We start from the raw sequence: 57671 nt of genomic DNA, 5'->3' as shown, positions 1-57671 counted from the left end.
CTCATGCCGATCGACTTGGCGGCTTCGATAAAGGGCAGCTCGCGCAGCGCCAGCGTGTTGGCGCGAATGACGCGCGACACGGTCGGGATCAGCGGAATGGCGATGGCGATGATGACGTTCGGCAGGGACGGACCGAGTGCGGCGGTCATGATCAACGCCAGGACCAGCAGCGGAAGCGCTTGAAGAATGTCGGAGACACGCTGGAACACCAGATCGACCCAGCCGGAGAGATAGCCGGAGGTCAGCCCGACGATGACGCCGATCGTGCCGCCAAGTGCCGTCGAGCCGATACCGACGGCGAGTGAGATTCGTGCACCGTGGATGATGCGGCTGAACACGTCACGGCCGAAGGAATCCGTGCCCATCCAGTGCGCCAGGCTCGGGCGCGCCAGCGCACGGGCGGCGTCGATGGTCAGGGGATCGTAGCGCGCGATGAAATCGGCAAAGATCGCCGTGAGCACGAACAGCGTCATGATGATCAGCCCGGCCGCGCCCAGCACATGCCGCTGCGCCAAATACAGCACGCGCCGCCAGCCACCGGTCGCATACGCGCCGGCCCGCCTCAGTTCGAGATCATAGTCAATCGCGGCCAAGCTGATCTCCTAATCCGTATACCGGATACGCGGATCGAACACCGCGTAGAGCATGTCGACGATGAAGTTCGCGCTGACCACCACGACCGCAATCAGCATCACGAGGTTCTGCACGATCGGGTAGTCGCGCCAGCGGATCGCTTCGACCAGGAAGCGCGCGACGCCGGGGATGTTGAACACGGTCTCGGTCACGATCAGGCCGCCGATCAGGAACGCTGCCTCGATGCCGATCACGGTGATGACGGGCAGGATCGCGTTCTTCAGCGCATGCTTATAGTTGACGGCGGCGTCGGAGGCGCCCTTGGCGCGCGCGGTGCGGATATAGTCCTGCCGCAGCACCTCCAGCATCGAGGATCGCGTGATGCGCATGGTCAGCGCGGCGCTGCGGAAGCCGACGGCGGCCGCCGGCACGGCGTAGGTCGCGAACGCCTCGAGCCAGGTCTGCGGATTGGGATTGAAGATCGGCATCTGGTTGAACATCGCCACCGACGCCGTGAGGATCAGCAGGCCGAGCCAGAACGAGGGCAGCGACAAGCCGCTGAGGCTGACGACGCGCAACGCGTAATCGAGCCGCGTCCCCTGCTTCACCGCGCTGATGACACCGAGCGGAATGCCGATCGAGGCCGAGAACAACAGCGCCAGCCCGGCGAGCCGCGCGGTGATCGGGATCCGCGGCAGGATCTCCTGAAGCGCAGGCTTCTCCGAGACATAGGAGTAGCCGAAATCGCCGCGCAGAAAGCCGCTGATCCAGTGCCAGTACTGCACGACCAGCGGCTGGTCGATGCCGAGCTCCTTCTCCAGATTGGCCCTGTCGGCGGGATCGACGTAGCCGGCCGCGGCAAACAGGATGTCGACGATGTTGCCGGGCACGACGCGCAGCAGGAAGAAGATGACGACCGAGATCCCGAACAGGGTCACGAGCATCAGGAACAGGCGCCGCACCAGATAGGCAAACATGCATCGCCTCCTGTCGAAACCGCCAGCCGCCTGCGCTACTTGTCCATCCAGACGTCCTCGTAGCGATACCCATTATAGGAGCTGTTCGACATCACCGTTACGCCCTTGACATAGGGCTGCCAGCAGGAGCCGGTGCGCGCGTGGAAGATGATCGGGCGGGCGACGTCCTCCTGCAGCTTCTTGTCGATGTCCCACACCAGCTTCTTGCGCTTGTTGACGTCGGTCTCCTGCGACTGCACGTCGAACAGCTTCTCGATCTCCTTGTTGCAGTAATTGGTGTAGTTGCGCTCGGAGCCGCAGGAATAGTTCTCGTAGAACGACTGGTCGGGATCGTCGACGGCGTTGCCGGTCAAATTGAGCCCGAGCATGTAGTCCTTGCGTGCGATCTTCGGGAACCAGTTCGCGGTCTCGACCACGTCGAGCTCGCCGTCGATATAGATGCTCTTGAGCTGGTCGATCAGGATCACCGCGGGATCGCGATAGACCGGGATGTTGCGGGTCGAGACCTTGACGGCGAGATGCTTGTCCGGCCCGTAGCCGGCCTTCTGCATCAGCTTCCTGGCTTCCTCGCGGTTGGCGTTCACATCGGGGCCGTAGCCGGGAATGCTCTCGAGCATCTCCTTCGGCATGCCCCACAGTCCGTTCGGCGGCGGCAGCATGGTGCCGCCGACATCGCCCTGGCCCTCGAACATGATCGAGATGAAGGCCTTGCGGTCGAGCGACAGCGCCATGGCGCGGCGGATGTCGATATTGTCGAACGGCGGCGCGGAGGAATTGACGATGATGTTGGTGGCGACATTGTTGGGCTCGACCACGCAGACCGCTTTCGGCGCCTGCGATTTGACGTCCTTCAGCAGCGGAATGCTCACTTCGGTCGGGAACGCCATGTCGAACTTGCCGGCGACGAAGGCGAGGATCGCGGTCGAACGGTTCGGGATGATGGTGAACTCGATGCCGTCGAGATAGGGCCGCCCCTCGCGCCAATAGTCGGGATTGCGGGTCAGCTTGATCGATTCATTGGCCTTGAACTCGACGAATTTGAACGGGCCGGTGCCGATCGGGTGCGTGCGCATGTCGCCGGGCGAGACGTGACAGGGATAGACCGGCGTGTAGCCCGAGGCGAGCAGGGCCAGCAGCGACGGCTGCGGCCGCTTCAAGTTGAAGGAAACCTCGAGGTCGCCGTTGGTGGAGACGTCGTTGACCTGCTCGTACCAGGTCTTGCGCGGATTCTGCCGGAACTTCTGCTGCGACTTGCCCATCAGCATGTCGAAGGTGCATTTGACGTCCGCGGAGGTGAACGGCTTGCCGTCGTGCCATTTCACGCCCGGGCGCAGCTTGAAGGTCAGCGTCTTGTTGTCGTTGACCCAGGCCCAGCTCTCGGCGAGTTCCGGAATGATGTTGTCCATCCTGTTCTGCGCCTCGTCCTGCTTGTAGATGACGAGGTTGTTGAACACAGGCATGAAGGGAACATTGAGCGAATAGGTCGCGCCTTCATGGATCGAGGCATTGCCGGGGCTGTCGCGGTGGTACATCCGCAGGACTCCGCCCTGTTTGGGCCCGCCGGCGAGCGCGGTGGTCGAGGTCGTCAGCACAGATAGCGCCGCCACTGCGGCGAGCGCCCACACGCTCCGCATGCTCATCCTCCCTGGACATTAGTCTTTTGGGCCTTTGCGGCCTGTTTGTCAGACGATAGCGACGCGCGTGCAGCGAGGCAACCGGCAAGGCCGCTCGCCGCCTCGACAATTCGGATGACGGAAGGCCGCAGGCGTTCACACTCTCTTCATGTGAGAGTGCAGGTGCGAAGGGATGGTTCCTGTGCGCGCAGCTGTCTCAACAAACTGCGGCGTCGTCCCGGATAAGCGAAGCGCAGATCCGGGATCCATAACCACAGGAAGTCGTTTGATGAAGACTCGGAGTTGACTCCCGCCGGTGGTTATGGGTCCCGGGTTCGCGACTTCGTCGCGCCCCGGGACGACAGTGGGGCTCACACGATCCGTGACGTCTTGTTCCCCCAATAGCGGTCCCGCAGCAGCCGCTTGTACAGTTTGCCCGTCGGCAGCCGCGGCAGTTCCTTCTCGAAATCGACCGAGCGCGGCACCTTCTGCCGCGACAGCGATTGGCCGCAGAAGGCGATCAGTTCTTCGGCGAGCGCCTCGCCCGGCACGATGCCGGGCATCGGCTGCACCACCGCCTTCACCTCTTCGCCGAGATCGGGATTGGGCACGCCGAACACCGCGGCATCGGCGACCTTCGGATGGGTGATGAGCAGGTTCTCGCATTCCTGCGGATAGATGTTCACCCCGCCGGAGATGATCATGAAGGTCGCGCGGTCGGTCAAATAGAGGAAACGATCCTCGTCGACATAGCCGACGTCGCCGACCGTGCTCATGCTGCCGTCGGCCGAGCGCGCCTCCCTGGTCTTCTCGGGGTCGTTGAAATATTCGAACGACGATGCCGTCTTGAACCAGACCTGGCCCGGCGTGCCGGTCGGGCACGCCCTCATGTTCTCGTCGAGAATGTGGAGGTCGCCGAGCAGCACCTTGCCGACGGTGCCGCGGTGGCTAAGCCATTCCTCGCTGTTGCAGGCGGTGAAGCCGAGGCCTTCGGTCGCGCCGTAATATTCGTGGATGATCGGCCCCCACCATTTGATGATGTCGTCCTTGACCAATGCCGGGCAGGGCGCTGCGGCGTGGATCGCAATCTCCAGCGACGACAGGTCGTAGCGGTCGCGCACCTCCTCCGGCAGCTTCAGCATGCGCGAGAACATCGTCGGCACCAGCTGGGTGTGGGTGATGCCCCATTGCTGGACGAGCTGGAGATAACGTTCGGGATCGAACGTCTCCTTGATGATCACGGTGCCGCCCATGCGGATCGTGAGGTTCACCGCGGCTTGCGGCGCGGAGTGATAGAGGGGGGCAGGCGAGAGATAGACCATGCCCTCGCGGTAGCGCCAAAGCTTTGTCAGGAAATCGAACAGCGGCAGATTGTGCTTCGGCGGCTCCTCCGGCAGCGGGCGCAGGATGCCTTTCGGCCGTCCGGTCGTGCCGGATGAATAGAGCATGGCGGTGCCGAGCCATTCATCGGCGATCGGAGCCTCGGGCAGGTCGGCGGTCACCTCGGCGAGGCCGACGATGCGGTCGCTCTCGCCGGGGCCGTCGGCGACGATGCAGAGCTTGATGTCCGGACAGGCCTTGATCGCCTCGCGGGCGATGTCGAGTTTCGCAACGGACGTGATCAGGATTTTCGACTGGCTGTTGACGAGGAGATAGGCGAGCTCGCCCGGCGTCAGGAACGAGTTGATGCAGGTGTAGTACAGCCCGGAGCGCTCGCCCGCGCCGCATGCTTCGAGATAGCGCGAATTGTTCTCCATGAAGATCGAATAATGGTCGAGCCGCTTCAAGCCGTGCTCGCGGAACAGATGCGCCAGGCGGTTGCTGCGCGCATCGAGCTCGCGATAGGTGACGGCCTCGCCGGTTGCAGCCATGATGAATGCGGGCTGGAGCGGGCGTAGACGAGCATGCTGACCTGGATACATCAGTCCTCCGGCTTGAAATTATGCGGCGAGAAGCAGGATTTCGCGAATGTCGGCGGGGCCGTCGATCTTGCGCGGGTTGCGCGGGATCCAGTTCGTGCGCATCGCCTGTTCGGCGATGGCGTCGAAATGCTCAGGCGAGACGCGGACGTCGGCGAGGCTGCGCGGCATGCCGAGTGAGCGGATGAAGGCATCGAGCACGTCGCCGGCGTTGTGGCCGGGAAAACCCATCGCGGCGGCGACGATCATCTGGCGCTCGGCGTTGTCGCGCGCATTCCAGCGCATCACCGCGGGCAGCATGATGCAGGAGGTGTAGCCGTGCGGCACGTCGAAGGCCGCACCCAGCACATAGCCGATGCCGTGGCTCGCACCCATCGGCACGCCGGCGGCGAGCGCGCCCATCGACAGCCAGGTGCCGATCTGCGCATCCATGCGGGCGTCGAGGTCGGCAGGGTCGGCCTTCACCCGCGGCAGCGCGTCGGCGAGCATGGCCAGCCCCTTCACCGACTGCGCGTCGGCATAAGGATGCGTCTCGCGCGAGCAGATCGCCTCGACGCAATGGTCGACGGCGCGGATGCCGGTGGAGAGAAACAGCCATTCCGGCGTGCGCACGGTGATGGCGGGATCGAGAATGGTCGCACGCGGCACCGTGAGCGGATGCCGCAGCATCTGCTTCACATGCGTGGCGCGGTCGGTGACGCCCGCGATCGCGCTGAACTCGCCGCCGGCGATCGTGGTCGGCACGCTGATCTGCCGCACGTTAGGGGCGGTCATCTCGGGCGCGACGCCCTTGTGGACGCGGATGCGCTCGATGCCCTCGACGTCGTCGATGCCGTTGGCAAGGCAGAGCTGCACCGCCTTGGCGCCGTCGGTGATCGAGCCGCCGCCCACGGTGACGATCAGGTCGGCGTTCACTGCGCGCGCCGCATTGGTCGCCGCGATCACCGCCTCGCGCGGCGTATGCGCCGGCATGGCGTCGAACAGGCCGGCGCAGCGCGCGCCGAGCGCCTGTTTGATCTTCGCGATTTCGTCGGTCTGACGGTTCAGCGTGCCGGAGACCATCAGGAAGGCGCGGCGCGTCCCCAGCCGGTCCATCTGCGCAACGACGGCCTCGGCCGCGGGATGGCCGAACACGACCTCCTCGATCGCGCCGTAAACGACACGTCCCTGGTGCACGCCTGTCCTCCCAGGACAATTCGGCTTTGTTTTTCTGGGAGTAATCTAGCCGAGCGGACGGTGTCCGTCATGTGCGAAGACGCTGGCGACTTTCTTACCCTCCGCCTCCAGGGGAGGGTGGCGAGCGCCGCGTCTTGATTGCTGACCTTCCGCCGACGCGCATCAGCTGCCGCTTGTCATCATCTCTCTCGCTGTCAACCCGTCATCCGGCTAGGGCATCCTCCCAAGCGTTGCGCGCGCTTTCGTCTTGAAGATTTCATCATTGAAACCCATCTTGTGTCGCCCGCGGGTAGGCGAGTACGCTGCTTTTGCTGCGGCAAATGTGCGAGGGACTTGGGATGAGCGGACCGGACCGAAACGAGCATTTTGTCAAAACGCACGATTTCGTCCTACCTCGACTTTGCGCAATTGCCGGGCTCCTCGCCGCGACGTTCGCTCTCACTGGTTGCGGACAACCGGCCTCGCAGGCCGCCGCCCCACCGCCGCCGCCGGTGACCGTCGCCCAGCCCGTCAAGCGCACCGTCACCGATTGGGACGAGTTCACCGGCCGCTTCGAGGCGGTCGAGGAGGTGCAGGTGCGCCCCCGTGTCGGCGGCTTCGTCAACTCCGTCGAGTTCCAGGACGGCGCGATCGTGCATCAGGGCGACCTGCTCTACGTCATCGACCCGCGCCCGTTCGAGGCGGTGGCCGAGCAGGCGGACGGCCAGTTGTCCGACGCGCGTGCCAAGGTGGAGCTTGCCAAGCGCGAGCTCGACCGTGGTCTGAACCTGGTCCAGACCAGCGCGGTCTCCGAGCAGGCCGTCGACCAGCGCCGCCAGGCCCTGCAGGCGGCGCATGCCGCGGAGACGCAGGCCGCAGGTGCGCTGAAGGCCGCCCGGCTCAATATCGAGTTCACCCATGTGACCGCGCCGCTCACCGGCCGCGTCAGCCGCCATCTCGTCAGCCCCGGCAATCTCGTGCAAGGCAGCGATACCGGCACCTCGACGCTGCTCACCTCGATCGTCGCGCTCGACCCGATCTACGTCTATTTCGACATGGATGAAGCAACCTTCATCAAATACAGCAAGCTGTGGTTCGAAGGCCGCCGCCCGAGCTCGCGCGACACCGCGAACCCGGTGCAGGTGACGCTCGCCGGCGAGACCAAGCCGTCGCATGAGGGCACCATCAACTTCCTCGACAACCGCCTCGATGTTTCCACTGGCACGCTGCGCAGCCGCGCCGTGATCAAGAACACCGATCTCTCGATCCTGCCGGGCCAGTTCGGCCGCGTCCGGCTGATCGGCAGCGCGCCCTATGACGCGCTGCTGATTCCCGACGTCGCGGTCGCGACCGACCAGTCCCGCAAGATCGTGTTCGTCGTGAAGCCGGACGACACCGTCGAGGCGCGCCCCGTGGTGCTCGGTCCGCTCGATGAGGGCCTGCGCGTGATCCGCGAGGGGCTGAAGGCGGAGGACCGCGTCATCGTCAACGGCATCCAGCGCGCCCGCGTCGGCGCCAAGGTCGCTCCGTCTCCCGCGCCAGCGCCGGCCAAGTCCGGTGACAAGTCATGAACCTTGGCCGTCTCTCCATCAACCAGCCCATCCTGGCGATGGTGCTGTCGATCGTGCTGCTGATCGTCGGCGCGCTCGCCTATACGACGCTGCCGGTCTCCGAATATCCGCAAGTGGTGCCGCCGACGGTCGTCGTCACCACGCAATATCCGGGCGCCTCGGCGCAGACCGTGTCCGACACGGTCGCAGCTCCGATCGAGCAGCAGATCAACGGCGTCGAGGACATGCTGTATCTCTACAGCCAGGCGACCTCGAACGGGCAATTGACGATCACCGTCACCTTCAAGCTCGGCACCGATCTCGACAAGGCGCAGGTGCTGGTGCAGAACCGCGTCGCGATCGCACAGCCGCAGCTGCCGGACGAAGTGCAGCGCAACGGCGTCGTCACGCGCAAGAACTCGCCCGACATCCTGATGGTCGTGTTCATGCTGTCGCCGGACGATACGTTCGACCAGCTCTACATCTCCAATTACGCGCTGCTCCAGGTCCGTGACCAGTTGCTGCGGATCGACGGCGTCGGCGATATCCAGATCTTCGGCGCACGCGACTATTCGATGCGGCTCTGGCTCGACCCTGATCGTATCGCCAATCTCGGCCTGACCTCGACCGAGGTGCTGGCCGCGATCCGTGCCCAGAACGTCCAGATCGCGGGCGGCCAGATCGCCGAACCGCCGATCGCCGACCGGGCCTTCCAGCCAAACCTCGTTTTCACCGGGCGCCTCAAGGACCAGAAGCAGTTCGAGGACATCCTGATCAAGGCCGGCTCCGACGGCCGCACGGTGCGGCTGCGCGACGTCGCCCGCATCGAGCTCGGTGCTCTCGCCTACTCCACCAACAGCTTCCTGCTGCGCAAATCGGCGGTCGCCATGCTGGTGACGCAGCGGCCGGGATCGAACGCGCTCGCGACGGCGAAAAACATCTCCGACACGATGACGACGCTCAAGCAAAGCTTCCCGAAGGGCCTCGACTACAATATCGGCTACAACCCGACCGAGTTCATCGCGCAATCGGTCCACGAGCTGATCAAGACCATCTACGAGGCCATGCTGCTCGTGGTCATCGTGGTGCTGGTGTTCCTGCAAGGATGGCGGCCCGCGATCATTCCGATCATCGCGATCCCTGTCTCGCTGGTCGGCACCTTCGCGGTGATGGCGGCGCTCGGCTTCTCCATCAACAACCTCACCTTGTTCGGCCTCGTGCTTGCGGTTGGCATCGTGGTCGACGACGCCATCGTGGTGGTGGAGAATGTGGAGCGCCATCTCGAGCACGGCTTAAGTCGGCGCGATGCGGCGCTGAAGACCATGGAGGAGGTCGGCGGCGCGCTGGTCTCGATCGCGCTGGTGCTCTGCGCCGTGTTCGTGCCGACCGCATTCATTGGCGGCATCTCCGGGCAGTTCTTCCAGCAATTCGCCGTCACCATTGCGGTGGCGACCGCGATCTCCTGCTTCTGCTCGCTGACGCTGTCGCCGGCGCTGGCTTCGATGATCCTCACGCCGCACGCAGAGAAGCGACCGCCTGCCGCCTGGAATCTCCTCGCGCGTGGCTGGAATGCGTTCACCGGCGTCTTCAACCGCGTGTTCGATCGGCTCTCGCATGGTTATGCCGGCCTTGCCAATTTCGTGATCCGCCATTCGGTGGTGATGATCCTGATCTATGTCGTGCTGATCGGCAGCGCCGGCTGGCTGATCGCGACCACGCCGCAGGGCTTCATTCCCGCGCAGGATCGCGGCTACGTCATCATCTCCGTGCAATTGCCGGGCGCGGCGTCGCTGGCGCGCACCACCGAAGTCGTGCGCGAGATCGAGCGGATCTCGCTGGACACGCCCGGCATCGTCCGCGTCGCCGCCTTCGCCGGCTTCTCGGGCGCCACCCGCACGCAGGCGGGCAATGCTGCGGCGCTGTTCCCGGTGTTCGACGAGCCCGAGGCGCGGATGAAGAAGGGATTGTCTGCGAACGCCATCACGGTCGAACTGCGCAAGCGCCTGGCCGCAATCCAGGGCGCCTTCATCATCGTGATTCCGCCGCCGGCCGTGCCCGGCATCGGCACCGGCGGCGGCTTCACCATCCGCGTCCAGGACCGCCAGGGCCGAGGACCTGAGCTGCTCGCCGCGGCCACCGACGAGCTTGTCGCCGCGGCGCGCAAATCGCCGTTGCTGCTCGGCCCCACGGTTTTCTCCCCGTTCTCGGCCAACACGCCGCAGCTCTTCGTCGACATCGACCGCACCAAGGCGCAGAAGCTCGGCGTGCCCATCGCCAGCATCAACGACACGATCCAGACCTACTTCGGATCGACCTACGTCAACGACTTCAACCTGTTCGGCCGCACCTATCACGTCACCGCGCAGGCCGACTTCCCGTTCCGAAAAGAGCCCAGCGACCTCTCGCGCCTGCGCACGCGCAACGCCTCCGGCGACATGGTGATGCTCGGCAGCGTGGTCGAGTTCAAGGACGTCTCCGGCCCCGACCGCGTCGCACGCTACAATCTCTATGCTGCGTCCGAGCTCCAAGGCGAGCCGGCGCCGGGCACCAGCTCGACCACCGCGCTCAACACCATCAAGAAGCTCGCGGACGACATCTTGCCCAGCGGCTTCACCTTCGAATGGACCGATCTGTCCTATCAGCAGGTCACCGGCGGCAATGCGGGCCTGCTCGTGTTCCCGATCTGCGTGCTGTTCGTCTATCTCGTGCTCGCCGCGCAATATGGCAGCTGGACGCTTCCATTCGCGGTGATCCTGATCGTGCCGATGTGCCTGTTGGCCGCCACGATCGGCGTGCGCATCATGGGGCAGGACGTCAACATCCTCACCCAGATCGGATTCGTCGTTCTGGTGGGGTTAGCTGCAAAGAACGCGATCCTGATCGTCGAGTTCGCACGCGACATCGAGAAAGAAGGCAAGCCACGGCTGGAGGCCGTGATCGACGCCTGCCGCCTGCGCCTGCGGCCGATCCTGATGACCTCCTTCGCCTTCATCCTCGGCGTGCTGCCGCTGGTGATATCGTCCGGCTCCGGCTCGGAGATGCGGCAGGCGGTCGGCGTTGCCGTGTTCTTCGGCATGATCGGCGTCACCCTGTTCGGCCTGCTGTTCACCCCGATCTTCTATGTGGTGGTGCGGAACCTGGCGGAAGGGCGGAACGAGGGGAAGAAGCCGGAGGTGGTGGCTTCGTAATATTGGTGGTGGCCGCCGGCTTATCCAAATCCTCGATGTCGTCCCCGCGAAGGCGGGGACCCATAACCACAGGGAGGAGTTTGGCGAAGGCTGGCAACCACTAGCTCGCGCCAAACTCCTCCCTGTGGTTATGGGCCCCGGATCTGCGCTGCGCTTGTCCGGGGCGACACCAATTTTGTAGCTGGCGCCCATACTAACGATCAACATGAAATGGATGGGCAGGCGCGGGGTTCTTCACTAGTATCCGCGCGATTTCAAAACAGAAAACTGCTGGGAGCCAACATATGAAATCAGCACTTTTGGCCGCTGTCGCAACGTCTGCTCTGTTGCTGGCTGCGCCGGCCTTCGCGCAAGGCGTCAAGATCGGCATTCTCAACGATCAGTCCGGCGTCTATGCCGACTACGGCGGCAAATACTCGGTCGAAGCCGCCAAGATGGCGATCGAGGATTTCGGCGGTGAAGTGCTTGGTCAGAAGATCGAGATGGTCACCGCCGATCACCAGAACAAGCCGGATCTCGCCACGTCGATCGCGCGGCGCTGGTACGATGTCGAGAACGTGGACATGATCACGGAGCTGACGACCTCCTCGGTCGCGCTCGCGATCCACGAGCTCTCCAAGGAAAAGAAGAAGATCGACATCGTCGTCGGCGCCGCGACCTCGCGCCTCACCGGCGATGCCTGCCAGCCCTACGGCTTCCACTGGGCCTATGACACCCGTGCGCTCGGCGTCGGCACCGGCGGCGCGCTGACCAAAGCGGGCGGCGACACCTGGTTCTTCCTCACTGCCGACTATGCCTTCGGCTATGCGCTGGAGAAGGACACCAGCGAGATCGTCACCGCCAATGGCGGCAAGGTGGCCGGCTCGGTCCGCGTGCCGCTCAACTCGTCGGACTTCTCCTCCTTCCTGCTCCAGGCGCAGAGCTCGAAGGCGAAGATCGTCGGCCTCGCCAATGCCGGCCTCGACACCACCAACTCGATCAAGCAGGCGGCCGAGTTCGGCATCGTCTCCGGCGGCCAGAAGCTCGCCGGCCTCCTGATGACGCTCGCCGAGGTGAATGGTCTCGGTCTGCAGGCCGCGCAAGGCCTGGTGCTGACCGAGGGCTATTACTGGGACCTCAACGACCGCACCCGCCATTTCGGCGAACGCTTCTTCAAGCGCACCAGCCGGATGCCGAACATGATCCAGGCCGGCACCTATTCGGCGACGCTGAGCTATCTCAAGGCGGTCAAGGCCGCCGGCACCAAGGACCCCGACGCGGTCGCCAAGAAGCTGAAGGAGCTGCCGGTCGACGACGACTTTGCGCAGGGCGGCAAGGTGCTCGAGAACGGCCGCATGGTCCACGACATGTATCTGTTCGAGGTCAAGAAGCCGTCGGAGTCGAAGAAGCCGTGGGACTATTACAAGCTGCTCGCAACCGTCCCAGGCGACAAGGCGTTCTTCGCCGCCAAGGACAGCGGCTGCCCGCTGACGAAGTAAGGCTCTCGTGTCCCGGACGCGCTGCAGCGTGAAACGCTGCTGCGCAGAGCCGGGACCCACATTTCTCCATAGGGCGAGACCAGATTGGGTTCCGGTGCAGCGTTACACGCTGCACCGCGCCCGGAAGGCGAGCGCGCGTGATGCCCCGCCTCACACCATCCGCAACACCACCGCCCCCAATGCCCCCGTCCACAGCGCAATCGCTGCGATGCCCTGGATCGCAAAGCCCGGGCCGCGCTTTGCCGCCGCCTGCGAATAGCCGATGAAGTAGACGATGCGGCCGATGATCCAGACCGCGCCGATTCCCGCTGCAATGGCGTCGCCGATATAGATCGCGAACAGCCAGAGCGCCGGCAGGAAGACCGGCATCCATTCCAGCGTGTTCGCCTGGATGCGGAAGGCGCGCTCGAAATCCGGGTGGCCTGACATTGCCGGCACCTTGACACCGGTCTTGGTGCGCGAGCGCGAGACGTTGATGCAGGTGAACATGTAGAATGCGATCGCCAGCAGCGTGACGAGGGCGGTGAGATGATACATCGCAGATCCTTTTGAGGAGGTCGCGCTTCAATAGCCGGTCAGCTCGAGGTAGCCAACGCCGTCATGCGTGCCGGCAAAGCTGATCGGCCCTTCCCAATAGGAGAAGCCGGTTCCCATCCAGGCTTTTGGGTTAAGCGGCTTGCAGGCAATCGAAAATGATCGTGAGGGGATCGCGATCTGCCATTCCACCGGCAGCTTGCGCCCCGCGATCTCGGCGGTCGCTTTCGGACTCATCTGGATATCGCCACCCGCGATCATCTGCGTGTCGCCCGCGGCGCTGATCCAGTTGCCGAACGGATACTCCTGGCCGTCCTTCTGCCGCAGCCGGTACAGCATCAGCTTGTCGCCGGATGCGAGATGTAGCGACAGCCAGTCCCAGCCGGTCTGGTCGGCATCGAGCGGCTGGCTGCTCCACTCGCGGTCCATCCAGGCCTGGCCCGAGACATCGACGGATTTGTCGTCGATCGTGAGGCTGCCGCGGGCGCGGTAGAACGGCTGGCTGTAATAGTAGGACGCCTGCCCGCGCTCGGACTTGCGGCTGAAACCGTGATCGCCCTGCAGCACCACGGGACGATCGGCCTCCAGTGTGAGCGAATAACTGAAATCGGTGCCCGAAGCCTTCAGCGTCAGCGGCGCCAATGTGCGATCGTCGGTGCGCTCAAAACCCTTCATCTCCCAATCGTCGATCCACGCCGCAAATGGCTTTGCGGTGACGCCGGCCTGTCCAATGCCGCCGCGTGCAAACACCTCGCTGAAGCGGTGAGTATCAGCGCGCGTCACCGCCGCATGCGCCATCCAGATCTGCTGATTGGCCCAGCCCTCTCCTTGCGGGCCCGACTGCGCCGCCTGGCGGAACAGCGTAAATTGCAGGCCGCACGCCGCGCCGCTGCCATCGACAAGGTTCGCGGTGAGATACCACCATTCGATACGAAACTCCGGATGCGGGCCGTGATCGGCCGGGAAGCTGAACGTCTTTCCCGGCGTCACCTTCGCAAAGCCGTCGGCGGTCTCGCCGAGCCCGGCATAACCTTGCGCGCCAGCGCGGCGGGCAGCCGCGAGTGCGGCGATGCCGCCGGCAAAGGCGCGCCGCGTGATTTTATCAGCGCTCATTGGCAAACACCTTGACGAGGCTCGCCGGCTGCATCCGCGCCAGTCGTATCATCGGCAGCAGCGCGGCAAGCAGCGAAGCGATCAGCGCGACCGCGACCAGCTCCACCAGCTGCAGCGGAAACACGTGGAACGGCAGCCGCCAGCCGAACGCCTTCACATTGACGATTGCGATCAGGCACCACGCCACCAGCAATCCGAGCGGCACGGCCAGCAGCGCCGTGAACAGCGCAACCGACAATGTCTTGGTCAGTTCGATCGCGGCAAGGCGCGGCCGCGTGATGCCGATCGCCCACAGCGGCGCGAGCTGCGGCAGGCGGGAATTCGCCAGTGTCAGCAGGCTGGTCAAAAGCGCGATGCCGGCCACGCCGAGCGTGAAGGCATTGAGCGCTGACGTCACCGCAAAGGTGCGGTTGAAGATCCGGATCGATTCCGCCTTCACCGTCGCCTGATCGGCGACGCTGCGGTCGTCGAGCGCGAATTGCTTCTGCAACGCCGCGATCAGGCCGGGGATATTTTCCTTCGCGACGATCAGGCCGATGCGCGTCTGCGGCGTCTGCGGAAAGTGCCGGATCAGCGCCGCGACGTTGACGGCGAGCTGCCCCTTGGGGTTGCCGTAATCGGCATAGATGCCGGCGATGTCGAGCTCCCAGGTGCCGCCCGGCGCCGGCACCTCGATGACATCGCCGACGCGGACGTTGAGGCGGCGGCTCAGCTGCTCGCTGATGAAAGCGGCATCGCCGGGCACGAGCTGGGTCCAGGCGCGCGGCGCGGTCTCCAGCAGCGGCCAGCGTTCGCGATAGAGCGCGTGATCGGGCAGGCCGAGCAGCTCCACCGGCTGCCCCTGAACCTGCGTATCGGCGCGTCCGCCCGACAGGATCGCCTGCACGTCGCTGCGCTCCTTCAGCCAGCTCCGGATCGCAACGCCTTGCGCATTGTCGGAGGCGCTGATGTAGACGTCGGCGGCAAGCCGCCCGTTGAGCCAGCCGACGAAGGTGCGGCTGAAGGTCTCCACCATGGTGGACACCCCGACATTGACGGCCAGCGCGAGCAGCAGCGCCATCAGGGCCAGCGACAAGCCGGAGAGCTGTTGCCGGCTGTCCGCCCAGAACCACAGCGCCAGCGGCCCCTTCGCCCAGCGCTGGCCCACGAGCAGGATGATTTCTAGGAATGCCGGCAGGATCAGCGCCGCGCCGAACATCAATGCGGCCAGCACGCCGAATCCCGCAATCAGCGATTGTCCGTAGTGAAGCAACAGCAGCGCGACCGCGAACACGGCGCAGGCCGCAATGCTCTGCAGGACCAGCCAGCGGCGCTGCCGCTGCTGCCAGGCGTAGGGCTGCGCGGTCGCCAGCACCGGCATCCTGATCGCCTTGATCAGGCTGGTCGCCGCCGCCACGATCGCGCCGGCGATGCTGATGCCGATACCGGCGAGCCACCATTCGGAGCGCAGTGTGAGCTGTCCCGGGATCTGCGCGCCATAGAGCCCGCGCAGCGACGCCGCGACATCGGGCAACAGCGCGGCCGCGATGAAATAGCCGCAGACGAGCCCGATCAGTCCTGCGACCAGCGCCAGCGCCACCAGTTCGACCACCAGCACCGTGTTGACCAGCCGCGCCGAGGCACCGCAGGCCCGCAACGTGCGCAGCATCGGCAACCGCTGCTCGAAGGCGAGGCCGACGGCGGAGTTGACGATGAAGAGACCGACGAAGAACGACAGCAGGCCGAAGGCGGTGAGGTTGAGATGGAAGCTGTCGGTGAGGCGCTCCAGCTCCGTCTCCGCATTCGGCTCGACCAGCTGCAACTGCTCGCCAACGACGCTCGCCAGTGGCGCCGGCTTGCCCTTGGGCTTGCCGATCAAAAGCCGCGACACCTGGTCCGGCTTGTTCAGCAGCCGCTGCGCGACGCCGATGTCGACGACCAGTACGCCGGCCACGAGTTGCGGCAGCACGCGCAGCGGCGGCAGTTTTGCGCCGTTGCTGATCGGCGGTGCCGCGCCTTCCGGTTCCTGCAGATCGCTCAGCGTCTCCCGCGCCACCAATGTCTGGCCGGGCGGCGCAACGAAACTGCTCAAATCCGGGGCGCCGAGGCGTGGCGCGTTGCCGACGTCGGCCGGCATCGTGATCGGCTCGATGCCGAGCAGCCGCACCGAACGCCCGTTGACCTGGACGCGGCCTTCCAGCACCGGCGAGACCGGCCAGCCCGCGCGGCGGAGTTTTATGAACAGCTCCTGCGAAAAGGTCGCTGCATCAGGCGCCACCAGCATCGCCGTGCGCACGCCGCCGAACGTCGCCGCCGCGCGGTCATAGGCATTGCGGGCCTGCTGGTTGATCGCCTGCACGCCGCTCCACAATGCGGTCGCCGCGATCAGCCCGATCAGGAGCGTCGCGAACTGCATCTTGTGCCGTCGCCAATGGCTCAGGAGAACCGCGAGGACCCACAGCGCGCGCCTCATGCGATCCGCCCCGCATGCAAGGTGACGTGGCGGTCGAGCGTGCCGGCCAGATGCAGGCTGTGCGTCACCATCAGGAAGCCGCAGCCGGTGCGCGTGACGAGATCGCGCGTCAGCGCCAGCACGTCGTCGGCGGTGTCCTCATCCAGGTTGCCGGTCGGTTCGTCCGCCAACAGCAGCGAGGGCTTGGTCGCCAGCGCCCGGCCGATCGCGACCCGCTGCTGCTGGCCGCCTGATAATTGCTCTGGATATCGCTTGAGCAGGCTGCTGAGCCCGAGCCGCTCGATCAGCTCTTTTGACCAGGCCGCATCGTGACGGCCGGCGATCCGCGCCTGGAAGACCAGATTGTCGGCGACCGACAGGCTCGGGATCAGATTGAACTGCTGAAAAACCAGGCCGATCCGGTCGCGCCGCAGCTCGGCCCGGCCGGCGTCCGAGAGCTTGGTCACCTCGGTGTCCTCCAGGCGAATTGTGCCGCTGTCGGCGGCATCGAGACCCGCAATCAGGTGCAACAGCGTGCTCTTGCCGCTGCCGGACTCGCCGGTCAGCGCGACGCGCTCGCCGGCCTTGAGGTCGAGGTCGACACCACGCAGCACGTGGACCGGCTCGCCGGCCGAGGAGAAGGTCTTTGAGAGGTTTCGGATGCTCAGCAAGGTCAATGCGCCGGACGGAATTAACTCAATGCTGCGTAGCACACTTGCCGTGGAAATGCCGGGGTTGCGTTGGCCTTGAAGCCGTTGTTAGCTCCCAAAACGGCCAAATCAAAAACGTGCCGACAAAAAGACATACGGGGAGATTGATGAGCGCTCAGGGAACGCCCGACGTTGCGGGCAGGACGGCAGGGGAAGTCAAGGCAACGCCGAAGGGCGCCTGGACCGTCACTTTTCTCCTCTTTCTCTTCATGGTGGTGAACTTCGCGGACAAGATCGTCGTCGGTCTCGCCGGCGTGCCGATCATGACCGACCTGAAGCTCGATGCCGAGCAATTCGGCCTGCTCGGCTCCTCGTTCTTCTTCCTGTTCTCGATCTCGGCCATCGTGGTCGGCTTCATCGTCAACAAGGTGCCGACGCGCTGGGTGCTGCTGACGCTGGCGGTGATCTGGGCGCTGGCGCAGTTCCCGATGGTGGGCACCGTCTCGTTCACCACGCTGCTGATCTGCCGCATCGTGCTGGGCGCTGGCGAAGGACCTGCCTTCTCGGTCGCAGCCCACGCCATCTACAAATGGTTCCCCGACGAGAAGCGCACGCTGCCGACCGCGATCCTGTCGCAAGGCTCGGCCTTCGGCGTCATCCTCGCCGTGCCGGCGTTGAACTGGGTCATCGTCAATCACTCCTGGCACTACGCCTTCGGCGCGCTTGGCGTCGTCGGCCTGCTCTGGGTCTGCGCCTGGCTGACGTTCGGCAAGGAAGGCCCGCTCGAGGATACGCAGGTTCTCGCCGTCACCGAGCCGAAAATCCCTTATGTGCAGCTGCTGACCTCGCGCACCTTCCTCGGCTGCGTGATCGCGACCTTCGGCGCCTATTGGGCGCTGTCGCTCGGCCTCACCTGGTTCACGCCCTTCATCGTCAAGGGCCTGGGCTTCTCGCAGAGCCAGGCCGGCTACGTCTCGATCCTGCCCTGGGTGTTCGGCGCGACCGTCGTCATCCTCACGGGGTGGGTCTCGCAGGTGATGATGGCGCGCGGCTACACCACGCGCATCTCGCGCGGCGTGCTCGGCTCGGTGCCGCTGATCATCGGCGGCCTGATCCTGGCGATGATGGCGCATGTGCAGGGTGCTGGCCTGCAGATCGCGCTGCTCGTCGTCGGCTCCGGCCTGTGCGGGGCGATCTACGTCGTCTGCCCGCCGATGCTCGGCGAGTTCACCCCGGCGTCGCAGCGCGGCGCGGTCATCGCGATCTACGGCGCGCTGTACACGCTGTCGGGCATCATTGCGCCGAACGTGATGGGCACCGTGATCCAGCGCGCCGGCAACATGGTCGACGGCTACCTGACCGGCTTCACCATCAACGCGGTGGTCATGGTCGGCTCCGGCGTCATCGGTCTGATGCTGCTCTGGCCGAACACGGAAAAGGCCAGGCTGACCCGTGGTGCGGCTCCGCAGGCCGCGGCGCTGAAGGGCGCCGTGTCGCCGACGTAAGGGGCGCGATTGCTCCAGGCACACTGTCGTCCCGGGGCGTGCGAAGCGCGAGCCCGGGACCCATAACCACAGGGAGTGGTTTGGCGATGACTCGGAGTGACCAGCGTGGCGCCGCAACGAATCCCTGTGGATATGGATCCCCGCGTTCGCGGGGATGACAGCGAGAGTGAGGCGCGGCTTTCGCGCCTCAGACTCGGTCTTCGCTAGCTCGCCATCCCCTGCGCACCCCGGATCAACTTCCCCGGTCGCCTTCCCGTGGCCTCACCGTGCCGCCGCGTCACCACGCCCGACACGATCGTCGCGTCATAGCCGTCGACATCCTGCAACAGCCGCCGCCCGCCGACCGGCAGATCGTAATGCACCTTCGGCGGATGCAGATGCAGCCGGTCGTAGTCGATCACGTTGACGTCGGCCTTGTACCCGGGAGCAACGAGCCCGCGATCGGTGAGGCCGACCGAGAGCGCGGTCTTGCGCGACTGCGCGGCGACCACGAAGGGAATCGTGAGCTTCTCGCCGCGCGTGCGGTCGCGGGTCCAGTGCGTCAGCAGATAGGTCGGGAAGCTCGCGTCGCAGATGATGCCGCAATGCGCGCCGCCGTCGGAGAGGCCCGGCACCGATTGCGGATCGATCAGCATCTCGCGCGTCGCGTCGAGATTGCCGTCGGCATAGTTGAGGAAGGGCACGTAGAGCATGCCGCGGCCCTCGTCGGAGAGCATCGCATCGTAGGCGAGCTCTTCCGGCTGGCGGCCCTGCTTGCGCGCCTGCGGCCCCAGCGCGTTCTCCGGCGGCTGCTCGTAATCGGGGGGATCGCCGAGCAAAAACATCTTGTCGTAGTTGGGCCGGAAGAACAGCGGATCGTCGGTCGCGGTCGCCGTCTCGCTCAGGATCGCCTTGCGCACTTCCGGCCGATGCAGCCGCGCCAGCCGCTCCCTGAGCGGCAGATGCGCGATCGCCTTGTAGCTCGGATGGGTCTGGAACGGATTGCGCGACAGCTCGAGCCCAAGCAGCAGGCCGACCGGGCGCGCCGCGATCTGCGCGGTGATGGAGAGGCCGCGCTTCGCCGCCGCATTGATCTCGTCCAGCGTCTGGCGCCAGCGGTTTGGCGCCTTGTCGTTCTGCGTGATCGAGAACGAGATCGGGCACTTTGTGCTGTCGGCCACCCGCAGCATCATCGGCAGATCTTCGTGGAGGGTGGAGAGGTCGAGCACGAATTGCAGCACGCTGCGGCCTTCGCGATGCATCGCGCCGGCAATGGCGGTGAGCTCGTCCTCGCCGGCCTTCAGCGTCGGCGTGAAATCGCCGGTCGAGGTGCGGTGGTTGAGCGTGCGTGAGGTCGAGAAGCCCAGCGCGCCCGAGCGCACCGCTTCGCCCGCGAGTTTCGCCATTGCCGCATTGTCCTCGGCGGTCGAGGGATCGCGGCGCGCGCCGCGTTCGCCCATGACATAGACGCGTAGCGCCGCATGCGGCAGCTGCGCGCCGACGTCGATGTCGAAATCGCGCTTCGACAGCCAGTTCATGTAATCCGGAAAGCTTTCCCACGCCCAGGGAATGCCGGCGCTCAGCACCGGCTCGGGAATGTCCTCGACGCCCTCCATGAGCTGGATCAGGCGGATGTGGTCGGCGGGCTTGCACGGCGCAAAGCCGACGCCGCAATTGCCCATGATCGCCGTGGTGACGCCGTTCTGCGACGACGGCGTGATGTCCTGGCTCCAGGTGACCTGGCCGTCATAATGGGTGTGCACGTCGACGAAGCCCGGCGTGACGAGCTTGCCGCGCGCGTCGATCTCTTCCTGTCCCTTCGCGGAGATCTTCCCGACCTCGGTGATCTTGCCGGCGGTGATGGCGACGTCGGCTTCAAACAGCTCGCCGCCGCTTCCATCCGCGACGGTGCCGCCGCGGATCACGAGATCAGGGGTGCTCATGGTGTTTCTTCCCAGTTTGTTGTTTTGCGTTTCTCTGTCCGTCGTCCCGGACAAGCGAAGCGCAGATCCGGGACCCATAACCACAGGGAGTAGTGTCGCGAAGACTCGGAGTGACCAGCTTCGCGCGACGATTGCTCCCTGTGGTTATGGGTCCCTGCTTTTAGCAGGGACGACGACTGAATTCTTGGCTATGCCTTGGCTTGCGGCTTCCGCTCCGTGAACGGCGACAGCACCACGGTTGCGACCATGAAGATCACGGACGCCCCGAACACCCAGTGTGGCGCGCTCTGGTCCATGATCCAGCCGAACAGCAGCGGGCTGACGATGCCGCCGAGATTGAAGCCGGTGGAGACGATGCCGAAGGCGCGACCCGCGGCGCCAGGAGGCGCGGCGTTGCGCACTAGCATGTCCCGCGACGGCGCGATCACGCCGGAGAGGAAGCCCGCAGTCGCCATCGTGACGGTCAAAGCCCAGCCCGGCAGTGTCACCAGCGCGATCAGCAGCACGATCAGCGCATTTGCGGCAAAGCAGGCGGCTGCGACATAGCCATGGCGCTCGGTGTAATCAGCGAGGAAGCCGCCGGCGAGCACGCCCACAGCGCTGGAGCCGAGAAACGCCGTCAGCGCGACGTTGGCGGCGGAGTAGGACGCACCGTAGCCGCTCATCAGCGCCACCACGCCGAAATTGTTGATGCCGGCGACCGACAGGCTGAGCAGCATGAACAGCGCGGTGAGCGTGATCAGCGCCGGCGTGATCACGGCCTGCTTCGGCGCATTTTCGTTGCCCGGCTTGGTCTTGTGCGCGCCGGCATCGGGAATGTTCATGACGACCAGCAGCAGGGCCACCAGCACGGCGATCGCGCCCGACGCGATCAGCGCACCCGTGCCGCCGGAGACGGTGACGAGCGCCGCGACGATCGCCGGCGCCACGGCGCCGCCGAGATAGCCGGCAAAGGTGTGGACCGAGAAGGCGCGGCCCATCCGCGCCTCATCCATGTGCTCGGCCAGGATGGCGTAGTCGGCGGGGTGGTAGACGCTGTTGGCGAGACCCAGCAGCACCGCGCAGGCAATCAGCGAGGCATAGCTGAGGTGCAGGCCGAGCAGGATCAGCGCGAAGCCGCCGAGCGCGAGCCCGCCCAGCAGGATTCTGCGCGCGCCAAAATGGTCGACGAGATAGCCTGTCGGCGCCTGCGTCAGGCCGGATACGACCGCAGAGACGGTGAGCGCGAAGCCGAGCTCGATATAGCCGACGCCGAGCTGGCTCTTCAGGAACGGAAACAGCATCGGCAGGACCAGCAGATGGAAATGGCTGACCCAATGCGCGATCGAAATCCCGGTCAGCGTGCGCAGCGCGCTGTCCGCCTTGCCTTGTTGCGGTGCGGCGAGAACGTCGACCATTGCAGTTCCGTTTCACGTCCTAAAGGGGGACGCGCAAACTATCGGGCAGAGCCGTTATTTGTCCATGAACGCGGGCGCATGGCAGGTAGCGCGGGTGGGGCGCCGCGATCTGGGGGAGGGAACGCACCGTTCGTGGGGCAGGCTTCAACTCACAACGGCTCGTCATCCGAACCGTAGCGGTCGCGTTTCGGCGTCGCGATGTCGCCGTCGTCGTAATCGTCGTCGTCGAGCGGAGGCGAGGGCTTCTTCGCCTTGTCGTCCGCTTGCTTGTTATCAGCGACTTTGGGCGGCTTGCGCGGCTTGGCGGTCTTGGCCATGGGTGATCCCGGATGGTGATGCGTCATCCGCTTCTACCCCGAAAATATGTGCGGTTCCTGACTTACCGCAAGAAGGGGGCGTCAGTGCACCACAGGCCCGCCAGCCTTCTTCCAGGCATCGATGCCGCCGGCGATGTGGGCAGTGTTGCTGAGGCCGGCTTCCTTGGCGGCGGCGACAGCCATCGCCGAGCGTTCGCCGAAGGCGCAGAAGAACACGACGCGGCGGCCGGTGGCGGCCGCGACCTCGCGCAGCATGCCGCCGGGCTTCAGACTGTCTTCAACGGACGGATAGGGCGTATGCAGCGCGCCTTCGAGCATGCCGTGCTTCATCCGCTCATTGGTCTCGCGCAGATCGACCAGCAGGATATCGGGACGGCCGAGCGAGCGGATCGCCTCGACGGCGCTGACTGCGCGGCCCTCTTTTTCCAGCTCCTCCTGATGCAGGCCGACATGCATGTTGGCGGGCACCGCGACGTCCATCATCTTCGGATTGGGCAGCTTCAGGTTTGCCATCAGCTCGATATATTCGTCGACCGAACGCACCTGGAGCCGCGGATTGTAGCGCTTCTCCTCGCCGATGGTGGAGACCGTGTCGCCCTTGTAGTCATGCGCCGGGAACACCATCGTCTCGTCCGGCAGCTTGAGCAGGCGGTTGAAGATCGACTCGTATTGCGCGCGCGACGAGCCGTTCTGGAAATCGGTGCGGCCGGTGCCGCGGATCAGAAGCGTGTCGCCGGTGAAGACGCGGTCGCCCATCAGATAGGAGTAGGAATCGTCGGTGTGGCCGGGCGTGTACATCACGTCGAGCGACAGGCCCTCGATCGTCACCTTGTCGCCGTCGGCGACCCGCATCGCCACCACGTCGGCCTTGGTCTGGTCGCCCATGACGGTCATGCAATGGGTGCGGTCGCGCAGCTCGCCGAGGCCGGTGACGTGATCGGCATGCAGATGGGTGTCGACGGCTTTCACCAGCTTGAGGTCGAGCTCGCGCAGCAGCTGGCAGTAGCGATCGACCTTCTCAAGCACGGGATCGAGGATCAGCGCCTCGCCGCCGGGGCGGCTGGCGAGGACATAGCTGTAGGTGCCCGAAACGCTGTCGAAGAGCTGGCGAAAGATCATGGCAAGACCCGGCGTGGATTGGTTTCCAGTTCTTACTACGCCACGGGTCAAAAAGAGAAGCAAGTCACTGTGTAGGGAGCAAAACAGGGAATATTATTTTACGTAGCTGTTCCGCGGCGTCATGGCCGGGCTTGTCCCGGCCATCCACGGCTAGCCACGCGGCACGAAGAACGTGGATGCCCGGGACAAGCCCGGGCATGACGACCACTCGTGAATGCCTGCGATTGCCCTCCATATGACGGGAGCGCTTACGGCCGCACCACCGTGTACCCATTCTCCGCCAGGAACAGGATCTGCCCGACGCCCACCTGCACCGGCGTCGCCGCCGGAATGAACTCCGGCCGGTTTCCGGTCTCCCGCTCGATCGTGTCGACCGTGTTGAGGCAGATATCGAAGCGCACGCCCTGTACGATCAGGCTTTCGACCTGCTTGCGGCGTTCGCTGCCGGTGAACAGGAGATCAATGCCGGGGCCGAACGCCACCACCTCGATCGCGACCTTGTCGGGATCGTAGGCCTTCAGGAGATTGTTGGCGACGCTCAGCACCAGCGCATGCTTCTTCGCATCGCCGTCGGAGAGCTGAAGCACGATTTTGTGCTCGGCGAACGGCTTGTCCTGGAGCGGCACCTGCTGTGCCGAGGCCCATGGCGTGGCGAAGGCGAACGTCGCCAGCAGCATCGCGCGACAGATTTGCCACCGCATCATCCCTGTCCTGCAATGCCTGGATTGCCCTCGACGCCCTTCAGCGTCACGCCGGAGCCGAGCCGCTCCTGAAACATCCGGCCCGAGCGCAGATATTTGGCGACGACATCCCACACCGGTGCGCCCTGCTGGCCGTTGACCGAGGCCCAGCCCGCGACCTTGTAGCGGTGGCTCGCGCTGAGCGCCTTGCCGCCATTGAGCTTCAGCTCGGAGATGCGGCTGCCGACCGCATCGGTCGGCGTGCAGGTGTAGCTGAGCCCGCCGGCGCGCACCATGTCGCCGCCCTGCTGGTAATAGGGGTCGGGGTTGAAGAGGTTGTCGCAGATGTCTTCCAGCACCTCCTTGATCTGGGCGCCGGTCATCTCCTGCACATAGGTCTCGGGATAGGTGATCGCGGTTTCCGCGAGCACATCCTCCATGGTCAGCGGCTGGCCGGACAGTGCGGTGACGCCCCAGCGGAAGCCCGGCGACAGCGCGATCTCGGCATCGAGCTCGCTGCGTAGCGCGGTGCAGATCAGCTCGTCGACGGGGCCGGCGAAATTGTCGCGGCGATACAGCAGGCGGTCGGGCGTTGCGATCTTCTCCGACCAGTCGGTCACATGCGGCGCGCGCACCCGGCCGATCAGCTCGGCCATGCCAGGGTCGGGCTTCAGCAGCTCGGAATAGACCGGCAGCAGATGGTACCTGACATCGCCGACCTTGCCCTTGTCGAGCGCGAGATCGAGGACGCCCAGAAATTTTCCGTTGGAGCCGGCATTGGTGACGAGCGTCGTGCCGCTGGCGTTGTTCACTGCGATTGGCTGCGGGATTGCATCATGGGTATGGCCGCCGAGGATGACGTCGATGCCGGTGACGCGGCTCGCGAGCTTGAGATCGACGTCCATGCCGTTGTGCGACAGCAGGACGACTGCATCGACCTTCTCGGTGCCGCGCAAGGCATCGACATGCTTCTGCAACTCCTCCTCGCGGATGCCAAAAGTCCAGTCCGGCGTGAACCGCTTGGGATGCGCGATCGGCACATAGGGGAAGGCCTGGCCGATGATCGCAACGCGATGGCCGCCGAGCTCCTTGATCATCGAAGGCTTGAACACGCGCCCGCTCGCCTTGTCGAAAGCGGGGGCGTCGTTGAACGCGGCCTCCTCGGTCAGGAAGACGTTCTGCGCCAGAAACTCGCCCTTGAAGCGCTCGAGATTGTCGCGCAGCGCCTGCTCGCCATAGGTGAATTCCCAGTGCCCGGTCATCGCCTCGATGCCGAGCAGATTGGCGACCTCGACCATGTCGCGGCCCTGCATGATGTTGGCAAGCCCGGTGCCCTGCCAGAGGTCGCCGCCGTCGACGAGCACGGAGTGCTTTTCGCCGGCATCGCCGCGCAAGCGATCGATCAGTGTCTTCAGATGCGCGAAGCCGCCGAGCTTGCCGAAGCGGCCCGCGGACTTCTCGAACTCGAAACAGCTGAAGGCATAGGCATCGGCGCTGTCGGAGCGGATGCCGAACCGCTCGAGGAAAGCGCGGCCAACCAGATGCGGCGGCCGTCCCGCCATCTCGCCGATGCCGATATTTACGCTGGGCTCGCGGACATAGACCGGGTTGAGCTGCGCATGCGTGTCGGTGGTGTGCAGGATGCGCGCATTGCCGAACCGCTCGAGGTCGTAAATGCTCGCGGTCTCGGCGCCGCGCGCGAGCCGCGGCAGGCTGAGCGATGTGGCGACAGCAGCGGTGCTCTTCAGGAAATCGCGGCGGCGGATGGCCATCCAGAAATTCTCCGCGCCTCTCAACGGCAATTCGACGGTTCCACGAGATTTTTAGTCTAGCGGATTTCCATCGCCTTCCACGCCTCTTTTTCTGACGTCGCCTGGAAGATCGAGGCCTTCGCCAGCGCCTCGGCCTCCTTCGAAGCGGCAACCGCGCGGTCGAAATCGCCGCCGTCGGCCGCCTTCTTGGCTGCCGCCAGCGCAGATACGGTCACGGTCCACTGGTTGCGCATGCCGGCTGCCTCCTTGGAGGCGGCCTCCGCAGCGGCATAGGCCGCCTTGTAGTCCGCCTCGTTTGCCGCGCGCGCTGCTGGCGCGAGGCTCAATGCGAGCACCATGGCGAGAGGAAGTGACAGCTTCATGGCCGCGCTCCCGGCCCTGAAATCGGTAGGCCGTTGGCGACGTAGGACAGGAAATATTCGACGTCGCGATATTCATCGGCCTGCGGCTCCAGCGGAACCGCGCGGGTCTGGCTGTTGCAGGTGACGAAGCGGCGGCTGGTGGTGCCCATGCCGCTCCATTCGGAGCGGTAGATCGGCATCGCGTTCAGAATGCCGAGTGCCGGCGCCAGGATCTCGGCGCGAATGCGCTCGCCCGGGCTCTGCACATGGCAGCTCGCGCAGGAGAAATTCATCTGGCCGCGGCGCGTGTAGAAGTAGCGCTTGCCGTTCTCGTACGCGGCGAGCGCACGGGGATCATCGGGAATCTTGATGTCCATCGGCTTGCCGCGCGAGGTGAACGCCATGTAGGCGGTGAGCGAAGCCATCTCGTCCTTGACGTAGGAGTAGGGCGCCTCGCCATTGGCCTCACGGCAGCGGTTGAGCGCGAGCTCCAGCGTGACGACCTTGCCTTCCCCAGTGTCGAAGTAAGGATAGTTCTGGCGGATGCCGATGCCGCCGTTCGGGAAGCAGTCGGCATAGGTCTTGCCGTTCTTGAACGGGGTCGCGAACATCTCCTTGCCGGCGTCGAGCGCGAACTCGTAGGGCGGGAATTCCTCCTTCTCCTGCCACTGCCGCTTCATGTCCTCGTTCATCGAATAGGGACCGTTGACGAAATCCTCGTGCTTCACGGTCGGAAACTTCTGGAAGAAGAAGTTCTGGAACGCTTTCGCATCGGCAACGGGATCGACCTTGTCGGCCGCGATGACGCGCGGAGAGGTAAGGGCGAACGCGACCAGCGTGGCGCTCAACGAACCAAGGAGAAAGAAGCGGGCATTCATCACGAAATCTTCGCGGTGGTCGTGTCCGAACCGCCCTTGTTGTCGGTCCAGGAGACCTTGAGGTCGTCGCCCTTCTTGGCGCCTTTGAAGCTGAACTTGACGTAGGGGTCCTTCGAGACCGCGGTGCCCCACTCGGCGACGAAGACGTCCTTGCCGTTACATTCGAACTTCAGTCGCTGGATGAAGTGCGCCGGAATCACCTCGCCCTTGGCGTCCTTGACCAGGCCGGTGTCCATGGGGTGCTGGATCAGCACCTGCACCTCGGTGATGTCGCCGTTGGCCGTGGCGCGGACGCGAATGCTGGATGCCATCTAACTTCTCCTAACCGCCGCAGCCGCCGACCGTGACTTTGACTTCCTTGGTCGCGCTGTAGAGCTTGCCGTCGGCTTCCACGATCGCGGTCACGTTGGTGGTCTTCGCCATCTTCAGGCGGTTGGCGACAGCAGGGATCGTGCCATCGGGAATCTTGTAGCTCGCCGCGAGCGCGCTCGGATTCTCGGCCACGAAGAACGAGATCGAGGTGACCTTGTCGAGCGTCGTCGTCACCGAGATCGGCACCACGCCGCCGTTCTCGGCGATCTCGGGCGCATCGAGCTTGACCTTGTCGGACGGCTCGGCGGTCTTGCCGTAGAGCGCCTTGATCGCGTCCGCCTCGCTCTTCTGCTTGAACGCTTCTTCCGGATATTTGTCGTTGGCCGCTGCACGCGCGGGCGCGAACGGCAGGTTGCCGAGGCCGAGCAGCGCGACGCCGGCTGCGCCCTGAAGGATCAGGCGCCGCGTCGGATGAGGGCCGGTGGTGATGGTCATCTCAAATCTCCTGGACATTCTCTTGGCGTGCCGGCGGTCACAGGGTCTGGAGGAAATCAACGATCGCGTTGATCTCCTGCTCGGTCAAAATCCGGTTCCGGCCGAACGGCGGCATCATGGTCTGCGGATTGCGCTTGGTCTCGTCGAAGATGATCGCGACCAGCTCGTTGCGATCAGGGTATTTTGACTTGATGTCCTTGAGCTCCGGTCCGATCGTGCCCGGCAGGTCGCCGCCCTTGATGACGTGGCAGGTCAGGCAATTGCCCTTGCCGCGGTCGAAGGCGAGCTTCTGGCCGTCAGCCACGGCGGATTGCGCCCGCGCGGGGCCTGCGGCAAGGCCGGCGGCGATCGCCAGCAGGACGTAAAGGACGGGCGTCCGTGGAAAGGCGGTCAAGGCGTCATTCCGAGGCGTTATGTCGATGATCTCGTTCGCGGAAATATAGTGTTCCAAAGCACAAAGGGCATCGGCTGACAATCAAGACTATGCGCGCGGCAAAATGGAGTTAATATCTTCCGCATTGCAACTAAAGAGCTTATTTGTCCGGCGGATTCGGGCCAGGAGCGCTGGCCGGCTGTTTTCGGGGCGTTTGGGCGCCCATCGTGTTTTTTTCCCGTTCTCGTTTTTTCAAGGGGACCTCAATTGGCTGAATATGTCGTCGAATTTGGCAGGGACGGCGGACGGGTGGAGTCGGATGGGCGGCTCGATGCACCGGCATTTCATCGCAATCACGAGCCGCTCTGGGCGGCGCTGGAAAAGCATCTCGCAGGCCTGACCGGCAACGTGGTCGAGCTCGGCAGCGGAACCGGCCAGCACGTCGTCCATTTCGCGCAGCACACGCCCGGCCTGATCTGGTGGCCGAGCGACCTCAACCAGCGCCACCTCAAGAGCATCGAGGCTTGGCGCGTTCATTCGGGCCTGCAAAACATCCGCTCGCCCCTGCGGATCGATCTCACCGACCCTGACTGGTGCCCGGAGATGCGAAGCGGGCAGGGCCCGACGAGTCTTGCCGCATTGTTCTGTGCCAACGTCATCCACATCGCACCGTGGAGCGTGGCCGAGGGCCTGTTCGCCGGCGCCGGCCGTTACTTGCGGGCCGACGGCAAGCTGTTCCTCTACGGCCCGTTCAAGCGCGACGGCAAGCACACCGCGCTCAGCAATGCCGTGTTCGACACCTCCTTGCGCGAAGGCAATCCCGAATGGGGCGTGCGTGATATCAGCGACGTCGAGACGCTCGCCCGCGGAGCCAGCCTTCGCCTCGTCGACACGATCGAGATGCCGGCGAACAATCTGACGCTGGTGTTTTCGCGGAGCTAATTCGGGTCGTCGTCATGCCCGGGCCTGTCCCGGGTATCCACGTTCTTCGAGTGGCAAGGCAAGGCGTGGATGGCCGGGTCAAGCCCGGCCATGACGATGTGGAGGCGTCAGCGTCCAAGCGCTAGCCTTCATCCTTCCACCCGATCCTGTCCTTCAAGAACCGGAAGCCGATCACCTCGAAGCCGGCGCGCTCCTTGTTGTCCTTGCCGTAGCCGTGGCCGCCGGCTTCCGGTTCGTAGAACCAGGCCTCGTAGCCCATCGCCTGCAGCTTTGCGGCCATCTTGCGCGCGTGGCCGGGATGAACGCGGTCGTCGCGCCGTGTCGTGGCGATCAGGATCGACGGATAGGACTGGCCGGCCTTCACGTTGTGATAGGCCGAGTAGGTCTTCAGCCACTCCCACTCTTCAGGTTTGTCAGGGTCGCCATATTCCGCGATCCAGCTTGCGCCCGCGAGCAGTTTTGTGTAGCGGCGCATGTCGATCAGCGGGATGGTGCAGAACAGCGCGCCGAAGCGCTCGGGGTAGCGCACCAGCATGTTGGTGATGAGGATGCCGCCGTTCGACCCGCCTTGCGCCGCGATCCGCTTTGGCTTGGTCACGCCGCGTCGCACGAGATCGGCCGCAACGGCCGCGAAATCGTCGTGCGAGAGTTTCTTGCCGGCGAGCCGGCCGGCATCGTGCCAGCGGGTGCCGAACTCGCCGCCGCCGCGCAAATTCGCCTGCACGATGGTGCCGCCGCGCTCGAGCCACAGCTTGCCGAGCGAGGGGTTGTAGTACGGCTTCACCGCATGGGCGAAGCCGCCATAGGCGCTCATATAGACCGGCGCATCGCCGGTCTCGCCGGCGGGACCCGTCTGCACATAGGGAATGCGCTCGCCGTCGACCGAGATCGCCTCGTGCTGTGTGACCACGAGGCCGTCGGCGGTGAACGTCTTCGGCGCCTGCTTCAGCACGGTCGGGCTTGCGACGCCGCGCTCCAGCAACAGCAGTGACGGCGGCGTGAGCGGATCCTGCACATTGGCGAGCAGGTCGCCATTGCTCTCCGACGGATGGCGATCGAGCGGCCAGATGTCGACGACGCCAATCTCGGGGAGGCCGGGAAGCGTCTCGCGGCTCCAGCCCGCGGCTGACGGCGTGCAGATCTCGAAGCGCGGCCTGAGCTCGTCGAGGATCGACAGCACCAGCTTGCCGCCCGCCCAGAACAAGCCTTGCAGAGCGCGCCGCGGCGCGGGCTCGAACAGGACCGCGAAATCGCGGTGGCCTGCGAGGAACGCGGAGAGCGAGATGCCGAGCACGGTGTCGGTGGGATAGGTCCGCCCCTCGACCTGCCAGTCCTTGCGCAGCTTCATCGCGAACCAGTCGCCATGCGCCTGCATCCAGATGCCGGTCGGCAGATCGAGCTTCGTCGTCGTGCCGGCCGCATCGCGCAGCCAGATGGCGTGATTGAAGAAGTCGATCTGGTCGACGATCCAGACCCGTGGCGCCGGTCCCGTGTCGTCGGCCATGCCTGACATCGCCATGTGATCAGCCGTGGTCTCGAGGATCGTTTGCGCCTGATCGACAGGCTGGCCGCGCCGCCACACGCGAACGGTCCGCGAATATCCGGAAGTCGTCGCCATGCCCTCGCCATGGGCGCTCGACAGCAGCAGCGTATCGGCATCGATCCAGTCCACGCCGCCCTTGGCCTCCGGCAGCGTAAATCCGTCCGCAACGAAGCTCTTCGTGTCGAGGTCGAATTCCCGCAAGGTGACGGCGTCGCTGCCGCCGCGCGACAGGCTCAGAATCGCCCGCGAGTGTCCCGGCATCGTGGCGATCCCGCTCAGCAGCCAGTCCTCGCCTTCGCTCGCCGCGAGCTGGTCGATGTCCAGCATGATCTCCCACGCCGGATGCGGTTTGCGAAATTCCGCCAGCGTGGTTTGCCGCCACAGGCCGCGCGGGTTGGCGGCATCCTTCCAGAGATTGTGAAGATCATCTCCGCGCCGGCTGACATAGGGGATGTTGTCGGGACGATCGTAGATCGCCGCGAGGACATCGCGGTCGCGCTCGAAGGCCGCGCCCCCGAACGCGGCGAGCGTCAGTTGATTCTGCCGCGCGACGAAATCGAGCGCCTGCTTGCCTTCGATCTCCTCCAGCCAGAGCCAGGGATCGTCGTCGGGAGCGCTGAGCGTGGGCCGGTCGTCGACGGACATGAACGATACTCCTGCAGGTCGCGGCGGATAGGATTTGATCGAGCGCAAGCCGTCAATAGCGCGGGCCGGTATCATCCGCCCGATTGCGTCAGAGGCATGGCCTGCGCCCGTTTGCGCCGGTTGCCCGCCCTCCCACGCCCCTCCATAGTGCCGGGAATCAACAAGTCCTCTCGGGCGGAAATGCCGATGTTAGACGTGACTACAGCCCACGAAATCGCTGCCGACGCCCGCGTGCGTGCCAATGTGGTGCGCCTTGCGGCGGCGCAGGCGCTGACCGGCGCCAACTCGGCCGTGATCTTCGCCACCGGCTCGATCGTCGGCGCGACGCTCGCGCCCGACATGTCGTTCGCGACGGTGCCGATCTCGATGTATGTGCTGGGGCTCGCCGCCGGCACGCTGCCGACCGGTGCGATCTCGCGCCGCTTCGGCCGCCGCGCGGCCTTTATCGTCGGCACGGGTCTGGGCACGCTCACCGGCCTGTGCGGCTCGTTCGCGATTTTGCATGCGTCGTTCGCGCTGTTTTGCGTCGCGACCTTCCTCGGCGGCCTCTACGGCGCGGTGGCGCAATCCTATCGCTTCGCCGCCGCCGACGGCGCGAGCGCGGCCTACCGGCCGAAAGCTGTGTCCTGGGTGATGGCGGGCGGCGTGTTCGCCGGCGTGCTCGGTCCGCAGCTCGTGCAATGGACCATGGACGTCTGGTCGCCCTATCTGTTCGCCTTCAGCTTCCTGGTGCAGGCTGCGGTCGCGCTGGTCGCGATGGGCATCGTCGCCGGCGTCGACATGCCGAAGCCGGCACCGGCAGATCTGCACGGCGGCCGGCCGCTGCTCGACATCGTGACCCAGCCGCGCTTCATCGCGGCCGCGCTGTGCGGCGTCATCTCCTATCCCATGATGAATTTGGTGATGACCTCGGCGCCGCTCGCCATGAAGATGTGCGGCCTCAGTGTCAGCGATTCCAATTTCGGCATTCAATGGCACATCGTTGCCATGTACGGGCCGAGTTTCTTCACCGGCGCGCTCATTGCGCGTTTCGGCGCGCCCAAGATCGTCGCCGCCGGCCTGCTGCTGGAGGCCGTGGCCGCCGGCATCGGTCTCTCCGGCCTCACCGCGATGCATTTCTGGGCCACGCTGATCGTGCTCGGTGTCGGCTGGAATTTCTCCTTCATCGGCGCCTCCGCGCTGGTGCTGGAGACGCACCGTCCGCAGGAGCGCAACAAGGTGCAGGCCTTCAACGATTTCCTGGTGTTCGGCATGATGGCGATCGGCTCGTTCTCCTCCGGCCAGCTGCTGGCGAATTACGGCTGGTCGGCGGTGAACATGGTGGTGTTCCCGCCGGTGGTGCTCGGCCTTGCCGTGCTCTCGCTGGCGTCCTGGGCCCGCCGCCGCAAGGCGCGGCTGGACGCGGCGATGGGCGAATTCCCGGATGCGATCTGAGTTGGCAGGAGACTGTCAGCAGCGTTGATATTTCGATCCAGGTCGAAGTGATTTTCGGGTGAAGGGCTATTTAGATGTCGTCATGGCCGGGCTTGTCCCGGCCATCCACGTCTTTGCTACGTCGAAGGAAGAACGTGGATGCCCGGGACAGGCCCGGGCATGACGGAGTAAGCGCCAATGCTCGATAACCCTCAACAGCCCAGGATCGACGAATCCGCGCTCCGCTACGAAGGCTGGCGCATCGTCGCGGTCTGCTTCCTGCTCGCGACCTTCGGCTGGGGGCTCGGTTTCTACGGCCAGAGCGTCTATGTCGCCGAGCTCCAGCGCGCGCGGGGCTGGCCGGCCTCGCTGATCTCCTCGGGCACGACGTTCTTCTATCTGTTCGGCGCGCTGCTCGTCGTCTTCGTTGGCGAGGCCGTCAGAAAATATGGCCCGCGGCTCTGCCTGATCGCCGGCACGCTGGCGATGGCGGCGGCCGCGGTCGCGATCGGCGCGGTGCGCGAGCCCTGGCAGCTCTATCTCGCCGACGCCGTGCTCGCCCTCGGCTGGGCCGGCACCAGTCTCGCCATGATCACCAACACGATCAGCCTGTGGTTCGACCAGAAGCGCGGCATGGCGATCAGCCTGGCGCTGAACGGCGCCAGTTTCGGCGGCATCGTCGGCGTGCCGCTGCTGGTGACCCTGATCGGCCACATCGGCTTCGCCAGCGCGATGTACGCCGCCGCCGGCGCCATGCTGGTATTGCTGCTGCCGGTGATCCTCCTTCTCGTCGGCCGGCCGCCCGATCTTCACGGCTGGTACGCGACGGCGAAGGCCAGGCCGCAATCGTCGACGGAGATCCGCGCATGGGCGTTGCGCGACGTCGGCTTTCTCACGGTGACGATTGCGTTCGCGCTGGTGCTGTTCGCGCAGGTCGGCTTCATCGTGCACCTGATCTCGTTCCTCGATCCCGTGATCGGCCGCGAGCGCGCGGCGGTGGCGGTCGCGGTGCTGACCGCGATGGCAGTGATCGGCCGCGTGCTGTTCTCGATGGTGATCGACCGCCTCAACCAGCGGCTTGCCTCGGCGCTGTCGTTCCTCAGCCAGGCGGCGGCGCTTTGCGTCGTCATCAATTTGCACAACGACTATGCGCTGATCGCGGCTTGCGCGGTGTTCGGCTTCTCGGTCGGCAATCTCATCACGCTGCCGTCGCTGATCGTGCAGCAGGAATTCGACTCCGCCTCGTTCGGCGTGCTGATCAGCCTGAATACGGCGATCAACCAGGTGACCTATGCGTTCGGCCCGGGCGTCGTCGGCTTCCTGCGAGATCTCTCGGGCGGCTATACGCTGCCGTTCTATCTCTGTATCGCGCTGGAGGTGGCGGCCGCGGCGCTGATCATGGTGCGGGGGAAGCCAAAAGCGAAGCTCTAGTAGGGTGGGCAAAGGCGCGAAGCGCCGTGCCCACCATCGACCTCTCAACGTGCCTCGCGAGAGGTGGTGGGCACGCTACGCTTTGCCCACCCTACGAGACTACGGCATCACCCCTCCCGCTGCTTCAGCAACGCCTCGACATCCAGCCGCTTCGTGATCATCGCCAGCTTGCCATCCGGCCCGAGCGGCCATTGCTCTTTCGGCTTGTCCCAATACAGCTCCACGCCGTTCTCGTCGGGATCGCGCAGATACAGCGCCTCGCTGACGCCGTGATCGCTGGCGCCGTCGAGCGCAATGCCGGCCGACAGCACACGATGGAGCGCATCCGCCAGCGCCGGCCGCGTCGGATAGAGGATCGCGGTGTGGAAGAGGCCCGTCGTGCCCGGCGGCGGCGGCGAGCCGCCCTTGCTCTCCCAGGTGTTGAGCCCGATGTGGTGATGATAGCCGCCGGCCGAGATGAAGGCCGCGCCCGAGCCCATGCGCTGCATCAGCTCGAAGCCGAGCACGCCGCAATAGAAGCCGAGCGCACGATCGAGATCGGCGACCTTGAGATGAACGTGGCCGATCCTTGTGCCGGCATGGACGGCTGGGCTTTGCGACATGGTGCTGCTCCGTTGACCAACTCCAGATAAGGCCGGCTCCGGGACAGCGCTACCTGCCTATCCCGAAACCCATCGTTTCCGGATGCGAAACTATGAGAGCTCCGGCACCTCGCCCTCCGGCAGCTCGAACTCGAACGTGTTCAATGTCATGGATACCATTGTGTAATAGCCGCACAGCCCGATCACCTCGACCACGCCGCGCTCGCTGAGGACCTTCACCGCCGCATCGTAAAGCCCCTTCTCGACGCCATGGCCTTCATGCAGCGACTTCGCGACGTCGTAGATCATCTGGCCCTTGGGATCGTCGAAGACAGGCGTGCGGCGATCGCGGATCGCGTCGATGATCTCAGGATCCATGCCGCCCTGGAGCGCCAGGCGCTTATGCGCATACCATTCGTAATGCGCAGTCCAGTGCCGCGCCGTCACCAGGATCGCGATCTCCGAAAGCTTGGCAGGGAATATCGTGTCGTAGCGCAGGACTTCGCCGAGCCGCGTGGCGTGACGGGCCATGTCGGGGCTGTTGAGCCAGGCCATCATCGGCGCCGGCGGCTTGCCGCGCTTGCCGGCAATCGACTCGTCATAGGTCTGCCGCTGGCTCTCGTTCATTTCGCCAGGCGAAAGTAGTTTCAGGCGCATTGTTATTTCCTCTTTGTTTTCAAGCTCGCCGTGGCGGCGACTATAGCCGAATGCAGCGCCACGGAAGTGGTTGAATTCCACGGTGCGATGGCTCAGAGTCGCGCCCAACAAGTCTTTTTGATTGATGGAAACGACCATGAGTGAATCTGAACCCGCCGATCTTGAGAAATTCCGCGAGCAAACGCGCGCCTGGCTGGAAGCCAACTGCCCGCCGGAGATGCGCAAGCCGGTGACCTCGGACAGCGACGTGTTCTGGGGCGGACGCAATACGAAATTCGCGTCCGAGCCGCAGCGCCTCTGGTTCGAGCGCATGCGCGACAAGGGCTGGACCGTGCCGGACTGGCCTAGGGAATATGGCGGCGGTGGCCTGAGCGCTGCCGAGCACAAGGTGCTGCGCGCCGAGATGGCCAGGATGGGCGCGCGTCCGCCGCTGTCGAGCTTCGGCATCTGGATGCTGGGGCCGGCGCTGCTCAAATACGGCAACGAGGCGCAGAAGAAGGAGCACCTGCCTGACATCGCGGCGGGCCTGATCCGCTGGTGCCAGGGCTATTCTGAGCCGAACGCCGGCTCCGATCTCGCCTCGCTCCAGACCCGCGCCGAAAGTGACGGCGACGATTTCGTCATCACGGGGTCGAAGATCTGGACGTCTTACGCCAACTACGCCGACTGGATCTTCTGCCTCGTCCGCACCGATCCCGCGGCGAAGAAGCACGACGGCATCAGCTTCATCCTGTTCGACATGGCCTCGAAGGGCGTGACGACCAAGCCGATCCTTTTGATCTCGGGCTATTCGCCGTTCTGCGAAACCTTCTTCGACGGTGTCCGCGTTCCGAAGTCGCAATTGGTCGGCACCGTCAACCGCGGTTGGGACGTCGCAAAATATCTGCTGCAGCATGAGCGCGCGATGATATCAGGCATGGGCGAGCGCGGCGTCGGCCGGCCGCTCGGGCAGATCGCGGCGGATTCCGTCGGCACCGATGCACAAGGCAAGCTCGACGATTCCATGCTGCGCGGCCGGATCGCGAGCTTCGACGTCGACGAGGCAGCGCTCGCCGCTTGCGCCGAACGCGCCGTCGATCTCGCCAAGGCCGGCCAGGCGCATCCGGCGTTCTCGTCCGCGATGAAATATTACGGCACCGAGCTCAACAAGCGCCGTCACGAGATACTGATGTCGGCCGGTGGCGTCAACGCGCTGGAATGGGAGAGCGAGCGCTCCAGGCAGGGTGCCCGCCCGCGCGCCTGGCTGCGCACCAAGGCCAACTCGATCGAGGGCGGCACGACGGAGGTGATGCTCGGCATCGTCGCCAAGCGCATCCTCGATCTGCCGGGGGCGTGAGGCTTTCTGTCATTCCGGGGCGCGACGAAGTCGCGAACCCGGAATCCATTCTGCCGCCTGATGGATTCCGGGCCTGCGCCTGCGGCGCATCCCGGAATGACGACGACAAATAGATTTCGAATCGGAAACACGCACATGGCCCTCGTCCTCACAGAAGAACAATCGATGCTCCGCGATAGCGCGCGCGGGCTGATCAGCGACAAGGCGCCGGTGTCGCACCTGCGATCCCTGCGCGACGCCAAGGATCCCACCGGCTTCTCCAAGGAGCTGTGGCATTCCTTCGCCGAGATGGGCCTTGCCGGCCTCCTGGTGCCGGAAGAGTTCGGCGGCAGCGGCCTCGGCTTCATGGAAGCCGGTGTGGTGATGGAGGAGATCGGTCGCACCTTGATGCCGTCGCCGTTCCTCGCCACCAGCGTGGTCGCAGCCTCGGCGCTGAATCGCGGCGGCAATGCCGCGCAGAAGTCGGAATTTTTGCCGAAAATTTCCAACGGCTCGCTGCTCGCGACGCTCGCGATCGACGAAGGCGCCAAGCATCGCCCGCTTCAGACCAGCCTCCAGGCGGTGCGCGCCGGCAACGGCTTCAAGCTCTCCGGCGCCAAGGCGCTGGTCGTCGACGGCCACGTCGCGGACCTCTTCATCGTCGCGGCGCGCACCGCTGGCGCCGCCGGCGAGCGTGAAGGGCTGACGCTGTTCCTGGTCAATCCCAAGGCCAAGGGCGTTGCGATCGAGCGCACCATCATGGTCGATGCGCACAACGCGGCACGGATCGAGCTTGCCAATGTCGAGGTCAACGCCGATAGCGTGCTCGGCGAGGTCGATCAGGGTGCAGCGCTGCTCGACGGCGTGCTCGACATCGGCCGCGGCGCGGTCGCCGCCGAAATGGTGGGCTTGAGCGAAGAAGTCTTCAACCGCACCGTCGAGTACCTCAAGAACAGAAAGCAGTTCGGCAAGCTGATCGGCGAATTCCAGGCACTCCAACACCGTGCCGCCGAGCTCTATGTCGACATCGAGATCACCCGCGCCGCCACGATGAAGGCGCTCCAGGCGCTCGATGCCGACGTCGCCAAGGCCGCATCAAGCGTCGCCGTGGCCAAGGCCCGCGCCGGCACCACCGCCACCCGCGCGGTGCAGGAAGGCGTGCAGATGCATGGCGGCATGGGCATGACCGACCAGTTCGACATCGGCTTCTTCATGAAGCGCGCGCGCGTGTGCGAGGAGCTGTTCGGCGACGCGAACTACCACACCGAGCAGCTGGCAAGGGCGCGGGGGTATTGAGGCGAGTGGATGTGAGGCGCGAGGACGTGCCTCACACGCGGTGTCGTCGCCCGGCTTGACCGGGCGATCCAGTACGCCGCGGCCTGTCCGCATACGATTGACGTCTCGGAATACTGAATCGCCCGGTCAAGCCGGGCGATGACAGTTGAGAGTGTGGAGAAAGCTTGCCCCGAGCTCGTCATTGCGAGGAGCGAAGCGACGAAGCAATCCAGGCTGTCGCCGCGGAGGGATTCTGGATTGCTTCGCTTCGCTCGCAATGACGGCGGTGAGACCGCCGATTACCTCATCGGCGGCGCGTACTGCACGCCACCGGCATTCCACAGCTGGTTCATGCCGCGCGGGATCTTCAGCTTGGACTTCTCGCCGATGTTGCGCTCGTACATCTCGCCGTAATTGCCGACGTTACGGATGATGCGGACGACCCAGTCCTTGGTGAGGCCGAGCTGCTCGCCGTAATTGCCCTCGGTGCCGACCAGGCGCATCACTTCCGGCTTCTTCGACTTCAGCGCCTCGTCGATGTTCTCCGAGCTCACGCCGAGCTCTTCGGCGTTGATCATCGCGTAGAGCGTCCACTTCACGATCATCATCCAGTCGTCGTCGCGCTGGCGCACCACGGGCGCGAGCGGCTCCTTTGAGATCATGTCCGGCAGGATCATATGGTCGCCGGGCTTGGAGAGATTGAGCCGCAGCGCGTAGAGCTGCGAGACGTCGGCGCTCAGCGTGTCGCACTTGCCGGAGTCGTAGGCCTTCACCACGTCATCCAGCTTGTCGAACTTCACCTCTTCATACTTCATGTTGTTGGCACGGAAGTAGTCGGCGACGTTGAGCAGCGTTGTCGTGCCAGCCTGCACGCAGACCTTGCTGCCGGTCAGGTCCAGCGAAGTCTCCTTGTTGCGTGAACGCGGCAGCATGAAGCCGGCGCCGTCGTAGTAGGCCACCGCCGGGAAATAGAGGTCATAGTCGAGCTCGCGCGCCATGCTCCAGGTCGAGTTGCGCGAGAGGATGTCCACCTTGCGGCTCTGCAATTCCTTGAAGCGCTCGCTGGCGTCGAGTGGAACGAACTTGGCCTTGCCGGGATCGTTGAAGATGGCGGCTGCCACCGCGCGACAGAAATCGACGTCGAATCCGGTCCAGTTGCCCTTGTCATCGGGGATCGAGAAGCCCGGCAGGCCCTTGTTGACGCCGCACAGCACCTCGCCGCGGCGAACGGTGCGCTTCAGGGTGCGGGTATCGTAGAACTCATAGATCACCGCCAGGGCGCCGACCAGTACGGCAACGGCGAGCCCGATCAGCAGGCCGCCTCGAAAAGTGCGCATCATGTTGCTCTCTCGAAATAATCGGGAAAAGGACTATTCGCTAAGGCGAGGAAGATCAGAGTTCGGGCTTCTGTCGGATGACCACCTTGGTGCCAACCGGGACGCGATCGTAGAGATCGGCGACGTCATGGTTGACGAGACGGAAGCAGCCCGAGGATACCTTGGTGCCGATCGTATCAGGACGGTTGGTGCCGTGGATGCGGTAGACGGTGGTGCCGAGATACATGGCGCGGGCACCGAGCGGATTGCCGGGGCCGCCGGCCATGAAGCGCGGCAGATAGGGCTGGCGCTGGATCATCTCCGGCGGCGGCGTCCAGTCCGGCCACTCCTTCTTGTTGGTGATGTTCACCAGGCCCTGCCATTGGAAGCCGTCGCGGCCGACGCCGATGCCGTAACGGATCGCGCGCCCGCCCGGCTGCACCAGATAGAGGTGGCGCTCGGCGGTCGAGATGATGATGGTGCCCGGCGTCTCGGTGGTGCGGAAGTACACGACCTGCTTCTGCCATTCCGGCTCGAGCTGGTAGGCGTCGTCGGCGACCAGGCCCGGCTCGTCGCCGCGGTCAAGCTGCTGGGCGGAGGCGTATGAGGTGGTCAGGACCAGGCCCAGCACCGCGATGAACGCCCCGGTCAGGCGACGATAATCCGTCATTTCAAGCTCTCCCCGCTGCCACAGCGTAAATCATTCGGACCATCTGAACTCAGGGGCAGCTTCGTGGCAAGTTCATGGCGCGCCCGGCTGGTATGTCACGAGAATGCTTTGGTTTTTTGACGAGGCCGGGCAATGCCACAAACAGGGGGTGGCGCGAAAAGCAGTGCCGGCGCCATCCTCCGGGCGGCGGGCTGTCAAATCTGCATCCGTCAGGCCCTGGCTTGTCCCGCCTGCGCGGCCGAAGCCGCTTCGGCGAGGCGAAGGCCCGAGCATCCACGTTCTTCGTGCCCTGGGTAAAGACGTGGATGGCCGGGACAAGCCCGGCCATGACGACGTGGGCGTAGCGCGCTCTAAATCTTGCTATTCTCCGCCGCAATCCCAAGACGTCGGACGATTTCGGCACCCACCGCGCGAGCCTCGATCCGCGACCCGATTCGTGGGCTGCGAAAGCGTCGCCCCGAGCGCAATCGGATGGTGACGATGCAGTGCTCGTCCTCGGATCGGCCGCGGCGGTCGACGGTGATCGTCTTCACGTCGTGCCCCTCGATATGATCGGCGCGCGGCGTGCCGTCGCCCCACAGGCGTTCGACGCGGATATCGCTCTCGCGGATGATCCAGAACGCGCCGGTCACGAGGTTGGCGTATCGGTAAACCGCGAATGCGGCGATCGCGCCGAGCGGCAGCAGCAGGATGTCGACATGGCTGGGCGGCCATCCACGCCAGAGCTTGTAGGCGTAGGGAACGGCGGACAAGGCGACGGCGATCAGCGCGACGATCCTTATGTCCCGGGCGGAAAACGCCTCGAGCGGCTCGCCGAGACGCATCTCGGGATTGCTGGCATCGAGCGGATTGACGGGTGACTCGACGTCGGGGACATCGAACTGCGCGGCGATCCGCGCCACGGTATCGCGTACATGCGTGACGTCGGAGATCGGCGGGGACGTCAGGCGCTCCCCCGAGGCCAGCGTGAAGGCCAGCTGGAAACGGGCCTTCGCCCGCTTGCTGCCGGGAACCTGTAATCCCCTGATGTCGTCCTTCGCGACGATCCTGGTCCGGAGTTTTCCGAACGGCCGCTGTTGCCCGATCAGGATCTCGTTCGGCGTGATGATCCACACCACCGCAGGCGCCAGCATGATGCCGACCACGAACGCAGTTCCCACGAGGAGCGCGGCCACCGAGACGATCACCTCCAAAGTGTCGTGCGTGAACAGGCCCGGCGTGAAGCACAGCGCCACGGCGGCCGCAAAGCCGGACATGACCAGCCGCTGCGCGATCGAGGCGCCTTCGCGAAGGCGAATGTCGGGGCTGGTGGTCGCGTCGTCCATTGCGGGCGCTGATTCCGTCGCTCGGGAAACTCCACGGACGGGTCCGTGGAGTCAAGCAACAACGGCGGCAGCGGCGAGCCGGCCTCAGCTGCTGGCGTTCAGCAGCTTTGCCACGGTGCGGTCGATCTCGTCGTAGCGGCCCTCGCCCTCGTGCTGGAACACGATCTTGCCGCTCTGGTCGATAATGTATTGCGCCGGCCAATACTGGTTCTGGTAGGCGTTCCAGGTCTTGGAATCGTTGTCCTGCGCCACCGGATAGGTGATGCCGTGGCGCTTCAGCGCGGCCTGCACATTGGCGGCGGAGCGCTCGAACGGGAATTCCGGCGTGTGCACGCCGACCACGACGAGGCCCTTGTCCTTGTACTTGGCATAGAGGTCTGTGACGTGCGGCAGCGTGTTGACGCAGTTGACGCAGCCATAGGTCCAGAAGTCGACCAGCACGACCTTGCCGCGGAGGTCGGCGATGCTCAGCGGCTTCGAGTTGAACCAGGTGTTGATGCCGGTGAAGTCAGGTGCGGTCTGCTGGCTTGCGGCAGCGGTGACGACAGGGGTGGCGCGCACGGCCTCGTCGCAGATGCCGGGGATGACGGCGCCTGTCACGGCCATGCCGATCAGTGCGGCGGAGACGGCGAGCAGTTTGAAAGTCATGGAAGCGTCCTCCGGTGAAGATGAGGGATGATCACAGGCCGATCTGGCCGGTGGGATAGAATCCGGTGAGCCACGCCACGATCAGCGTGTCGTACTGGAAATAGGCGGCGACCGCGAAGGCGATCACGACGACACCAAAGCCCTGCTGCAGCCGCGGGGAGATCCGCGCGAGGCTGCGCACGCGCGTGGTCGCAGCCTGTCCGCCATAGGCGATCGCGAGCATCGGGATCGCCGCGCCGATGGCATAGGCAATCAACAGCACGCCGGCCCAGCTGGCGTTCTTCGACGTCGCGACCAGCGTCAGGATCGAGCCGAGCACGGGACCGGCGCAGGGCGTCCAGACCAGGCCGAGCGTGGTTCCGAGCACGAGGCCGCCAAGCGCGCCCTCGCGCTGCACGGCGCCGGAATTGCCGAGATCGAGCCAGCCGTTGAGCCGGATCGAGAGCCATTCGAACGGCGCCGGCCACAGCATCAACAGGCCGAAGCCGAGCAGCAGGATCGACGCGGCCTCGCGCAGCACGTTCGGATCGAAGTCGAACAGGCGCGTGATCGCACCCAACAGCAGCGCGGTCGCCGAGAACGAGACGACGAAGCCGAGCGCGATCATCGCGGGCCGCAAGTGCCCCGCCCGCCCGATCGAGGCGCCGAGCAGGATCGGCAGCATCGGCAGCGTGCAGGGCGCGGCGATGGTGAGGATGCCGGCAAGGACGGCGAAGACAAGTTCGAGCATCGGGCACTCGTGAAGGAGGTCACGAGGGCAGTTCGGGATGGCTGCGCGCGTTGTTACGTGGCGTCACACGTTCGTGAGGGGGCGGCTGCTTGGTGTGGGGCGTGCCGGGCGGCATTGCGAGGCAGCCCTGTTGGCCACGGCGCCGGCGCGCTCCCTCCCCCGCAAGGGGGGAGGGAATGATGGAGCGGTGCCCGCCTCACTTGGGTGGCGAGAATGGGCCTCAGCCCGCCAAACACAAAACGACCCGGAGGGGGGCATCCCGTCCGGGTCGCTGGAAGTCTTGGGAGGTTTAACGAAACCGTATGTGAGCTTTGTAGGAGGGAAGTTTTTCCGCCTGATGTTGTGCTTTGTTTCAATTATTTCGTCGGCGGTAACACTTCCGTGTCCGGGGACCGGGCCGAAACTTCGGTCCTATCCCATTGAAATCCTTGGTCTTAGGCGGCGAAACGGTCGACGCCGGCGCCCTTAAGCAAATCGGCCAGTTGCTTGCGCGCATAGAACATCCGGGTCTTCACCGTGCTCTGCGGGATGCCGATGATCTGACCGACCTCCTCCACCGACTTCTCATGGTAGTAGACGAGGTTGATGATCTCGCGATGCGCGGGCGACAGTTTTTGCACGCAGGCGCGCAGAATGGCGCTGGTGTCGTTGCGGTCGAGCGAGGTCTCGGGCGTCTCGGCATCGTCAGGAATCTGGCGCACGTCGTCCTGGTCGATGTCCTCGAAGCGGCGCTGGCGCATCGCGGTCAGCGCCTTGAAGCGTGCGATCGAGAGCAGCCAGGTCGAGACCTGCGAGCGGCCCTGGAACTGGCCTGCCGTGCGCCACACGTCGAGGAACACCTGGCTGACCAGGTCTTCCGCCGTGGTCGCGTCACGCACGATGCGCAGGATGAAGCGATACACCCGCACATTGTGCCGGCAATAGAGGATGTGCATGGACGTCCGGTTGCCGTCCGCAATGCTCTCCAGGAGCATGTCGTCCGAGGTCGCCTGAGCGGCAATGATGCTCTGGCTGGCTTGGGCGTTGATGGCGATGACGTTCGGCATTGACTTAGCTCCCCGTAGCGCCGCAACCGAGCGGCGTTTCCTTGGACCAAAGTGTTAATCAGCGAACGTTTCGGGACGTCTGCACGAAAAGCGAAAAATGGTTTCGTGCGCCGCCAAATTGTTTCGTCGGACAGACCGCGACGAAACATTCGGGGCGAAAAGCCGTGGAATTTCAATGTACGGAAAATACGGGGGTGAGGATTGGGGAGCGCCCGGGGCCGCCGGGAACGAAATTCCGGGCTTCGCGTTCGGTCGCGCCACCCATGCCGTCATTCCAGGGCGCGAAGCGAGCCCGGGACGACAGCGGTAGGCGTCGCGCGACTTACGCCTTCTCGCCCGCGGGCGAGAACAGATAGCCGCCGCCGCGGATGGTGCGGATCACGGCTGGCTTGGTCGGGTCGGGCTCGATCTTGCGGCGGATGCGCATGATGCGCAGATCCACGGCGCGGTCGAAGGCTTCGGCGTCGCGCGCATTGGCCAGTTCGAGCAGGCGCTCGCGCGACAGCACGCGCTTCGGATTGGCCGCGAACACCTTGAGCAGCCCGAACTCGGAGGCGGTGAGCGGGTGCTCGTTGCCTTCGTCGTCGCGCAAGGCCTGCGCTTCGAGGTCGAGCCATTTGGTGCCGAAGCGCACCAATTGATCCTTGTCCGATTTGGCGGGCGCGGTCTCGGCCGCCTTCACCGGCGTGCTTCGCCGCAACACCGAGCGGATGCGCGCCATCAGCTCGCGCAGCTCGCAGGGCTTTGCCACGTAATCGTCGGCGCCGAGCTCGAGACCGACGACACGGTCGATCGGGCTTGCGGTCGCCGTCAGCATGATCACGGGCACGTTGATGCGGCTCTTGAGGTCGCGGATGATCGAGAGGCCGTCTTCCTCGGGCATGTTGAGGTCGAGCACGACGAGGTCCGGCATGCTGCCGTCGATCGCGGTGCGCAAGCTCTTGCCGCCGTCGCACAGCGTCACGGTGAAGCCGTGCATCTTGAGGTAATCGCCGACCATCTCCCGGGCCGGGGCCTCGTCGTCGACGATCATGATGTGCTGGCTTTGGGTCATATCACTCAGATCTCGGTACTCGAATCACGGCAACTCGGTCGCGGGCAGGGTGATGGTGAAGGTCGATCCCTTGCCGGGACCGTCGCTCTCGGCCGTCACCTCGCCGCCATGCATGTCGATAATACGCTTGACGATGGAAAGCCCAAGCCCCGTCGAGCTCTCGCCCGCGGTCGGTTTGGCCGACAGCCGCTGGAACCGGCCGAACAGGCGGCCGAGATCCTCCGGCGACAGGCCGGCGCCCTCGTCGCTGACGCGGACGACGGTATCGCTGGCCTCATGGGTGACGGCGACGATGATCTTGCCGCCGATCGGTGAGTATTTGATGGCGTTGCTGATCAGATTGTCGATCGCCTCGCGGATGCGGTCGGTGTCGCACATGGTGACGATGTTGGGTGGCGCCGTGACGCTGATCGCCTGCTGCTTGTTGACGGCGAGCGGGTGGTTGGCATCGGCGACCTCTTTCACCAGCGCCGCGACGTCGACCGGCTCGCGGCGGATGGTAATGTCGAAGGCATCGGCCATCGCGTCCGAGATCAGATGATCAACCATCGTGGTCAGGCGCTTCGTCGCATCGCGGATGTGATCGACCTGGGCGACCACGCCATCGGACGAGGCGCCGGTCGAGATCAGCTCCTTCAGCATCTCGGTGCGGCCGAGGATGACGCCCAGCGGGTTCTTGAGGTCGTGGGCGACGGTGCCCAAAATCTCGTTCTTGAAGCCGTTGGCGCGCTGCAGCCGCAGCCATTGCGCCGAGAGGCGGCGGTTGGCCTGCATCAGCGCGCGGGTGCGCTGGGCGACGCGGTCCTCGAGCTGCGTGTTGGCGTCCTGGAGCTGCTGGTAGAGGATGACGTTGTCGAAGGCGATCGAGAGCCGGCTGGAGAAGATCTCGACCAGCGAGCGGTCGGTCTCGGACAGCTCGCGCTCGGCCTGCAGCAGCACCACCACCTCGCGGCCGGAGCCGGTCCGCAGATAGATCACGCTGCGGTGGTCGGCGAATTCGTTCTTGCGGCCCTGGAACGCGGCTTCCACCATCGTCCGCAGATCGGGGTCGAGCGCCTTCGACGAGGTCGTGCCGATGAAGCGGCTGTAGCAGCCGCTGCCGGCGAGCACGGAGAGCTCGGGGTCCACGCCGCCATTGTCGCGCAGCACCAGTATGCCGGCGCAATCGACATTGAGCAGCGAGGCGAGCTGGGTCAGCACGCCCTCGGCGAGCCGCTGCATCGACTTGAAGTCGTACAGCGTCGAGGCCGCGTCGATGATGATCTCGAGCCCGCGCCGCGTCTGCACCATGCGCTCGAGCTGCTGATAGGAGCGCAGCGCCGCGGTCAGCGAGGTGAACAGCTTGTCGGCGGTGAGCTCGGTCTTGGCCTTGTAGTCGTTGATGTCGTACTGGACGATCACGCGCCGCTCCGGCGCCTGGCCGGGCTGTCCCGTGCGCAGGATGATACGCACGGTCTCGTTCTTGAGCTCGTTGCGGATGAACTCGACCAGCTCGAGGCCGGCGACATCCGTCTCCATGATGACGTCGAGCAGCACGGCGGCGATGTCGCCATGCGCGGCCATCAGCTTGCGACCTTCCGCCGCGGAATGGGCGGAGAGGATCTCCAGCCCCTGGCCGTTGAGGCTGTAGTCGGACAGCGCGAAGCGGGTGCCGTCGTGCACGGCCGGATCGTCGTCGATGACGGCGATCTTCCACTTCCGTGCGTTCTGGTCCTCCGGTGCGGTACCGGTATCGTCGATCAGGTGGAGGACATCGTCCTGTTCGGCCATTGAGAAGTCCCGTCAGTCTCTGTGCTTTGCGCGCCGCCCTTGGCGACCCGGGGCATGATAATGCGAAAAGTAGTGCCTTGTCCCAGCTTGGATTCCAGCATCATGCGCCCGCCGAGCTGCTGGGTGACAAGGTTATAGACGATATGCAAGCCGAGTCCCGTACCACCTTCATTGCGCCGGGTGGTAAAGAATGGGTCAAAGGCCTGGCGCTGCACGTCAGGGGTCATGCCGGCCCCGTCATCGGCGAAGATGATCTCGATGTCGTCGGTCCCGCGCGGCCGCGCCGAGATCGTGATCGTGCCGGCGCGGCCGTCGGCAAAGGCGTGGTTGGCCGCGTTGAGGAAGAGGTTGGTCAGGATCTGGCCATAGGAGCCGGGATAGCCGTCGAGCAGGAGCCCCTCGGGCACGTCGGCCTGGAGCGTGATCGGCGAGCGCTTCAGGACCGGACGCAGGCTGGCGATGATTTGGTCGGTAGCTTCGCTGAGTGAGAACTGCCGCCGCTCGGCATGCGAGCGGTCGACCGCGACCTGCTTGAACGACTGGATCAGCTCGCCGGCGCGGGTGAGGTTGGCGACGAGCTGCTGCGAGGCGTCGCGCGAGGACTGCACGAACTCCTCCAGCTGCGAGCGGCGCAGGCCGCCGTCGCCCTTGAGCTGGGCCTCGAAGATCTCGGTGCGCCGGGCGAAGCTGGAGGCGACGGTCAGGCTGATGCCGATCGGGTTGTTGACCTCGTGCGCGACGCCGGCGACGAGTCCGCCGAGCGCCGCCAGCCGTTCGGCGTCGATCAAATTCTGCTGCGCGGTGTTGAGCTCGAGCAGCGCGCTCTCGGCCTTCTCCTTCGACGCGCGCAGCTCGTCCTCGGTCTCGCGCTTCGCGATCGCGTTCTCGCGGAACACCTCGACCGCGCGCGCCATGGCGCCGACCTCGTCGCGTGCCTTGGTGCCCTGCACCTCGCGGTCGAGGTCGCCGAGCGTGATCGCGCGCATCGCGGTCATGATCTGCTGCAGCGGCAGGCGGATCGACAGCGCGATCAGCACGCCCGCGGTGAGGATGATGCCGAGGAAAATCACCGCGATCGACAGCACCCGCCGCGAGATATCGGCGAGGGTACGATCAAACGTCTCCTGCGCCTTCTGCTCGCGCTGGCGCATCTTGGTGGAGAGGTCGTCGATGGCGCCGATCGCCTCGGCCTGGCTGGCGTCGATGGTGTTGCGCAGCAATTCGGTGCGGCTCGTCAGCTGCTCGGAGAGTTTTGCGAAACCCTCGCGCAGCGCCATGGTGCGGGTCCCGAGCCGTTGCAGCGCCATGCGCTGCAGGTCGTTGTCGGCGAGATCGATCATGACCGGAATGGTCTTCTCGATCGTCTCGGTGTTGCGGCGCGCGTCGTCAGCGGCACCGGGCGAGAGCGACAGATAGTAGGAGTTGGCGGCCACCAGCATCGCGGTGAAGGCTTCGCGGGACTTGCCGAGCGAGGGCCAGATCAAGGCGTCGCGATGGCCGGTGGCACCTTCGATGATGGAATAGAGCCCGGCCATGTCCCTGGCCGGGCCCTGCACCTGCTCCTCATAGGTCTTGGCGATGGTCGCCTGCACGCTGCGCAGCTCGCCGAAGCCGTTGAGGAAGCGGTCGGTGGTGCGCTCCAGCTCCTCGACTGAGCCCGACAGCATCGGGTCCTTGGCGGCACGGTCGGTGAGCGTGCCCAGCACCGCCTCGCGCAGCAGCAGGATCTCGGCAAATAGGTCCGGGCTCGGCTGGTTGATGTAGCGGTGGATCAGATTGTGCAGGCGCCCGGTCTCGCTCTCGAGCAGCGCCAGGATGCGGTCGGACTCGCGCACCTGGCGGACGTCGCCCCAGGCCGAGCCCAGCACCTGCGTGCCGTTCCAGATCAGCCCCACCAGCACCACGACCACGGCCGAGTTCAGCGCCGCGATCGACAGGATGCGCCAGCGGATCGGCACCGCGCGGAGCATCCCGACCAGGCGTGCGCGCAGCCGCCCGAGCGGGCCGGGCGGCCTGTCTGCGTGCTCGCTGTGTCCAAGTGCAGCCAAGCGGCTCACTCCACCTTGCGAATGCGTTCGATCAGCGCGGCCGCGGCGGGATCGCGCCCCGCCTTGGCATAGATCGCAGCCATCGCCTCCTCGAACGGCTTGCGGTCGATGTCCCTGGCGACGGTGATGCCGGCGGCTTCAGCCTTGTGCTGCGACTGCTCCTCGAGGTCGCGCCACTTCTCGCGCATGAACCGGCTGGAGTGAGCCGCGGCTTCGCGGAATATCTGCTGGTCGTCCGCCGACAGGCTTTTCCAGGCCTTCAGCGAGATCACCAGCACTTCCGGGCTCATCGTGTGCTCGGTGAGCGCGAGGTGGCCGGCATGTTTGTAATGGTCTGTCGTCACGAAAGATGGCCAGTTGTTTTCGGCGCCGTCGATCAGATGGTTGGCAAGCCCGGTGAGCACCTGCCCGTAGGGCATCTCGACCGGCTCGGCGCCGAGCGAGCGAATCATCTCGCTCATCAACTCCGACTGCTGCACCCGGATCCGCAATCCCCTGAGGTCGGCGACAGTCCGTATCGGACGGACGCCGTTGTAGATCGACCGCGCGCCGGAATCGTAGAAGGCGAGCCCGACGAAGCCGTAGGGCTCGAAACTGCCGAGGATCTCGCTGCCGATCGGCCCGTCCAGCACCTTCTGCATGTGCTCGATGGACCGGAACAGGAACGGCATGGCGAGCACGTTCATCGCCGGGACGAAGTTGCCGATCAGCGCCACATTGGTCCGGTTGAGGTCGATCGCGCCGACCCTGGTCTGCTCGATGGTCTCCTTCTCTTCGCCGAGCTGACGGGAATGGAACACCTTGATCTCGTGCCGGCCGCCGGTGCGCTCGGCAATCAGCGCGCCCATGTAGCGCAGCGCCTGGACGGTCGGGTAATCCTCGGCCTGGGTGTCGGCGGCGCGGAATTCGCGCGCAGCTGCGCTCGTCGCGCAGACCGCGAGCAGAAGCGCGACGAAGATCAACCCGGTCCGCGAGAGTTCGGCACGGTTCAGCACTGGCACACTCAACCCCTCAGTGGTGGAGTCTATGGCGAAGCAAAAAGGTTCAATGCAATCTAGCAGATGGTTGAGGGAAGGCCATCCCGCCGCACCCGGCGGAGCGATTGTGCGGCGCGGCCGCCGTTCATTCCCGGTTGAAACAGGAAATGCCGCGCCTTAAGCAGGTACGGTCGCCTTTGCCGCGCGACACGGGAAGAGCCATCGTGATTTCAGCATCGAGTCTTTTGCGGATCCTCGCCGCTTTCATCGTCCTCGCAATGCCTCTTCAGGCGCGCGCCGCAACCGACATCGCGCTGTGGCACGCCATGTCCGGCGAGCTTGGCCGGCAGCTCGAGAAGCTCGCCGCCGACTTCAACGCCTCGCAGTCCGATTACCGCATCGTGCCTGCTTACAAGGGCAACTACACCGAGACGGTGACGGCGGCGATCTTCGCCTTCCGCTCGCGCAGCCAACCGGCGATCGTCCAGGTCAACGAGGTCGCGACCGCCACCATGACCGCGGCCAAGGGCGCGATCTATCCCGTGTTCACCATGATGCGGGACATGAACGAGCCGTTCTCGCTGGGCGATTACCTTCCCGCAGTCTCCGGCTATTACACCGATGCGGCCGGCAATCTGTTGTCCTTCCCGTTCAATTCCTCGACGCCGATCCTCTATTACAACAAGACCATGTTCCGCGACGCGGGCCTCGATCCGGAGGCGCCGCCGAAGACATGGCCCGAGCTTGGGCTTGCCGCAAAGCGCCTGCGCGAGCGCGGTGCTGTGTGCGGCTTCACCACCTCCTGGCCGTCCTGGATCCACATCGAGAATTTCTCCGCCTTCCACAATCTGCCGCTCGCGACGCGGACCAATGGCTTCGCGGGGCTGGATGCCGAACTGACCATCAACAACCCGGTCGTCGTGCAACACATCGCCCAGCTTGCCGAGTGGCAGAAGGACAAGGTGTTCGATTACGGCGGCCGCGGCCAGTCGGCCGAGCCGCGCTTCCAGAAGGGCGAATGCGGCATCTTCATCGGCTCCTCGGCGACGCGGGCCGACATCAAGGCGAATTCGAAGTTCGATATCGGCTACGGCATGATGCCGTACTGGCCCGATGTGAAGAACGCGCCGCAGAACTCGATCATCGGCGGCGCCACGCTGTGGGTGCTGCGCGACCGCCCGCGCCAGGAATACAAGGGCGTGGCGCGGTTCTTCGCCTATCTGTCGCAGCCCGGCGTGCAGGCGGCCTGGCACCAGAACACCGGCTATCTGCCGATTACCCGCGCCGCCTTCGAGCTGACGCGCGCGCAGGGTTTTTACGAGCGCAATCCGGGCTCCGCGATCTCGTTCGAGGAGATCACGCTGCATCAGCCGACGGAGAACTCGAAGGGCATCCGGCTCGGCTCCTTCGTGCTGATCCGCGGCGCAATCGAGGACGAGCTGGAGCAGGCCTTCGCCGGCCAGAAGGGTGCGCAGGCAGCGCTCGATGCCGCGGTCGAGCGCGGCAACAAGCTGCTGCGCCAGTTCGAGCGCGCCAGCCCGGACCGGTAGCGGCAGATGACGAACGTCGCGCCGCTGCCGGCTTTCGCCGATGCGGACAGCTTTAGCGCCTTTCGCTCCGATCCTCCGCGATGGCTGCCGATCGCGCTCGACATCGCACGCAGCCACGGTCTCGATACCAGCGCGCCGCACGTGTTTGTAACAGGCACCAATCTCGTCGTCGGCCTCAGTGAGAAGCTGATCCTGAAAATCTTCCCGCCGCAGCTCGGCGCGCAATTCGTCTCGGAACGCGGGTCGCTGGCGCAGCTTGCCGGCCGCCTTTCCTTACCCATTCCCGAGATCGTCGCGGAGGGTGAGCGCGACGGCTGGCCTTACCTCGTCATCACGCGCCTTGCCGGCACGCTCGGCTCGGAGGTGTGGCCGCAGCTGGCGGAAGATCAGAAAGAGCGCCTGCTGCGCCAGATCGGCGAGACCATCGCCGCCGTGCAGCACGCGCCGCTTGGTCCGCTCGCAAACATTGAACCGCGCTGGGACGACTTCATGCGCGCCCAGATGCAGGGCTGTAAGGCGCGGCACACGCGCCTCGGCCTTGCACCGAAATTCCTCGAAGGCCTCGACGATCTCCTGCGCGACGCGGCCGAGCTGATTCCGATGGAAGCGCCGCCGGTGATCCTGGTCGGCGAATATATCCCCCAGAACTTCCTGCTCGCCTGCCACGACGATCAATGGTCGCTCGCGGGCCTGTTCGACTTCGGCGACGTGCTGACGGGATGGCGCGACTACGATCTGCTCGGCCCCGGCGCCTTCATGGCGGCGGGCCGGCCGGGGAGGGTGCGCAGTCTGCTCGAGGGCTTTGGCTATGCAAAGCCGGACTATGCGCTCAAGCGCCGGCTGATGGCGCTGATGCTGCTGCACCGCGCCAGTGACCTCAACAGCCACGTCTGTATCGAGGGCTGGCAGGACAGGGCGAACGATCTCGTCGAGTTGCAGGATCTGATCTGGGCGGGCTGAACGGGTCCGGGGCATCTGCGACGGCCTGCTCAATCCGGCAGCGCTCAATCTTTCAGCTTATTTTTAGAGCAGAATCGCATCTTTGTATGCAATTGACCGGCTTGTCCAAAACGCGATCAATCGCCAAGATATCAAAAATATTATTCAGAATCAGTATCTTATTTGGAAATTAAGACCTCGTTAAGCGCTGGCACGAACCTTGCGAATCCCTGTTCCAACCAGAAACTTTTGCGTTGGAGCATTTTCATGAAGCGCCGCGATTTCCTCAAGTCCGTGTCCGGATTGGCCGCAGGCGCGGCACTTCCGGCGATGCCACAGGTCATCTCCACCGCCTATGCCGATGCGCGCTCGGAGACGCTGCTGATCGTCTCGGAAGGCGGCCCGAACAATCTCGACATCCACGGCGTCGGCACCAACGTGCCCGGCTATGAAGTGTCCTGGAATTGCTACGACCGCCTGATCAGCCACGAGATGAAGACCGGCCCCGGCGGCGTACCCTATTACGACCGCGACAAGTTCAAGCCCGAGCTCGCCGAAGAGATGAAGATCGACGACATGTCGGTCACCTTCAAGCTGCGCAAGAACGCCAAATTCCACGACGGCACGCCCGTCACCGCCAAGGACGTGAAGTGGTCGCTCGACCGCGCCGTCAGCGTCGGCGGCTTCCCGACCTTCCAGATGAGTGCGGGCTCTCTCACCAAGCCGGAGCAGTTCGTCGTGATCGACGACACCACCGTGCGCGTCGATTTCCTGAAGAAGGACAAGCTCACGATCCCCGATCTCGCGGTCATCGTGCCCTGCATCGTCAATTCCGAGCTGGTGAAGAAGAACGCCAGCGAGAAGGACCCCTGGGGTCTCGAGTTTACAAAACAGCAGACTGCGGGCTCCGGCGCCTACAAGGTGACGAAGTGGACCGCCGGCACCGAAGTGATCATGGAGCGCAACGAGGATTGGGTCTGCGGTCCCTTGCCGAAGATCAAGCGCGTGATCTGGCGCATGGTGCCGCAGGCCGGCAACCGCCGCGCGCTGCTGGAGCGGGGCGACGCCGACATCTCCTACGAGCTGCCCAACAAGGATTTTCAGGAGATGAAGGCGAACGGCAAGCTCAACGTCGTGTCGCTGCCGTTCTCCAACGGCATCCAGTATATCGGCATGAACGTCACCAAGCCGCCCTTCGACAATCCGAAGGTCCGTCAGGCGGTGGCCTACGCGCTGCCCTATCAGAAGATCATCGACGCGGTGATGTTCGGCCTCGCCAACCCGATGTTCGGCGCGCCGAAGGACAAGCCGACCGAAGTCGCCTGGCCGCAGCCGCACAAATACAACACCGACATCGAGAGGGCGAAAGCGCTGATGGCGGAGGCGGGCCTCGCCAACGGCTTCGAGACCACGATCTCGTTCGACCTGAATTTTGCCGGCGTCAACGAGCCGCTCTGCGTGCTGGTGCAGGAGTCACTCGCGCAGATCGGCATCAAGACCACCATCAACAAGGTGCCCGGCGCCAACTGGCGCACCGAGCTGAACAAGAAGGAGATGCCGCTCTTCACCAACGTGTTCTCGGGCTGGCTCGATTACCCCGAATACTTCTTCTACTGGTGCTATCACGGCAACAATTCCGTCTTCAACACCATGAGCTACAAGTCGGCGGAGATGGACAAGCTGATCGACGGCGCGCGCACGGCAGCGGCGACCGGCGACACTGCGACCTACGATGCCGACGTGAAGGGCTTCGTCGATCTCGCTTTCACCGACATCCCGCGCATCCCGCTGTACCAGCCCTTCGTCAACGTCGCGATGCAGAAGAACATCAGCGGCTACCAATACTGGTTCCACCGAAGGCTGGATTACCGCGCGCTGGTGAAGGGGTGAGCCGTCATGCTGATCGTCGGCGACGCATCGGCATGTGGTGGTCTTCCGGACTCGAGTGAGGCGGCCACCGCCCTCTCACTCCCTCCCCCCTTGCGGGGGAGGGGCGGGGAGAGGGGTAGCCACGAACTCAGTCCTCTCCCGGAGCCACCCCTCTCCCTAACCCTCCCCCGCAAGGGGGGAGGGAACGCAGCGGTGCAAGCGGCGCGATCTCATTTCCAAGCTGAGCGCACGAGGAGGTCACCATGCTGACCATGATCGGCAAGCGCCTGATGTTCGCGATTCCCTCGCTGATCGGGGTCGTCATCGTCACCTTCCTGCTCACGCGCGCGTTGCCCGGTGATCCCGCCGCATACTTCGCCGGTCCCGCCGCGACCAAGGAAGCCGTCGAGCAGATCCGCAAGAAGCTTGGCCTCGACAAGCCGCTGATCGAGCAGTTCTTCCGCTACACCAACGACCTCGCCCATGGCGATTTCGGCAACTCGCTCACCACGGGACAGCCGGTCGCGGCCGAGATCCGCAATCGCCTGCCGGCTTCCGCCGAGCTGACGCTGCTCGGCCTCATCGTTTCGGTCGTGATCGCTATTCCGCTCGGCGTGCTCGCGGCGACGCGGCCGGGATCATGGGTCGACCATCTCTGCCGTGTCACGACGACGGCCGGCGTGTCGCTGCCCGTGTTCTTCACCGGCCTCGTGCTGGTCTATGTCTTCTATTTCCGGCTCGGCTGGTCGCCCGCGCCGCTCGGCCGCCTCGATGTGTTCACCAGCGCGCCGCCGACCGTGACCGGCTTCTATCTGATAGACACCCTGATCGCACGCGACTTCGAGGCGTTCCGCTCCGCGCTGAGCCAGCTCATCCTGCCGGCGACGACGCTCGCGATCTTCTCGCTGGCGCCGATCGCGCGCATGACGCGCGCCTCGATGCTGGCGGTGTTGTCGTCGGAGTTCGTGCGTACGGCCCGCGCCAGCGGTCTGTCGCCGTCGACCGTCATCATCAGCTACGCGTTTCGCAATGCGATGCTGCCCGTCATCACCACGCTTAGCATGGTGTTCTCGTTCCTGCTCGGGGCCAACGTGCTGGTGGAAAAAGTGTTCGCCTGGCCCGGCATCGGCTCCTACGCGGTGGAAGCGCTGATCTCGTCGGACTTCGCGCCGGTGCAGGGCTTCGTGCTGACCATGGCGGTCATGTACGTGCTTTTGAATCTCGTGATCGACATTCTCTACGGCGTGATCGATCCGCGTGTCAGGTTGGAGGGCTAAATCATGAGCTCCGTTGCGCCTGCTGTTGAACCCGTCGGCCCTGCGCGGACCTCGGGGCTCGTCGCGATCCTCGAACAGACCCGCTACGTTCTCGGTGAGAACAAGGTCACGGGTTTCGCCTTCGCGCTGCTCATCGTGATCCTCATCGCGGCGATCTTCGGCCCCTACGTGGTGCCGTATGATCCACTCGCTTCCGATACCGCCGCGGCGCTGAAACCGCCGTCGATGGCGCACTGGTTCGGCACCGACCAGCTCGGCCGCGACATTTTTAGCCGCGTCATCGTGGCGACGCGGCTCGATACGTTAATCGCCGTCGCCTCCGTCGTGCTGGTGTTCCTGATGGGCGGGCTTGCGGGCATCGCGGCCGGCTATTTCGGCGGCTGGACCGACCGCATCGTCGGCCGCATTGCCGACACCATCATGGCTTTCCCGCTGTTCGTGCTGGCGATGGGCATCGTCGCCGCCCTCGGCAATACCGTGCAGAACATCATTCTGGCCACCGCCATCGTGAACTTCCCGCTCTACGCCCGCGTCGCGCGCGCCGAAGCCAATGTCCGCCGCAATGCCGGCTTCGTGCAGGCCGCGCGTCTCTCCGGCAACGGCGAATTCCGCATCCTGCTGGTGCACATCTTGCCGAACATCATGCCGATCATGATCGTGCAGATGTCGCTGACCATGGGCTACGCCATCCTCAACGCCGCGGGCCTGTCCTTCATCGGCCTCGGCGTCCGCCCGCCCACCGCCGAATGGGGCATCATGGTCGCGGAAGGCGCGGGCTTCATGGTCTCCGGCGAATGGTGGATCGCGCTATTCCCCGGCCTTGCTCTGATGATCGCCGTGTTCTGCTTCAACCTCCTCGGCGACGGCCTCCGCGACATCGTCGACCCCCAGCGGAGGACGTGATGATTGTCAAGTGCGGGATGAGAAGCGCAACGCTTGGAAGTGAGGAGAGCACCGCTCTCTCATTCCCTCCCCCCTTGCGGGGGAGGGGCAGGGAGAGGGGTAGCCACGAACTCCGACCTCTCCCGGGGCCACCCCTCTCCCCAACCCTCCCCCGCAAGGGGGGAGGGGACGAGAGGCCGGTGCCCGCCTCACACGCAAATTTCCCGCCGAAATTCCCCAATGATTCCAACCCCGTTCTACTGTGCATGGGGTTGTTTTCGACATTTTTGATCGGGAGGCCCTCATGACCGCCCAGCCCCTGCTCGACGTCCAGGACCTCACGGTCGAATTCACCACCCGCCGCGGCATCGTCAAAGCGGTGCAGCACGTCAACATTTCCGTCGCCAAGGGCGAGACGCTCGCCATCGTCGGCGAGTCCGGCTCCGGCAAGTCGGTGACGTCCTATGCGGTGATGCGCATCCTCGACCGGGCGGGGCGGATCGCCGAGGGCTCGGTCATGTTCTCGGGCATCGACGTGAAGGCCGCGACCGAAGGCCAGATGCGCGATCTGCGCGGCCGCGAAGTCTCGATGATCTTCCAGAACCCGCGCGCGGCGCTGAACCCGATCCGTAAAGTGGGCGACCAGATCGAGGACGTGCTGCGCACCCATGTGCAGCAAGCCATGGTTTCGGACCACGGAGAAAAGGCGATCGAGGCGCTGGAGCAGGTCAAGATCGCCCGCCCGCGCGAGCGCTACCACGCCTATCCGTTCGAGCTGTCAGGCGGCATGTGCCAGCGCGTCGTCATCGCGCTCGCGCTCGCCTGCAATCCGCAGCTCCTGATCGCGGACGAGCCGACCACCGGCCTCGACGTTACCACCCAGAAGGCGGTGATGGACCTGATCGTCGAGCTGACCAAGCGCAAGGCGATGTCGACCATCCTGATCACGCATGATCTGGGTTTGGCCGCAGCCTATTGCGACCGCGTCGTGGTGATGGAAAAGGGCCGCGTGGTCGAGACCGCGAAAGCCGCCGACATCTTCGCCAACCCGCAGCACCCCTACACCAAGAAGCTAATGCGCGCGACGCCGCGGCTCGGCGTGTCCTTGCGGGATTTGTTGGCCGAGGAGGAGGGCGCGTCCTCATCCGCAGCCGTCATGGCCGGGCCTGACCCGGCCATCCATCAGCCTTCGCAAGGTGAGACCTCCAAGCCCCTCCTGCTCATCGAAAAGCTCGTCAAGGAATATCCCCGCCAGGGTGCCACGGCCACGCTCGGAAAACTGTTCGGCCGCAAGCCGCCCGTGGAGCCTGACGTGTTCCGCGCCGTCGACGGCATCAGCCTCTCCATCGGCCATGGTGAGAGCGTCGGCCTCGTCGGCGAATCCGGTTGCGGCAAATCGACGACGTCGATGATGGTGATGCGGCTCTTGGACCAGACCTCGGGCCTGATCCAGTTCGACGGCGAGGACATCGGCGC

General features: G+C 64.9%; 48 protein-coding genes (2 of these 48 running past the window's edge). 15 read left to right on the top strand and 33 right to left on the bottom strand.

Annotation, left to right across the window (positions count from 1 at the left end; genetic code table 11):
- The 5 genes from AB7290_RS41755 to AB7290_RS41735 all read right to left on the bottom strand — a co-directional run.
- Positions 1–593, bottom strand: partial view of an ABC transporter permease gene (locus AB7290_RS41755; RefSeq protein ID WP_071909067.1) — the 5' portion only. Its footprint begins 301 nt before the window's first position; 593 of the gene's 894 nt are visible here — the first part of the coding sequence; its start codon is at positions 591–593; the stop codon falls past the left edge of the window.
- Between the two features lie 9 nt (positions 594–602).
- A complete protein-coding gene (locus AB7290_RS41750; RefSeq protein WP_071909068.1) occupies positions 603–1550 on the bottom strand; it encodes an ABC transporter permease in 948 nt (315 codons plus the stop codon).
- Positions 1551–1585: 35 nt separating this feature from the next.
- Positions 1586–3184 carry an ABC transporter substrate-binding protein gene (locus AB7290_RS41745; protein WP_085404088.1) on the bottom strand — a complete coding sequence of 533 codons (1599 nt, stop codon included), beginning with the start codon at positions 3182–3184 and terminating at the stop codon, positions 1586–1588.
- Between the two features lie 350 nt (positions 3185–3534).
- Positions 3535–5085 carry an AMP-binding protein gene (locus AB7290_RS41740; protein ID WP_071909070.1) on the bottom strand — a complete coding sequence of 517 codons (1551 nt, stop codon included), beginning with the start codon at positions 5083–5085 and terminating at the stop codon, positions 3535–3537.
- A gap of 18 nt (positions 5086–5103) precedes the next feature.
- A complete protein-coding gene (locus AB7290_RS41735) occupies positions 5104–6258 on the bottom strand; it encodes an iron-containing alcohol dehydrogenase (RefSeq protein WP_085404002.1) in 1155 nt (384 codons plus the stop codon).
- 338 nt (positions 6259–6596) lie between these two features.
- Between AB7290_RS41735 and AB7290_RS41730 the strand changes: the two genes are divergently transcribed.
- The 3 genes from AB7290_RS41730 (at position 6597) to AB7290_RS41720 (ending at position 12453) form a co-directional block, all read left to right on the top strand.
- Positions 6597–7808, top strand: coding sequence for an efflux RND transporter periplasmic adaptor subunit (locus AB7290_RS41730; RefSeq protein ID WP_085404001.1), 1212 nt, complete (start codon positions 6597–6599; stop codon positions 7806–7808).
- Complete coding sequence (locus AB7290_RS41725) at positions 7805–10975, top strand: efflux RND transporter permease subunit (protein WP_085404000.1); 3171 nt, start codon at positions 7805–7807, stop codon at positions 10973–10975. Before AB7290_RS41730 ends, AB7290_RS41725 begins: the two co-directional genes overlap by 4 nt.
- A 284-nt stretch (positions 10976–11259) precedes the next feature.
- Entirely contained in the window at positions 11260–12453 is a 1194-nt protein-coding gene (locus AB7290_RS41720) for an ABC transporter substrate-binding protein (RefSeq protein ID WP_063979973.1), read from the top strand.
- Between the two features lie 150 nt (positions 12454–12603).
- Here the strand turns inward: AB7290_RS41720 and AB7290_RS41715 are convergent, their stop codons facing one another.
- The 4 genes from AB7290_RS41715 to AB7290_RS41700 are packed head-to-tail and all read right to left on the bottom strand — an operon-like array spanning position 12604 to position 17202.
- A complete protein-coding gene (locus tag AB7290_RS41715; RefSeq protein WP_441254463.1) occupies positions 12604–12990 on the bottom strand; it encodes an MAPEG family protein in 387 nt (128 codons plus the stop codon).
- 27 nt (positions 12991–13017) lie between these two features.
- Positions 13018–14100 (bottom strand): lipocalin-like domain-containing protein, encoded by a 1083-nt coding sequence (locus tag AB7290_RS41710; RefSeq protein WP_085403998.1) that lies wholly within the window; start codon positions 14098–14100, stop codon positions 13018–13020.
- Positions 14090–16552 (bottom strand): FtsX-like permease family protein, encoded by a 2463-nt coding sequence (locus tag AB7290_RS41705; RefSeq protein ID WP_135215585.1) that lies wholly within the window; start codon positions 16550–16552, stop codon positions 14090–14092. Before AB7290_RS41705 ends, AB7290_RS41710 begins: the two co-directional genes overlap by 11 nt.
- Positions 16549–17202 carry an ABC transporter ATP-binding protein gene (locus AB7290_RS41700; protein ID WP_085404087.1) on the bottom strand — a complete coding sequence of 218 codons (654 nt, stop codon included), beginning with the start codon at positions 17200–17202 and terminating at the stop codon, positions 16549–16551. The genes AB7290_RS41705 and AB7290_RS41700 overlap by 4 nt, the downstream gene beginning before the upstream one ends.
- A 146-nt stretch (positions 17203–17348) precedes the next feature.
- Between AB7290_RS41700 and AB7290_RS41695 the strand changes: the two genes are divergently transcribed.
- Entirely contained in the window at positions 17349–18686 is a 1338-nt protein-coding gene (locus tag AB7290_RS41695) for an MFS transporter (RefSeq protein ID WP_085403996.1), read from the top strand.
- A 203-nt stretch (positions 18687–18889) separates the two neighbouring features.
- On the opposite strand, the gene AB7290_RS41690 is transcribed toward AB7290_RS41695, so the two are convergent.
- The 11 genes from AB7290_RS41690 to soxX all read right to left on the bottom strand — a co-directional run bounded on the left by AB7290_RS41690 (position 18890) and on the right by soxX (position 28313).
- Complete coding sequence (locus tag AB7290_RS41690; RefSeq protein WP_085403995.1) at positions 18890–20608, bottom strand: N-acyl-D-amino-acid deacylase family protein; 1719 nt, start codon at positions 20606–20608, stop codon at positions 18890–18892.
- Positions 20609–20796: 188 nt separating this feature from the next.
- Positions 20797–22005: an MFS transporter gene (locus tag AB7290_RS41685; protein WP_085403994.1), complete on the bottom strand. Its 1209-nt coding sequence runs from the start codon at positions 22003–22005 to the stop codon at positions 20797–20799.
- Positions 22006–22154: 149 nt separating this feature from the next.
- The gene (locus AB7290_RS41680) at positions 22155–22322 is read right to left on the bottom strand and encodes a hypothetical protein (protein WP_166071036.1); all 168 of its coding nucleotides are present in this window, start codon (positions 22320–22322) and stop codon (positions 22155–22157) included.
- Positions 22323–22403: 81 nt separating this feature from the next.
- The gene (locus AB7290_RS41675; RefSeq protein WP_085403993.1) at positions 22404–23441 is read right to left on the bottom strand and encodes an MBL fold metallo-hydrolase; all 1038 of its coding nucleotides are present in this window, start codon (positions 23439–23441) and stop codon (positions 22404–22406) included.
- A gap of 248 nt (positions 23442–23689) precedes the next feature.
- Entirely contained in the window at positions 23690–24145 is a 456-nt protein-coding gene (locus tag AB7290_RS41670) for a DsrE family protein (protein ID WP_085403992.1), read from the bottom strand.
- Entirely contained in the window at positions 24142–25893 is a 1752-nt protein-coding gene (soxB, locus tag AB7290_RS41665) for a thiosulfohydrolase SoxB (RefSeq protein WP_085403991.1), read from the bottom strand. The genes AB7290_RS41670 and soxB overlap by 4 nt, the downstream gene beginning before the upstream one ends.
- Before the next feature lie 56 nt (positions 25894–25949).
- Positions 25950–26255, bottom strand: coding sequence for a hypothetical protein (locus AB7290_RS41660; protein WP_085403990.1), 306 nt, complete (start codon positions 26253–26255; stop codon positions 25950–25952).
- Entirely contained in the window at positions 26252–27112 is an 861-nt protein-coding gene (soxA, locus tag AB7290_RS41655) for a sulfur oxidation c-type cytochrome SoxA (protein ID WP_071909084.1), read from the bottom strand. Before soxA ends, AB7290_RS41660 begins: the two co-directional genes overlap by 4 nt.
- Positions 27112–27423: a thiosulfate oxidation carrier complex protein SoxZ gene (gene soxZ / locus AB7290_RS41650; RefSeq protein WP_085403989.1), complete on the bottom strand. Its 312-nt coding sequence runs from the start codon at positions 27421–27423 to the stop codon at positions 27112–27114. Before soxZ ends, soxA begins: the two co-directional genes overlap by 1 nt.
- Before the next feature lie 10 nt (positions 27424–27433).
- Positions 27434–27919 carry a thiosulfate oxidation carrier protein SoxY gene (soxY, locus tag AB7290_RS41645; RefSeq protein WP_063985941.1) on the bottom strand — a complete coding sequence of 162 codons (486 nt, stop codon included), beginning with the start codon at positions 27917–27919 and terminating at the stop codon, positions 27434–27436.
- A gap of 37 nt (positions 27920–27956) precedes the next feature.
- Positions 27957–28313: a sulfur oxidation c-type cytochrome SoxX gene (gene soxX / locus AB7290_RS41640; protein ID WP_085404086.1), complete on the bottom strand. Its 357-nt coding sequence runs from the start codon at positions 28311–28313 to the stop codon at positions 27957–27959.
- A gap of 246 nt (positions 28314–28559) precedes the next feature.
- Here soxX and AB7290_RS41635 point away from each other — a divergent pair, with 246 nt between their 5' ends.
- On the top strand, positions 28560–29234 hold the full coding sequence (locus tag AB7290_RS41635) for a DUF938 domain-containing protein (RefSeq protein WP_085403988.1): 675 nt from the start codon (positions 28560–28562) through the stop codon (positions 29232–29234).
- 121 nt (positions 29235–29355) lie between these two features.
- On the opposite strand, the gene AB7290_RS41630 is transcribed toward AB7290_RS41635, so the two are convergent.
- Positions 29356–31422, bottom strand: coding sequence for a prolyl oligopeptidase family serine peptidase (locus tag AB7290_RS41630; RefSeq protein WP_085403987.1), 2067 nt, complete (start codon positions 31420–31422; stop codon positions 29356–29358).
- Positions 31423–31608: 186 nt separating this feature from the next.
- On the opposite strand from AB7290_RS41630, the gene AB7290_RS41625 reads away from it, so the two are divergent.
- On the top strand, positions 31609–32856 hold the full coding sequence (locus AB7290_RS41625; RefSeq protein WP_038942180.1) for an MFS transporter: 1248 nt from the start codon (positions 31609–31611) through the stop codon (positions 32854–32856).
- A gap of 177 nt (positions 32857–33033) precedes the next feature.
- Positions 33034–34266 (top strand): MFS transporter, encoded by a 1233-nt coding sequence (locus AB7290_RS41620; RefSeq protein ID WP_085403986.1) that lies wholly within the window; start codon positions 33034–33036, stop codon positions 34264–34266.
- 107 nt (positions 34267–34373) lie between these two features.
- Here the strand turns inward: AB7290_RS41620 and AB7290_RS41615 are convergent, their stop codons facing one another.
- A complete protein-coding gene (locus tag AB7290_RS41615; protein ID WP_085403985.1) occupies positions 34374–34868 on the bottom strand; it encodes a VOC family protein in 495 nt (164 codons plus the stop codon).
- A 90-nt stretch (positions 34869–34958) separates the two neighbouring features.
- A complete protein-coding gene (locus AB7290_RS41610; protein ID WP_014491220.1) occupies positions 34959–35504 on the bottom strand; it encodes a carboxymuconolactone decarboxylase family protein in 546 nt (181 codons plus the stop codon).
- A 136-nt stretch (positions 35505–35640) separates the two neighbouring features.
- On the opposite strand from AB7290_RS41610, the gene AB7290_RS41605 reads away from it, so the two are divergent.
- Both AB7290_RS41605 and AB7290_RS41600 read left to right on the top strand, forming a co-directional pair.
- Entirely contained in the window at positions 35641–36840 is a 1200-nt protein-coding gene (locus tag AB7290_RS41605; RefSeq protein WP_085403984.1) for an acyl-CoA dehydrogenase family protein, read from the top strand.
- Between the two features lie 135 nt (positions 36841–36975).
- Complete coding sequence (locus AB7290_RS41600; protein ID WP_085403983.1) at positions 36976–38115, top strand: acyl-CoA dehydrogenase family protein; 1140 nt, start codon at positions 36976–36978, stop codon at positions 38113–38115.
- Between the two features lie 278 nt (positions 38116–38393).
- Here AB7290_RS41600 and AB7290_RS41595 read toward each other — a convergent pair whose 3' ends face one another.
- The 10 genes from AB7290_RS41595 to AB7290_RS41550 all read right to left on the bottom strand — a co-directional run bounded on the left by AB7290_RS41595 (position 38394) and on the right by AB7290_RS41550 (position 49702).
- Complete coding sequence (locus tag AB7290_RS41595) at positions 38394–39431, bottom strand: amino acid ABC transporter substrate-binding protein (protein ID WP_063985936.1); 1038 nt, start codon at positions 39429–39431, stop codon at positions 38394–38396.
- 55 nt (positions 39432–39486) lie between these two features.
- Positions 39487–40080 (bottom strand): L,D-transpeptidase, encoded by a 594-nt coding sequence (locus tag AB7290_RS41590; RefSeq protein ID WP_085403982.1) that lies wholly within the window; start codon positions 40078–40080, stop codon positions 39487–39489.
- Between the two features lie 350 nt (positions 40081–40430).
- Positions 40431–41405: a hypothetical protein gene (locus tag AB7290_RS41585; protein WP_085403981.1), complete on the bottom strand. Its 975-nt coding sequence runs from the start codon at positions 41403–41405 to the stop codon at positions 40431–40433.
- Positions 41406–41489: 84 nt separating this feature from the next.
- Positions 41490–42053 (bottom strand): thioredoxin family protein, encoded by a 564-nt coding sequence (locus AB7290_RS41580; protein ID WP_085403980.1) that lies wholly within the window; start codon positions 42051–42053, stop codon positions 41490–41492.
- A 31-nt stretch (positions 42054–42084) separates the two neighbouring features.
- A complete protein-coding gene (locus AB7290_RS41575; RefSeq protein WP_085403979.1) occupies positions 42085–42783 on the bottom strand; it encodes a cytochrome c biogenesis CcdA family protein in 699 nt (232 codons plus the stop codon).
- Positions 42784–43217: 434 nt separating this feature from the next.
- Positions 43218–43829 (bottom strand): sigma-70 family RNA polymerase sigma factor, encoded by a 612-nt coding sequence (locus tag AB7290_RS41570; RefSeq protein WP_028151983.1) that lies wholly within the window; start codon positions 43827–43829, stop codon positions 43218–43220.
- Between the two features lie 322 nt (positions 43830–44151).
- Entirely contained in the window at positions 44152–44883 is a 732-nt protein-coding gene (locus AB7290_RS41565) for a response regulator (RefSeq protein ID WP_028151984.1), read from the bottom strand.
- A gap of 24 nt (positions 44884–44907) precedes the next feature.
- Positions 44908–46653: an ATP-binding response regulator gene (locus AB7290_RS41560; RefSeq protein WP_063979952.1), complete on the bottom strand. Its 1746-nt coding sequence runs from the start codon at positions 46651–46653 to the stop codon at positions 44908–44910.
- Complete coding sequence (locus AB7290_RS41555; protein ID WP_223154137.1) at positions 46623–48623, bottom strand: sensor histidine kinase; 2001 nt, start codon at positions 48621–48623, stop codon at positions 46623–46625. Before AB7290_RS41555 ends, AB7290_RS41560 begins: the two co-directional genes overlap by 31 nt.
- 83 nt (positions 48624–48706) lie before the next feature.
- On the bottom strand, positions 48707–49702 hold the full coding sequence (locus AB7290_RS41550; protein ID WP_085404085.1) for a TRAP transporter substrate-binding protein: 996 nt from the start codon (positions 49700–49702) through the stop codon (positions 48707–48709).
- A 143-nt stretch (positions 49703–49845) separates the two neighbouring features.
- Here AB7290_RS41550 and ugpB point away from each other — a divergent pair, with 143 nt between their 5' ends.
- The 6 genes from ugpB to AB7290_RS41520 all read left to right on the top strand — a co-directional run.
- Positions 49846–51228, top strand: a complete 1383-nt coding sequence (gene ugpB / locus AB7290_RS41545; RefSeq protein WP_085403978.1) for a sn-glycerol-3-phosphate ABC transporter substrate-binding protein UgpB — start codon at positions 49846–49848, stop codon at positions 51226–51228.
- A 6-nt stretch (positions 51229–51234) separates the two neighbouring features.
- A complete protein-coding gene (locus tag AB7290_RS41540) occupies positions 51235–52188 on the top strand; it encodes an aminoglycoside phosphotransferase family protein (protein WP_085403977.1) in 954 nt (317 codons plus the stop codon).
- 246 nt (positions 52189–52434) lie between these two features.
- Complete coding sequence (locus tag AB7290_RS41535; protein WP_085403976.1) at positions 52435–54057, top strand: ABC transporter substrate-binding protein; 1623 nt, start codon at positions 52435–52437, stop codon at positions 54055–54057.
- A gap of 242 nt (positions 54058–54299) precedes the next feature.
- Positions 54300–55313, top strand: a complete 1014-nt coding sequence (locus tag AB7290_RS41530) for an ABC transporter permease (protein ID WP_085399227.1) — start codon at positions 54300–54302, stop codon at positions 55311–55313.
- 3 nt (positions 55314–55316) lie between these two features.
- Positions 55317–56216 (top strand): ABC transporter permease, encoded by a 900-nt coding sequence (locus tag AB7290_RS41525; RefSeq protein ID WP_085399228.1) that lies wholly within the window; start codon positions 55317–55319, stop codon positions 56214–56216.
- 283 nt (positions 56217–56499) lie between these two features.
- On the top strand, positions 56500–57671 hold the 5' portion of the coding sequence (locus AB7290_RS41520; protein WP_085399229.1) for a dipeptide ABC transporter ATP-binding protein. It continues 568 nt past the right edge of the window; the window shows 1172 of its 1740 coding nt (coding positions 1–1172); its start codon is at positions 56500–56502; the stop codon falls past the right edge of the window.

Origin of the sequence: Bradyrhizobium sp. 613_E4_N2_2 (genome assembly GCF_052075995.1) — a bacterium.
Taxonomy (GTDB): Bacteria; Pseudomonadota; Alphaproteobacteria; order Rhizobiales; family Xanthobacteraceae; genus Bradyrhizobium; species Bradyrhizobium barranii.
This window is presented reverse-complemented; position numbering and strand designations above follow the sequence as displayed.

What these genes read in the sequence shown, in the direction of transcription:
- AB7290_RS41750 (WP_071909068.1), bottom strand. Translation starts at nt 1,550, where the DNA reads ATGTTTGCCTATCTGGTGCGGCGCCTGTTCCTGATGCTCGTGACCCTG.
- AB7290_RS41745 (WP_085404088.1), bottom strand. Translation starts at nt 3,184, where the DNA reads ATGCGGAGCGTGTGGGCGCTCGCCGCAGTGGCGGCGCTATCTGTGCTG.
- AB7290_RS41740 (WP_071909070.1), bottom strand. Translation starts at nt 5,085, where the DNA reads ATGTATCCAGGTCAGCATGCTCGTCTACGCCCGCTCCAGCCCGCATTC.
- AB7290_RS41730 (WP_085404001.1), top strand. Translation starts at nt 6,597, where the DNA reads ATGAGCGGACCGGACCGAAACGAGCATTTTGTCAAAACGCACGATTTC.
- AB7290_RS41725 (WP_085404000.1), top strand. Translation starts at nt 7,805, where the DNA reads ATGAACCTTGGCCGTCTCTCCATCAACCAGCCCATCCTGGCGATGGTG.
- AB7290_RS41720 (WP_063979973.1), top strand. Translation starts at nt 11,260, where the DNA reads ATGAAATCAGCACTTTTGGCCGCTGTCGCAACGTCTGCTCTGTTGCTG.
- AB7290_RS41715 (WP_441254463.1), bottom strand. Translation starts at nt 12,990, where the DNA reads ATGTATCATCTCACCGCCCTCGTCACGCTGCTGGCGATCGCATTCTAC.
- AB7290_RS41710 (WP_085403998.1), bottom strand. Translation starts at nt 14,100, where the DNA reads ATGAGCGCTGATAAAATCACGCGGCGCGCCTTTGCCGGCGGCATCGCC.
- AB7290_RS41705 (WP_135215585.1), bottom strand. Translation starts at nt 16,552, where the DNA reads ATGAGGCGCGCGCTGTGGGTCCTCGCGGTTCTCCTGAGCCATTGGCGA.
- AB7290_RS41695 (WP_085403996.1), top strand. Translation starts at nt 17,349, where the DNA reads ATGAGCGCTCAGGGAACGCCCGACGTTGCGGGCAGGACGGCAGGGGAA.
- AB7290_RS41690 (WP_085403995.1), bottom strand. Translation starts at nt 20,608, where the DNA reads ATGAGCACCCCTGATCTCGTGATCCGCGGCGGCACCGTCGCGGATGGA.
- AB7290_RS41685 (WP_085403994.1), bottom strand. Translation starts at nt 22,005, where the DNA reads ATGGTCGACGTTCTCGCCGCACCGCAACAAGGCAAGGCGGACAGCGCG.
- AB7290_RS41680 (WP_166071036.1), bottom strand. Translation starts at nt 22,322, where the DNA reads ATGGCCAAGACCGCCAAGCCGCGCAAGCCGCCCAAAGTCGCTGATAAC.
- AB7290_RS41675 (WP_085403993.1), bottom strand. Translation starts at nt 23,441, where the DNA reads ATGATCTTTCGCCAGCTCTTCGACAGCGTTTCGGGCACCTACAGCTAT.
- AB7290_RS41670 (WP_085403992.1), bottom strand. Translation starts at nt 24,145, where the DNA reads ATGATGCGGTGGCAAATCTGTCGCGCGATGCTGCTGGCGACGTTCGCC.
- soxB (WP_085403991.1), bottom strand. Translation starts at nt 25,893, where the DNA reads ATGGCCATCCGCCGCCGCGATTTCCTGAAGAGCACCGCTGCTGTCGCC.
- AB7290_RS41660 (WP_085403990.1), bottom strand. Translation starts at nt 26,255, where the DNA reads ATGAAGCTGTCACTTCCTCTCGCCATGGTGCTCGCATTGAGCCTCGCG.
- soxA (WP_071909084.1), bottom strand. Translation starts at nt 27,112, where the DNA reads ATGAATGCCCGCTTCTTTCTCCTTGGTTCGTTGAGCGCCACGCTGGTC.
- soxZ (WP_085403989.1), bottom strand. Translation starts at nt 27,423, where the DNA reads ATGGCATCCAGCATTCGCGTCCGCGCCACGGCCAACGGCGACATCACC.
- soxY (WP_063985941.1), bottom strand. Translation starts at nt 27,919, where the DNA reads ATGACCATCACCACCGGCCCTCATCCGACGCGGCGCCTGATCCTTCAG.
- AB7290_RS41630 (WP_085403987.1), bottom strand. Translation starts at nt 31,422, where the DNA reads ATGTCCGTCGACGACCGGCCCACGCTCAGCGCTCCCGACGACGATCCC.
- AB7290_RS41625 (WP_038942180.1), top strand. Translation starts at nt 31,609, where the DNA reads ATGTTAGACGTGACTACAGCCCACGAAATCGCTGCCGACGCCCGCGTG.
- AB7290_RS41620 (WP_085403986.1), top strand. Translation starts at nt 33,034, where the DNA reads ATGCTCGATAACCCTCAACAGCCCAGGATCGACGAATCCGCGCTCCGC.
- AB7290_RS41615 (WP_085403985.1), bottom strand. Translation starts at nt 34,868, where the DNA reads ATGTCGCAAAGCCCAGCCGTCCATGCCGGCACAAGGATCGGCCACGTT.
- AB7290_RS41610 (WP_014491220.1), bottom strand. Translation starts at nt 35,504, where the DNA reads ATGCGCCTGAAACTACTTTCGCCTGGCGAAATGAACGAGAGCCAGCGG.
- AB7290_RS41605 (WP_085403984.1), top strand. Translation starts at nt 35,641, where the DNA reads ATGAGTGAATCTGAACCCGCCGATCTTGAGAAATTCCGCGAGCAAACG.
- AB7290_RS41600 (WP_085403983.1), top strand. Translation starts at nt 36,976, where the DNA reads ATGGCCCTCGTCCTCACAGAAGAACAATCGATGCTCCGCGATAGCGCG.
- AB7290_RS41595 (WP_063985936.1), bottom strand. Translation starts at nt 39,431, where the DNA reads ATGCGCACTTTTCGAGGCGGCCTGCTGATCGGGCTCGCCGTTGCCGTA.
- AB7290_RS41590 (WP_085403982.1), bottom strand. Translation starts at nt 40,080, where the DNA reads ATGACGGATTATCGTCGCCTGACCGGGGCGTTCATCGCGGTGCTGGGC.
- AB7290_RS41585 (WP_085403981.1), bottom strand. Translation starts at nt 41,405, where the DNA reads ATGGACGACGCGACCACCAGCCCCGACATTCGCCTTCGCGAAGGCGCC.
- AB7290_RS41580 (WP_085403980.1), bottom strand. Translation starts at nt 42,053, where the DNA reads ATGACTTTCAAACTGCTCGCCGTCTCCGCCGCACTGATCGGCATGGCC.
- AB7290_RS41575 (WP_085403979.1), bottom strand. Translation starts at nt 42,783, where the DNA reads ATGCTCGAACTTGTCTTCGCCGTCCTTGCCGGCATCCTCACCATCGCC.
- AB7290_RS41570 (WP_028151983.1), bottom strand. Translation starts at nt 43,829, where the DNA reads ATGCCGAACGTCATCGCCATCAACGCCCAAGCCAGCCAGAGCATCATT.
- AB7290_RS41565 (WP_028151984.1), bottom strand. Translation starts at nt 44,883, where the DNA reads ATGACCCAAAGCCAGCACATCATGATCGTCGACGACGAGGCCCCGGCC.
- AB7290_RS41560 (WP_063979952.1), bottom strand. Translation starts at nt 46,653, where the DNA reads ATGGCCGAACAGGACGATGTCCTCCACCTGATCGACGATACCGGTACC.
- AB7290_RS41555 (WP_223154137.1), bottom strand. Translation starts at nt 48,623, where the DNA reads ATGCTCCGCGCGGTGCCGATCCGCTGGCGCATCCTGTCGATCGCGGCG.
- ugpB (WP_085403978.1), top strand. Translation starts at nt 49,846, where the DNA reads ATGCCGCGCCTTAAGCAGGTACGGTCGCCTTTGCCGCGCGACACGGGA.
- AB7290_RS41540 (WP_085403977.1), top strand. Translation starts at nt 51,235, where the DNA reads ATGACGAACGTCGCGCCGCTGCCGGCTTTCGCCGATGCGGACAGCTTT.
- AB7290_RS41535 (WP_085403976.1), top strand. Translation starts at nt 52,435, where the DNA reads ATGAAGCGCCGCGATTTCCTCAAGTCCGTGTCCGGATTGGCCGCAGGC.
- AB7290_RS41530 (WP_085399227.1), top strand. Translation starts at nt 54,300, where the DNA reads ATGCTGACCATGATCGGCAAGCGCCTGATGTTCGCGATTCCCTCGCTG.
- AB7290_RS41525 (WP_085399228.1), top strand. Translation starts at nt 55,317, where the DNA reads ATGAGCTCCGTTGCGCCTGCTGTTGAACCCGTCGGCCCTGCGCGGACC.